At 69.0% G+C, this 56,797-nt stretch carries 54 protein-coding genes and 3 pseudogenes (1 of these 57 cut by a window edge); 32 read left to right on the plus strand and 25 right to left on the minus strand.

The features are described from left to right. The 8 genes and pseudogenes from VJT49_RS25710 to folK all read left to right on the plus strand — a co-directional run. A pseudogene (locus VJT49_RS25710) lies at window positions 1-415 on the plus strand (hypothetical protein); the annotation flags it as partial. Window positions 416-502: 87 nt separating this feature from the next. After that, window positions 503-1,297 carry an ESX secretion-associated protein EspG gene (locus VJT49_RS25715; protein WP_324167495.1) on the plus strand — a complete coding sequence of 265 codons (795 nt, stop codon included), beginning with the start codon at window positions 503-505 and terminating at the stop codon, window positions 1,295-1,297. Further along, window positions 1,291-2,121 (plus strand): ESX secretion-associated protein EspG, encoded by an 831-nt coding sequence (locus VJT49_RS25720; protein ID WP_324167496.1) that lies wholly within the window; start codon window positions 1,291-1,293, stop codon window positions 2,119-2,121. The genes VJT49_RS25715 and VJT49_RS25720 overlap by 7 nt, the downstream gene beginning before the upstream one ends. A 167-nt stretch (window positions 2,122-2,288) precedes the next feature. Then, on the plus strand, window positions 2,289-4,607 hold the full coding sequence (ftsH, locus tag VJT49_RS25725) for an ATP-dependent zinc metalloprotease FtsH (RefSeq protein WP_324167497.1): 2,319 nt from the start codon (window positions 2,289-2,291) through the stop codon (window positions 4,605-4,607). Window positions 4,608-4,665: 58 nt separating this feature from the next. Continuing rightward, window positions 4,666-5,250 (plus strand): GTP cyclohydrolase I FolE, encoded by a 585-nt coding sequence (gene folE, locus VJT49_RS25730; protein ID WP_324167498.1) that lies wholly within the window; start codon window positions 4,666-4,668, stop codon window positions 5,248-5,250. A gap of 35 nt (window positions 5,251-5,285) precedes the next feature. Then, complete coding sequence (gene folP, locus VJT49_RS25735) at window positions 5,286-6,086, plus strand: dihydropteroate synthase (protein ID WP_324167567.1); 801 nt, start codon at window positions 5,286-5,288, stop codon at window positions 6,084-6,086. Beyond that, window positions 6,079-6,438, plus strand: coding sequence for a dihydroneopterin aldolase (gene folB / locus VJT49_RS25740; RefSeq protein WP_324167499.1), 360 nt, complete (start codon window positions 6,079-6,081; stop codon window positions 6,436-6,438). Before folP ends, folB begins: the two co-directional genes overlap by 8 nt. A 64-nt stretch (window positions 6,439-6,502) precedes the next feature. Continuing rightward, a complete protein-coding gene (gene folK, locus VJT49_RS25745; protein WP_324167500.1) occupies window positions 6,503-6,994 on the plus strand; it encodes a 2-amino-4-hydroxy-6-hydroxymethyldihydropteridine diphosphokinase in 492 nt (163 codons plus the stop codon). Here folK and VJT49_RS25750 read toward each other — a convergent pair. Further along, window positions 6,983-7,915 (minus strand): MerR family transcriptional regulator, encoded by a 933-nt coding sequence (locus VJT49_RS25750; RefSeq protein WP_324167501.1) that lies wholly within the window; start codon window positions 7,913-7,915, stop codon window positions 6,983-6,985. The genes folK and VJT49_RS25750 overlap by 12 nt on opposite strands. A gap of 51 nt (window positions 7,916-7,966) precedes the next feature. Here VJT49_RS25750 and VJT49_RS25755 point away from each other — a divergent pair, with 51 nt between their 5' ends. The 7 genes from VJT49_RS25755 to VJT49_RS25785 all read left to right on the plus strand — a co-directional run bounded on the left by VJT49_RS25755 (window position 7,967) and on the right by VJT49_RS25785 (window position 14,633). Continuing rightward, window positions 7,967-8,428, plus strand: coding sequence for a DUF3180 domain-containing protein (locus VJT49_RS25755; protein WP_324167502.1), 462 nt, complete (start codon window positions 7,967-7,969; stop codon window positions 8,426-8,428). Window positions 8,429-8,497: 69 nt separating this feature from the next. Beyond that, the gene (locus VJT49_RS25760) at window positions 8,498-10,210 is read left to right on the plus strand and encodes a DUF6779 domain-containing protein (RefSeq protein ID WP_324167503.1); all 1,713 of its coding nucleotides are present in this window, start codon (window positions 8,498-8,500) and stop codon (window positions 10,208-10,210) included. A gap of 130 nt (window positions 10,211-10,340) precedes the next feature. Then, the gene (locus VJT49_RS25765) at window positions 10,341-11,474 is read left to right on the plus strand and encodes a PrsW family intramembrane metalloprotease (RefSeq protein ID WP_324167504.1); all 1,134 of its coding nucleotides are present in this window, start codon (window positions 10,341-10,343) and stop codon (window positions 11,472-11,474) included. Between the two features lie 114 nt (window positions 11,475-11,588). Further along, window positions 11,589-12,476 (plus strand): Rossmann-like and DUF2520 domain-containing protein, encoded by an 888-nt coding sequence (locus VJT49_RS25770; protein ID WP_324167568.1) that lies wholly within the window; start codon window positions 11,589-11,591, stop codon window positions 12,474-12,476. After that, entirely contained in the window at window positions 12,473-13,357 is an 885-nt protein-coding gene (panC, locus tag VJT49_RS25775; protein WP_324167505.1) for a pantoate--beta-alanine ligase, read from the plus strand. The genes VJT49_RS25770 and panC overlap by 4 nt, the downstream gene beginning before the upstream one ends. A gap of 4 nt (window positions 13,358-13,361) precedes the next feature. Then, complete coding sequence (panD, locus tag VJT49_RS25780; RefSeq protein ID WP_324167506.1) at window positions 13,362-13,859, plus strand: aspartate 1-decarboxylase; 498 nt, start codon at window positions 13,362-13,364, stop codon at window positions 13,857-13,859. Window positions 13,860-13,865: 6 nt separating this feature from the next. Further along, the gene (locus tag VJT49_RS25785; RefSeq protein ID WP_324167507.1) at window positions 13,866-14,633 is read left to right on the plus strand and encodes a type III pantothenate kinase; all 768 of its coding nucleotides are present in this window, start codon (window positions 13,866-13,868) and stop codon (window positions 14,631-14,633) included. A 3-nt stretch (window positions 14,634-14,636) separates the two neighbouring features. On the opposite strand, the gene VJT49_RS25790 is transcribed toward VJT49_RS25785, so the two are convergent. Next, on the minus strand, window positions 14,637-15,395 hold the full coding sequence (locus VJT49_RS25790; RefSeq protein WP_324167508.1) for a class I SAM-dependent methyltransferase: 759 nt from the start codon (window positions 15,393-15,395) through the stop codon (window positions 14,637-14,639). 118 nt (window positions 15,396-15,513) lie between these two features. On the opposite strand from VJT49_RS25790, the gene lysS reads away from it, so the two are divergent. The 3 genes from lysS to VJT49_RS25805 all read left to right on the plus strand — a co-directional run bounded on the left by lysS (window position 15,514) and on the right by VJT49_RS25805 (window position 18,429). Beyond that, window positions 15,514-17,025 (plus strand): lysine--tRNA ligase, encoded by a 1,512-nt coding sequence (lysS, locus tag VJT49_RS25795; RefSeq protein WP_324167509.1) that lies wholly within the window; start codon window positions 15,514-15,516, stop codon window positions 17,023-17,025. Window positions 17,026-17,138: 113 nt separating this feature from the next. Further along, window positions 17,139-17,489, plus strand: a complete 351-nt coding sequence (locus tag VJT49_RS25800) for an Lsr2 family protein (protein ID WP_324167510.1) — start codon at window positions 17,139-17,141, stop codon at window positions 17,487-17,489. A gap of 349 nt (window positions 17,490-17,838) precedes the next feature. Continuing rightward, window positions 17,839-18,429: a TIGR03086 family metal-binding protein gene (locus VJT49_RS25805; RefSeq protein WP_324167511.1), complete on the plus strand. Its 591-nt coding sequence runs from the start codon at window positions 17,839-17,841 to the stop codon at window positions 18,427-18,429. Window positions 18,430-18,432: 3 nt separating this feature from the next. On the opposite strand, the gene VJT49_RS25810 is transcribed toward VJT49_RS25805, so the two are convergent. Beyond that, window positions 18,433-19,167, minus strand: coding sequence for a (2Fe-2S)-binding protein (locus VJT49_RS25810; RefSeq protein ID WP_324167512.1), 735 nt, complete (start codon window positions 19,165-19,167; stop codon window positions 18,433-18,435). A 389-nt stretch (window positions 19,168-19,556) separates the two neighbouring features. Between VJT49_RS25810 and VJT49_RS25815 the strand changes: the two genes are divergently transcribed. The 3 genes and pseudogenes from VJT49_RS25815 (at window position 19,557) to VJT49_RS25825 (ending at window position 24,324) form a co-directional block, all read left to right on the plus strand. Further along, window positions 19,557-22,109: an ATP-dependent Clp protease ATP-binding subunit gene (locus tag VJT49_RS25815; protein ID WP_324167513.1), complete on the plus strand. Its 2,553-nt coding sequence runs from the start codon at window positions 19,557-19,559 to the stop codon at window positions 22,107-22,109. A gap of 342 nt (window positions 22,110-22,451) precedes the next feature. Then, a pseudogene (locus VJT49_RS25820) lies at window positions 22,452-23,237 on the plus strand (Hsp70 family protein); the annotation flags it as partial. 178 nt (window positions 23,238-23,415) lie between these two features. Continuing rightward, window positions 23,416-24,324, plus strand: a complete 909-nt coding sequence (locus tag VJT49_RS25825; protein ID WP_324167514.1) for an endonuclease/exonuclease/phosphatase family protein — start codon at window positions 23,416-23,418, stop codon at window positions 24,322-24,324. Here the strand turns inward: VJT49_RS25825 and VJT49_RS25830 are convergent. Both VJT49_RS25830 and VJT49_RS25835 read right to left on the minus strand, forming a co-directional pair. Continuing rightward, window positions 24,311-25,129, minus strand: coding sequence for an SIR2 family NAD-dependent protein deacylase (locus tag VJT49_RS25830; protein WP_324167515.1), 819 nt, complete (start codon window positions 25,127-25,129; stop codon window positions 24,311-24,313). The genes VJT49_RS25825 and VJT49_RS25830 overlap by 14 nt on opposite strands. Beyond that, window positions 25,119-25,424, minus strand: a complete 306-nt coding sequence (locus VJT49_RS25835) for an antibiotic biosynthesis monooxygenase (protein ID WP_324167516.1) — start codon at window positions 25,422-25,424, stop codon at window positions 25,119-25,121. The genes VJT49_RS25830 and VJT49_RS25835 overlap by 11 nt, the downstream gene beginning before the upstream one ends. Window positions 25,425-25,562: 138 nt before the next feature. Between VJT49_RS25835 and VJT49_RS25840 the strand changes: the two genes are divergently transcribed. Then, on the plus strand, window positions 25,563-26,309 hold the full coding sequence (locus tag VJT49_RS25840; RefSeq protein ID WP_324167517.1) for an alpha/beta hydrolase: 747 nt from the start codon (window positions 25,563-25,565) through the stop codon (window positions 26,307-26,309). Here the strand turns inward: VJT49_RS25840 and VJT49_RS25845 are convergent. The 3 genes from VJT49_RS25845 to VJT49_RS25855 all read right to left on the minus strand — a co-directional run bounded on the left by VJT49_RS25845 (window position 26,299) and on the right by VJT49_RS25855 (window position 28,914). Then, window positions 26,299-27,186 (minus strand): A/G-specific adenine glycosylase, encoded by an 888-nt coding sequence (locus VJT49_RS25845; protein WP_324167518.1) that lies wholly within the window; start codon window positions 27,184-27,186, stop codon window positions 26,299-26,301. The genes VJT49_RS25840 and VJT49_RS25845 overlap by 11 nt on opposite strands. Before the next feature lie 16 nt (window positions 27,187-27,202). Beyond that, window positions 27,203-27,694 (minus strand): carbonic anhydrase, encoded by a 492-nt coding sequence (locus VJT49_RS25850; protein WP_324167519.1) that lies wholly within the window; start codon window positions 27,692-27,694, stop codon window positions 27,203-27,205. A 119-nt stretch (window positions 27,695-27,813) separates the two neighbouring features. Continuing rightward, window positions 27,814-28,914: a LacI family DNA-binding transcriptional regulator gene (locus VJT49_RS25855; RefSeq protein WP_324167520.1), complete on the minus strand. Its 1,101-nt coding sequence runs from the start codon at window positions 28,912-28,914 to the stop codon at window positions 27,814-27,816. Between the two features lie 197 nt (window positions 28,915-29,111). On the opposite strand from VJT49_RS25855, the gene VJT49_RS25860 reads away from it, so the two are divergent. Genes VJT49_RS25860 through VJT49_RS25870 form a run of 3 tightly spaced genes read left to right on the plus strand, consistent with a single transcriptional unit; the run spans window position 29,112 to window position 31,684 of the window. Then, window positions 29,112-30,014, plus strand: a complete 903-nt coding sequence (locus tag VJT49_RS25860; protein WP_324167521.1) for a metal ABC transporter solute-binding protein, Zn/Mn family — start codon at window positions 29,112-29,114, stop codon at window positions 30,012-30,014. Then, window positions 30,011-30,796, plus strand: coding sequence for a metal ABC transporter ATP-binding protein (locus VJT49_RS25865; RefSeq protein WP_324167522.1), 786 nt, complete (start codon window positions 30,011-30,013; stop codon window positions 30,794-30,796). The genes VJT49_RS25860 and VJT49_RS25865 overlap by 4 nt, the downstream gene beginning before the upstream one ends. A 6-nt stretch (window positions 30,797-30,802) precedes the next feature. Continuing rightward, window positions 30,803-31,684, plus strand: a complete 882-nt coding sequence (locus tag VJT49_RS25870; protein WP_324167523.1) for a metal ABC transporter permease — start codon at window positions 30,803-30,805, stop codon at window positions 31,682-31,684. On the opposite strand, the gene VJT49_RS25875 is transcribed toward VJT49_RS25870, so the two are convergent. Together VJT49_RS25875 and VJT49_RS25880 are read right to left on the minus strand one after the other, a co-directional pair. After that, window positions 31,667-32,854: a DUF445 domain-containing protein gene (locus tag VJT49_RS25875; RefSeq protein WP_324167524.1), complete on the minus strand. Its 1,188-nt coding sequence runs from the start codon at window positions 32,852-32,854 to the stop codon at window positions 31,667-31,669. The genes VJT49_RS25870 and VJT49_RS25875 overlap by 18 nt on opposite strands. 96 nt (window positions 32,855-32,950) lie before the next feature. Continuing rightward, window positions 32,951-33,994: pseudogene (locus VJT49_RS25880) on the minus strand (DUF445 domain-containing protein); the annotation flags it as partial. A 347-nt stretch (window positions 33,995-34,341) separates the two neighbouring features. Here VJT49_RS25880 and VJT49_RS25885 point away from each other — a divergent pair. Continuing rightward, window positions 34,342-35,370 carry a hypothetical protein gene (locus VJT49_RS25885; RefSeq protein ID WP_324167525.1) on the plus strand — a complete coding sequence of 343 codons (1,029 nt, stop codon included), beginning with the start codon at window positions 34,342-34,344 and terminating at the stop codon, window positions 35,368-35,370. Window positions 35,371-35,667: 297 nt separating this feature from the next. Then, complete coding sequence (locus VJT49_RS25890) at window positions 35,668-37,302, plus strand: APC family permease (protein WP_324167526.1); 1,635 nt, start codon at window positions 35,668-35,670, stop codon at window positions 37,300-37,302. A 143-nt stretch (window positions 37,303-37,445) separates the two neighbouring features. Here the strand turns inward: VJT49_RS25890 and VJT49_RS25895 are convergent, their stop codons facing one another. The 4 genes from VJT49_RS25895 to VJT49_RS25910 all read right to left on the minus strand — a co-directional run bounded on the left by VJT49_RS25895 (window position 37,446) and on the right by VJT49_RS25910 (window position 41,382). Next, on the minus strand, window positions 37,446-38,228 hold the full coding sequence (locus tag VJT49_RS25895) for a VOC family protein (protein ID WP_324167527.1): 783 nt from the start codon (window positions 38,226-38,228) through the stop codon (window positions 37,446-37,448). Next, window positions 38,225-38,893 carry a helix-turn-helix domain-containing protein gene (locus tag VJT49_RS25900; protein ID WP_324167528.1) on the minus strand — a complete coding sequence of 223 codons (669 nt, stop codon included), beginning with the start codon at window positions 38,891-38,893 and terminating at the stop codon, window positions 38,225-38,227. The genes VJT49_RS25895 and VJT49_RS25900 overlap by 4 nt, the downstream gene beginning before the upstream one ends. Before the next feature lie 385 nt (window positions 38,894-39,278). After that, window positions 39,279-39,512, minus strand: coding sequence for a hypothetical protein (locus VJT49_RS25905; protein WP_324167529.1), 234 nt, complete (start codon window positions 39,510-39,512; stop codon window positions 39,279-39,281). A gap of 436 nt (window positions 39,513-39,948) precedes the next feature. Next, window positions 39,949-41,382 (minus strand): MBOAT family protein, encoded by a 1,434-nt coding sequence (locus tag VJT49_RS25910; RefSeq protein WP_324167530.1) that lies wholly within the window; start codon window positions 41,380-41,382, stop codon window positions 39,949-39,951. 71 nt (window positions 41,383-41,453) lie between these two features. Here VJT49_RS25910 and VJT49_RS25915 point away from each other — a divergent pair, with 71 nt between their 5' ends. Beyond that, complete coding sequence (locus VJT49_RS25915) at window positions 41,454-42,374, plus strand: hypothetical protein (RefSeq protein ID WP_324167531.1); 921 nt, start codon at window positions 41,454-41,456, stop codon at window positions 42,372-42,374. A gap of 401 nt (window positions 42,375-42,775) precedes the next feature. On the opposite strand, the gene VJT49_RS25920 is transcribed toward VJT49_RS25915, so the two are convergent. Beyond that, the gene (locus VJT49_RS25920) at window positions 42,776-43,759 is read right to left on the minus strand and encodes a hypothetical protein (protein WP_324167532.1); all 984 of its coding nucleotides are present in this window, start codon (window positions 43,757-43,759) and stop codon (window positions 42,776-42,778) included. A gap of 293 nt (window positions 43,760-44,052) precedes the next feature. Here VJT49_RS25920 and VJT49_RS25925 point away from each other — a divergent pair, with 293 nt between their 5' ends. Both VJT49_RS25925 and VJT49_RS25930 read left to right on the plus strand, forming a co-directional pair. After that, window positions 44,053-44,715, plus strand: a complete 663-nt coding sequence (locus tag VJT49_RS25925; RefSeq protein WP_324167533.1) for a Crp/Fnr family transcriptional regulator — start codon at window positions 44,053-44,055, stop codon at window positions 44,713-44,715. Between the two features lie 117 nt (window positions 44,716-44,832). Next, window positions 44,833-44,946 carry an Imm1 family immunity protein gene (locus VJT49_RS25930; RefSeq protein ID WP_324167534.1) on the plus strand — a complete coding sequence of 38 codons (114 nt, stop codon included), beginning with the start codon at window positions 44,833-44,835 and terminating at the stop codon, window positions 44,944-44,946. 13 nt (window positions 44,947-44,959) lie between these two features. On the opposite strand, the gene VJT49_RS25935 is transcribed toward VJT49_RS25930, so the two are convergent. The 7 genes from VJT49_RS25935 to VJT49_RS25965 form a co-directional block, all read right to left on the minus strand. After that, entirely contained in the window at window positions 44,960-45,262 is a 303-nt protein-coding gene (locus tag VJT49_RS25935) for a hypothetical protein (RefSeq protein WP_324167535.1), read from the minus strand. 61 nt (window positions 45,263-45,323) lie between these two features. Then, window positions 45,324-46,280, minus strand: a complete 957-nt coding sequence (rlmB, locus tag VJT49_RS25940) for a 23S rRNA (guanosine(2251)-2'-O)-methyltransferase RlmB (protein WP_324167536.1) — start codon at window positions 46,278-46,280, stop codon at window positions 45,324-45,326. An 8-nt stretch (window positions 46,281-46,288) separates the two neighbouring features. After that, a complete protein-coding gene (cysS, locus tag VJT49_RS25945) occupies window positions 46,289-47,680 on the minus strand; it encodes a cysteine--tRNA ligase (RefSeq protein WP_324167537.1) in 1,392 nt (463 codons plus the stop codon). Window positions 47,681-47,721: 41 nt separating this feature from the next. After that, window positions 47,722-48,405 (minus strand): HAD-IA family hydrolase, encoded by a 684-nt coding sequence (locus VJT49_RS25950; RefSeq protein ID WP_324167538.1) that lies wholly within the window; start codon window positions 48,403-48,405, stop codon window positions 47,722-47,724. 46 nt (window positions 48,406-48,451) lie between these two features. After that, window positions 48,452-48,925, minus strand: a complete 474-nt coding sequence (gene ispF / locus VJT49_RS25955) for a 2-C-methyl-D-erythritol 2,4-cyclodiphosphate synthase (protein ID WP_324167539.1) — start codon at window positions 48,923-48,925, stop codon at window positions 48,452-48,454. Continuing rightward, window positions 48,922-49,578 carry an IspD/TarI family cytidylyltransferase gene (locus VJT49_RS25960; protein ID WP_414636093.1) on the minus strand — a complete coding sequence of 219 codons (657 nt, stop codon included), beginning with the start codon at window positions 49,576-49,578 and terminating at the stop codon, window positions 48,922-48,924. The genes ispF and VJT49_RS25960 overlap by 4 nt, the downstream gene beginning before the upstream one ends. A gap of 82 nt (window positions 49,579-49,660) precedes the next feature. Then, window positions 49,661-50,152, minus strand: a complete 492-nt coding sequence (locus VJT49_RS25965) for a CarD family transcriptional regulator (RefSeq protein WP_324167541.1) — start codon at window positions 50,150-50,152, stop codon at window positions 49,661-49,663. Between the two features lie 275 nt (window positions 50,153-50,427). Here VJT49_RS25965 and VJT49_RS25970 point away from each other — a divergent pair, with 275 nt between their 5' ends. Continuing rightward, a complete protein-coding gene (locus VJT49_RS25970; RefSeq protein WP_324167542.1) occupies window positions 50,428-50,988 on the plus strand; it encodes a hypothetical protein in 561 nt (186 codons plus the stop codon). Between the two features lie 82 nt (window positions 50,989-51,070). Then, the gene (radA, locus tag VJT49_RS25975) at window positions 51,071-52,429 is read left to right on the plus strand and encodes a DNA repair protein RadA (RefSeq protein ID WP_324167543.1); all 1,359 of its coding nucleotides are present in this window, start codon (window positions 51,071-51,073) and stop codon (window positions 52,427-52,429) included. A gap of 29 nt (window positions 52,430-52,458) precedes the next feature. On the opposite strand, the gene otsB is transcribed toward radA, so the two are convergent. The 3 genes from otsB to VJT49_RS25990 form a co-directional block, all read right to left on the minus strand. Beyond that, window positions 52,459-54,990, minus strand: coding sequence for a trehalose-phosphatase (gene otsB, locus VJT49_RS25980; protein ID WP_324167544.1), 2,532 nt, complete (start codon window positions 54,988-54,990; stop codon window positions 52,459-52,461). Between the two features lie 53 nt (window positions 54,991-55,043). Then, window positions 55,044-56,486 carry a trehalose-6-phosphate synthase gene (locus tag VJT49_RS25985; RefSeq protein WP_324167545.1) on the minus strand — a complete coding sequence of 481 codons (1,443 nt, stop codon included), beginning with the start codon at window positions 56,484-56,486 and terminating at the stop codon, window positions 55,044-55,046. A 193-nt stretch (window positions 56,487-56,679) separates the two neighbouring features. Further along, window positions 56,680-56,797: the final stretch of a threonine/serine ThrE exporter family protein gene (locus VJT49_RS25990; protein ID WP_324167546.1), read on the minus strand. Its footprint extends 1,397 nt past the window's final position; the window shows 118 of its 1,515 coding nt (coding positions 1,398-1,515); the start codon falls outside the window, past its right edge — the gene reads right to left on this strand; its stop codon occupies window positions 56,680-56,682.

A 56,797-nucleotide genomic window follows, 5' to 3' on the forward strand; every position in this document is an offset into this window, starting at 1 on the left:
CGGCGGTGGTGGGGCCGGGGCCGCCGCGATGGGCGTCGGACTCGGCGTCGCCGGTGTGGGCCTTGGTGCCGTGGCGGGCAAGGCGCTGCTGGGCCGGGGCAACCGGTCCGGCGCCAAGAAGGAGCGGGAGGCCGCCGACGCGACCGGCGCCGCAGCCACCGAGCACGCCGAGCAGCAGGCGCACGGCCCCGTGCAGAATCAGGGCCTGATGAACTCCGGCGGCACGATTGGCGCCCAGCAGGCGACTCCGCCCCCTACCGGGATGGGCGGGATGGGCGCCGGTGCCCAGCAGGAGGAGGACAAGGAGCACAACCGCGCTTCGTTCCTCATCGAGGCCGACCCGGACGAGGCGTTCGGGGCGAATGTGTCGACCGCGCCGCCGGTGATCGGCGCGTGGGGAGACGACGAGGACTGACGGGCTCCACGTCCCGGCCCGCTGCGGCCGGGACGCGGCCGGTCGGCCGGGTGACTCGCGCGGGCCCGCGAGCATGAGGAGAACCAGATGACACGAGCGGAGCTGCTTACTCCGCCGGAGCTGGACTTTCTGTGGGAGTCGTTCGGCGCGGGGGAACTGCCGTACCCGCTCAAGGTGCGGTCCCACGGAGCGACCATCGACGAGCGTGCCCGGCTGCGCAACCAGGTGTTCGCCGAACTCGCGCAGCGGGGTGTCGTGGACGGTCGCGGTCGGCCGGAGCCGCACATCGAGAACTTCTTCGAGGTGCTGGCCGGTTTCGAGATGAGCCTGGATTCGGTGCACCTGGCCGCGCCCGGGGGTGCCAACCCGTTGCTCGCCGTCGCGGCCGCGCTCGGCGGGCAAGGCCTGCTCACCGTGCAGGACGAGCGTGGCTTCCACCTCCAGCCCGTGCCGCCGGACGGCTTGGCCAGCGCGATCATCTCGTTGTTCCCGGCCGCGCCACGCGGCACCGAGAAGTCGATCACGGTCCCGCTGGACCAGCTCGTGGCCGGGGGCGGGGCGGACTTCCTGGACCGTCATCCCGGTGGCCGGTCGAGTGCCGACGACGACCGCAAGGCGCTGTCGCGGCTGCAAGCCCAGCCGAGGCTGAGGGGCGGTCAGATCGGGGCCAACGCGCGGAACCGGATGGGCGGTAAGTCCCGGTCACCGGTGCTGAGCTGGTTCGACACCGAGACCGGGCGGTACATCACGCAGGCCAGCCGTGGTCACGACGGCCGGGACTGGGTCACCGTCGCCCCGGCCGACGCGGCGACACTGCGGCACCGGCTCGGCGAGATGCTTTCCGGTGTGGCGGGCGCGCTGGCACCAGGAGGAGCGTGGTGAGGCCGGACACCGACCGCGCCGAGTTCTTCACACCGCTGACCTTCGATTTCCTGTGGGAGGCGGCGGGCCTCGGCGAACTGCCGTACCCGTTGCGCGTGCGGTCGCACGGCGTCACCGAGGACGAGCGCGCCACGCTGCGGCAGCGGGCCAACGTCGAACTCAGGGCACGGGGTCTGCGTGAGGCCTCCGGCCACCTGCTCCCCCACGTGGAGGAGTGGTTCACGCTGCTGTCCAGGGGGTCGATCACCATCGACGCCCTGCACATCCCAGACTTCCGGAAGCCGCCGGTCGGGATCCTCGCCGCCGCCGACGGCACCAACGGCGTGGTCGCCGTCCGGGACGCCGACGGCGTCTGGATCCGCCCGGCGTTCGCCGAAGGGCTCGTGTCGGCGGTGATCGACCTGCTGCCTCCGGGTAGTCGCGGAACCGAGGCATCCGTCACACTCCCGCTCGACGAGGCGCTGCGCATCCCGCCGAACCGCGAGCGGGTGTCGGCGGACGCGACGGCCGAACCGGGCAGGCGACGCCGGAACTCGCTCTCGGAGCGGGTCACCGATCAGCGTGATGTCTACGCCCGGTTGACCGGGCAGCCGCGGCTGCGGGGCGGTCAGCTTGCCGCGAACAGCCGCAACGAGCTCGGCGGCAAGCGGCGCTCGCCCGTGCTGGCCTGGTTCGACACCTCCACCGGACGCTACCTGAGCTTGTCGCGGGCCGGTTCGGACGGTCGGGAGTGGATGACGGTGGCACCCGCGGACGCCAAGACCCTGCGCAGCCGACTGGGGGAGACGGTGGCCACCGTATCGCCTGGGAACCCCTGGTCGTGATCGGTTCGTTGACCTGCCGGAGACTCGTGCAGGTGTCCAGCTCGACCGGACTGTACCCTGGTTAGACGGGTGTCCGCGTACACCGCCAGTTGTTGTCTACACCGTGACGGCGGATGGCTACATCTACCGCCTAACCAGGGAGGGTCAAGGCCAGCACGGCCGAGGATATGGACCGGAAGCGCCTGCTCAAGAACCCACTGCTGTGGATCGTCGCGGTTCTGCTGCTCTATTTCGCGTTCAGCACCATCTTCGACAGCAACCGCGGCTATACCCAGGTCCCCACTTCCCAGGCGATTGCCCAGATCAACACGGGCAACGTGAAGGAGGCGAACCTCGAGGACAAGGAGCAGCAGCTCAAGCTGTCGCTCAACAACAAGGTCGACGTGGACGGCCAGCAGGTCGACCAGGTCATCACGCCGTACCCCGCGGACGCCACCGGGCCCATCTACGAGAGCTTGGTCAGCAAGAACATCAAGTTCAGCACCACGGTGACCCAGCAGACCTGGTTCCAGTCGGTGCTGATCTACCTGATCCCGCTGGGCCTGCTGCTGTTGCTGCTGATGTGGATGATGAACAACGCCCAGGGCGGCGGCAACCGCGTGCTCAACTTCGGCAAGTCGAAGGCGAAGCAGCTGTCCAAGGACATGCCGAAGACGACGTTCGCCGACGTGGCGGGCGCGGACGAGGCGGTCGAAGAGCTCTACGAGATCAAGGACTTCCTGCAGAACCCGGCTCGCTACCAGGCGCTGGGCGCCAAGATCCCGAAGGGTGTGCTGCTCTACGGCCCGCCCGGCACCGGTAAGACGCTGCTGGCCCGCGCGGTGGCCGGCGAGGCGGCGGTGCCGTTCTACACGATCTCCGGTTCGGACTTCGTGGAGATGTTCGTCGGTGTCGGTGCCTCCCGGGTGCGTGACCTGTTCGAGCAGGCCAAGCAGAACGCGCCGTGCATCATCTTCGTCGACGAGATCGACGCGGTGGGCCGTCAGCGTGGCGCCGGCCTCGGGGGCGGGCACGACGAGCGTGAGCAGACGCTGAACCAGTTGCTGGTGGAGATGGACGGGTTCGACTCGCGGGGCGGGATCATCCTGATCGCCGCCACCAACCGGCCCGACATCCTCGACCCGGCGCTGCTGCGCCCCGGCCGGTTCGACCGGCAGATCCCGGTGTCCGCGCCCGATCTGCGCGGCCGCCGCGCGATCCTGCAGGTGCACTCCAAGGGCAAGCCGCTGGCCCAGAACGTGGACCTGGACGCGCTGGCCAAGCGCACCGTGGGCATGTCCGGTGCCGACCTCGCCAACGTGATCAACGAGGCCGCGTTGCTGACCGCACGCCAGAACGGCCACGTCATCGACGACGCCGCGCTCGAGGAGTCGGTGGACCGGGTGATCGGCGGCCCGGCCCGCAAGAGCCGGATCATCTCCGAGAAGGAGAAGAAGATCACCGCCTACCACGAGGGCGGGCACGCGCTGGCCGCGTGGGCGATGCCGGACCTGGAGCCGGTGTACAAGCTGACCATTCTGCCGCGGGGGCGGACCGGCGGGCACGCGCTGGTGGTGCCCGAGGACGACAAGCAGTTGATGACGCGCTCGGAAATGATCGCCCGGCTGGTGTTCGCGCTGGGCGGACGCACCGCCGAGGAACTGGTCTTCCACGAGCCGACCACCGGTGCGTCCTCGGACATCGAGCAGGCCACCAAGATCGCCAAGGCGATGGTGACCGAGTACGGCATGAGCGCGCGGCTGGGCGCGGTGAAGTACGGCCAGGACCAGGGCGACCCGTTCCTCGGGCGGTCGGCGGGCCGTCAGCCGGACTACTCGCTGGAAGTGGCGCACGAGATCGACGAAGAGGTCCGCAAGCTGATCGAGACCGCGCACACCGAGGCGTGGGAGGTGCTCAACACCTACCGTGACGTGCTCGACGACCTGGTCTTCGAGCTGCTGGAGAAGGAGACCCTGCAGCGCAAGGACCTGGAGCGGATCTTCGCCACGGTGGAGAAGCGGCCGCACATCACGGTGTTCAACGAGTTCGGCGAGCGCACGCCGTCGGACAAGCCGCCGATCAAGACGCCGGCCGAGTTGGCGATGGAGCGTGGCGAGCCGTGGCCGCCGCCGCAGGAGGAGAAGCCGGTGCCGCGTCCGGCGCCAACCCCGGTGGGTACCGCGCCCGGTGGTTCGGATCTGCCCGGTGGCGCGCCCTACGGCCAGCCCGAGCCGCCCGCCAATCCGTACGCCCCGCCCGGCGGCGGATACCCGCCCAACGGTGGCCGGCCGTACGGCCCCAACGGCACGGGTCAGTGGCCGCAGCCGTACAACGGTGGTCAGCAGTCCGGCCCGCCGAACTACGGTGCGCCTCCGGGGTGGAAGCCGGCGACGCAGCCCGGTGGTCAGCAGGGCTGGCGGCCTTCCGACGAATGGCGCCAAACTCCCGGCGAGAGCGGCCAGCCCCGCCGGGATTCGGACGAGCAGGACGGTCAAGATCGACGGTAGTGACCTGACACCTCTTGAACAGGCAAAGTCGCAGCACGGCGTCGCGGCACCCTGGCGGGTGCCGCGACGTCCTCCGTTTGACCGGGCCCGTGCGGAGAACGCGGTGCGGGAACTGTTGCTGGCGTGCGGTGAGGATCCGGATCGCGAAGGTCTCCGGGAGACGCCGGCCCGGGTCGCGCACACCTATCGGGAGATGTTCTCGGGTCTCTACACGGAGCCCGACACGGTCCTGGACCGCACTTTCGACGAGGCGCACGAGGAACTCGTGCTGGTCACCGACATCCCGATGTACTCGACGTGCGAACATCATCTGGTGCCGTTCCATGGCGTCGCGCACGTCGGTTACATCCCGAATGCCGACGGCAAGGTCACCGGGTTGTCGAAGCTGGCGCGGTTGGTGGATCTGTACGCGAAGCGGCCGCAGGTGCAGGAGCGGCTGACCTCACAGATCGCGGAAGCGCTTTATCGCAAACTGAATCCGCGCGGGGTGATCGTGGTGATCGAAGCGGAGCACCTGTGCATGGCGATGCGCGGGATCCGGAAGCCCGGCGCCCGCACCACGACCTCGGCGGTCCGTGGCCTGTTGCAGACGTCGGCCTCCTCGCGCGCCGAAGCGCTCGATCTGATCATGGGCCGCCGGTGAGCAGCGCACTTCCGTCGCCGGGACGCTGTGTGGTGATGGGCGTTCTGAACGTCACGCCGGACTCGTTCTCCGACGGCGGCCGTTACCTCGGCCTGGACTCGGCGCTCGAACACGCGCATGCGCTGTGGGCGCGCGGCGCCGACATCATCGACGTGGGTGGGGAGTCCACCCGCCCCGGCGCGTCCAGAGTGGACGCGGAGATCGAGATCGCCCGGGTGCTCCCGGTGATCAGGACGCTGGCCGCCGACGGCATCACGCTGTCCGTGGACACCACCCGCGCCGCGGTCGCCGAGGCGGCGCTGGACGCGGGCGCGCGGATCATCAACGACGTGTCGGGCGGGCTGGCCGATCCCGGTATGGCGAAGGTCGCGGCGGGTAGCGGGGCGCCGTGGGTGCTGATGCACTGGCGCGGCCACAGCAAGGACATGAACGCGCTGGCCACCTACTCGGACGTGGTGGCGGAGGTGCGCGCGGAGTTGGCCGCGCGGGTGGGCGCGGCGCTGGCCGCCGGGGTGGCTCCGGAGAACATCGTGATCGACCCCGGGTTGGGGTTCGCGAAGCGGGCCGAGCACGACTGGGCGTTGCTGCACCGGCTGGATTCGCTGGTGGCGCTGGGATTCCCGGTACTGGTGGGGGCGTCGAGAAAGCGTTTTCTCGGCCGCCTGCTGGCCGACGCGAACGGCGAGCCGCGACCGCCGTCCGGCCGGGAAGACGCCACGGCGGCGATCTCCACTCTGGCCGCGGCGAACGGTGCCTGGGGCGTGCGGGTCCATTCCGTCGGCGCCTCGCTTGACGCAGTTTCCGTTGTCGCGGCTTGGCAGCGCGGTCATGAGTGATCGGATCACCTTGACGGGCCTGCGGGTGTTCGGCCGGCACGGGGTTTTCGGACACGAGAAGCGGGATGGGCAGGAGTTCGTCGTCGATCTCACCGTTTGGCTCGACCTGACGGCCGCCGCGGCCACCGACGATCTTCGGCAGACCCTGCACTACGGCGAACTCGCCGAACTGGCCGCTGCCATTGTCGGTGGCGAGCCCTACGACCTGATCGAAAGCGTGGCGGGCAGGATCGCCGACGAGGTGCTCAAGGACTCGCGGGTGAGCGGCGTGGAAGTGACCGTGCACAAACCCTCCGCCCCGATCCCGCTCACCTTCGACGATGTCGCGGTGACCGTGGGCCGCAAGAGATGAGCTCCATACCAGCTCGCGGCGGTCAGGGCGACCAGAAGGCGCGCAACCTGGCGGAAGGAACAGCGTGAGCCGGGCGGTGCTTTCCCTTGGCTCGAATCTCGGCGACCGGCTCGCGTTCCTGAAGTCCGTGATCAAGGAGTTCGGGCCCGCGGTCGTCGCGGTCTCCAGCGTTTACGAGACCAAGCCGTGGGGAGTGACGGACCAGCCGGACTTCCTCAACGCGGTGTGCATTGTGGACGATCCGGCCCGGGACCACCGGGCGTGGCTCCGGGCCGGTCAGGAGCTGGAACGGGCGGCCGGGCGGGTGCGCGAGCGCCGCTGGGGCCCGCGCACCCTGGACGTCGACGTGGTCACGGTCGACGGCGTGCGGTCGGACGATCCGGAACTGCTGCTCCCGCATCCCGGCACGCCCGACCGCGCCAGCGTGCTCATCCCCTGGCTGGAAATCGAACCGGACGCCGAACTTCCCGGGCACGGGCCGATCCGGGAGTTGCTGGCCGCCCTGCCCGAGGCCGACCGCGAAGGCGTCCGCCGCGTTGGCGACTTACGCGCGTAGCGCGGAGAGCATCCAGGACACCGCGGGCATGGAGGTCGGGATGGGTGGCCATCCGTTCATGATCGCGAGCAGCTGCCAGTAGCGTTCGGCCCGGGCGTCGCCACCGGCTGCGATTTTGTCCGCGAGCTCCACGCGGAAGGCGGCATCGTCGGCGTCACGGTCCGGCGGGGCCGAAGCCCTGGCGACCTCGTCGGCGAGCGCCCGGCCCTCGGCCGAATCGGGCGAGAGACCGCCGTCCAGGTGTTCCTGCGCCCGGCCGAGCAAGCCGAACCACTGGTCCCGCGGAACAGCGGAGACGTTTTCGCCGGCTTTCACGGCCGCTGAATGCCGCTCGCTCATGCCGCGGATCAGCGCCCGGAAGTCCGGATCGGAGATCAGCTCCGCGAACTCGACCCACGCTTCCAGCTGCTCGGGAGTCGGATCGTCGGGCAAGCGGGGTTTCGCGGACCGCATTCGCCCATAGAACTCCGAGTCGACGCTGAGCCCCTCGGTCATCTCCGCCCAGAACTCGTCGAGCAACCGTGCCCGTTCGTCGTCCGACATCGAAGCCAGCTTGTTCATCAGTCTCACTTCCTCCAGTTCGGATTCCCGTTTCACGACCGCCCGCAACACCGCCCGGCGCAGCCGCAACCGGCGGATCTGCTCGTCGAGCGCCTCGACGTGCCGTGCCGCGAGTTGCGGCACGGTCACCTCTTTGGTCAAGACCTGCGCCACGTCGCCGAGGCCGAGGCCCAGCTCGCGCAGGGTCTTGATCAGCTCGAGCCGCGCCATGGCCCGGACGTCGTAGAGCCGGTACCCGGAATGCGTGCGGTCGGTGGGCGGGAGCAGACCCTCGTCGGAGTAGAACCGGATGGTCTTGACCGGTAGCCCGGTGCGCCGCGCCAGTTCCCCGATGGTGAACGTCCTGCCCACGAAAGCCATGCTCAACCCTCCAGCCACTGGAGAGTCAAGCGTGGCAGCTACGGTGGCGGTATGCATTTCACCCGGCCCCGCGAACTGGTGGTCGCCGGGCTGATCGGCCTGGTGCCCTCCTATCTCACGTTCAAGCTCGCGTACGGCTCGCTCCCGCGGCTGCCGACTTTCGCCGGGGTGACCCTCATCGTGCTCGCGGTGATCGAGATCGCACTGGCGATCCCCATCCGGTCCCGCATCCGGGACGGACGGCTCACCGGCGCGATCGGCGTGGCCCGTGCGGTGGCGCTGGCGAAGGCCTCGTCATTGCTGGGCGCGTTGATGCTCGGCGTATGGCTCGGCGTGCTCGCGGCGCTGGCCCCGAGGGTGGGCGAGCTCGCCGCGGCGGTCGGCGACGTGCGCAGCGGGGTGGTCGGAACCGGTAGCTCGGTGGTACTCCTCGCTGCCGCCTTGTGGCTGGAGTACTGCTGCCGCACACCGGACCAGGGTGACCAGGATCGCGATAATCAGACGACCGGTTAACGCCGGGAAGTGACCGCTCGAAGTACCGACTGGATATCTTTCGGATAACTAGCGGGTACGGTGTTGGTCATGACTGGCGTGGGTGACGACTCGCGCGGCCGCTCCGGGGGCAGGCCGTGGTTGATGGTCGGTTTGGCCCTCGCCGTGGTGGCCACGATCGCCCTCGTGCTGGCTCAGGACATCCGCTACCTGAGACTGGGGATCGTCGCCGCGCTCTGGGCCGCGCTGGTCGGCGCCTTTTTCGCGGTGCGATACCGCAGGCAGGCGGTGAGCACGGACGATGCGGTCGCGCAGGCCCAGGAGGTTTACGAGCTCGAGTTGGAACGGGAAATCGCGGCCCGCCGCGAGTTCGAGCTCGAGATCGAGGCCGAGGCCCGGCAGCGCGCGGAAACCGATTCCCGGGCCGAACTCGACGCGTTGCGGGCCGAGGTCGGCGCGCTCCGCGACAATCTTCAATCGTTGTTCAGCGGCGAAGTGCTCCTCGAACGCCTCCAGCTCACCGCACAGGCTACGCGGATGCGGGCGCTGCACGAGGAGCAGCGGCTCGTCGAGTCGCGGCCGGCCGGCAAGAGCGCGCCGAACCGTCCCGCGCTCACCGCCGGGAAGGAAGCGGACGGGGCGGACCGGCCCACCGACCTGATCGAGCGGGTCAGGGAGAAGCAGGCCCGGCCGGAGCCGCGGCGGTCCGAAGTGCCTGTCCGCCGGGTCGCCAACGGGGAACCGCTTGCCGCGCGGGAGAACCTGGGTGCCGGCCCGGCGGCCAGTCTCGCGAAGGCCGCGGCCGAGGCGCGGGCCGCGAAGGCCACCTTTCAGGCGCGGGCCACGCCCCCGCCGCCGCCGCCGAGGCGGAAGGCCGAACCACCCAAGCCCGAGGCGACCGAACTGACCCGTCCGGCTTTCGGCCGGTCACGTGCTGAGCGCAGCCGTCCCGCACTGAACCCGCTGAACCCGGTGAAGGAGCCAGCCAAGCCGAACCCCGTCGAGCAGCCGACACAGCTGGCAAAGCCGGTCGACGCGGACTGGGCGGCGTCGTGGGAGAAGCGGGGCGCCGGCCAGCCCGCGGCTTCTCCGGACAGGGACCCTTCGGACGACACCCAGGTCCCACCGCGGCCACCCGCCGAGCCGCCGCGCCGGGCGGTGGCCAGATCGACGGAAAAACGCGAGGCCGAGGTGCCCGAGCGCAACAAGACGGCGCCACTGACCAGGCGGATACCGGAGAAGCTGGCGGAGCCGCCTCGCCGGGAAGAGCCGTCGATGAGCAACCCCACCCTGCCGGAAGAGGCGCGGCGACTCGCGCAGGAGGGGCGATCGGGCGGCCGCCGTCGCCGCGCCGTGGAGGACACGCCGCCGGCCGCGCCCGCCGCCTCAGCGGCCGAAAGCGGCCGCAGGCGCCGGTCGGAGGGCGAACCACCGTCGTGGAGGCAGCCCGCTCCGGCCGAGACCGGCCGGCGGCGCGCTGGACTTTCGCGGCCGGAGATGGAACCGGTGTCCACCCCGGAGCCCGCGCCGAGGCGGGCGGGGCTGTCGCGGCCGGAGATGGAGCCCGCGCGGCGTGCCGGTTTGTCTCGCCCTGAGATGGAGCCCGCGCCGAGGCGGTCGGGATTGTCGCGGCCCGAGATCGAGCCGGTGTCCAACTCGTCGAGCGCGCCGAACGGGCGCCGCGCCGCACCGGAGGAAACCGGCGAGGGCGGCTCACATTCCGCGGGCCTTTCCGTCAGCGAACTACTGGCCGCGCACGGCACGAGCGCCACGCCACGGCGCCGTCGACGGGCGGAGGATTGACCGGTGCTGTGAGGGTGTCCGGGGGCGCGCCCACAGAGAGCCGAGGGGTCTGGGGCCCAGAAAGCCCGAGAGAGCACTGTGCGGCATATGACACAGCCAGTCAGGAAGAGTCACCGTAGAGTTCCGGGGCGTGACGGCACCGCGCAGGATCACCGTACTGCTGCCCGTACTCGGCCTCATCGTGGTCGCGATCTGCGGGCTGACCCTGCTCGCCCTGGCCACGGTCCGCGTCGGTCCTCTCGCGGTGGTCATCGGGATGGCCGCCGCGCTGGTGCCGGTCGCCGCGGTCGTGGCGGTGTTTCTCTGGATCGACCGGTGGGAGCCGGAACCGGCGAAGCTGCTGCGGCTCGCGTTCGTCTACGGAGCGTGTATCGCCGCGATCCTCGCCCTGCTGATCAACAACACCGCCGAGGCGGTCGGCGACATGCTGCTCGGTCGCGGCAACGGCGGCAAGATCAGTGCACTGGTCTCCGCCCCGCTGGTGGAGGAGGCCGCGAAGGGCTCGTTCGTACTCGCCGTGTTCCTCCGCCGGTCGGAGGAGTTCGACGGGATCATCGACGGAATCGTCTACGCGGGTTTCACCGCGGCGGGATTCGCCTTCACCGAAAACATCTACTACTTCGGCCGCGCCTTCGCCGAATACGGATTCGGGGGCAGCACGAGCAACGGGGTGGTGGCCGCGTTCGTGCTGCGGGGGGTGCTCTCGCCGTTCACGCACCCGTTGTTCGCCGCCCTGACCGGGGTCGGCTTCGGCCTGGCGGCGCGGGCGACCAGCCGGCTCGCGAAGGTGCTCGCCCCGATCGGCGGCTATCTCACCGCGGTTCTGTTGCACGCGCTGTGGAACGGCTCCGCCACTCTCGGCGGTGGGAAAACCTTCATCACCGTGTACTTCCTGATCATGGTGCCGATGTTCATCGCCGTAGCGCTGCTGGTGTTGCTGCATCGGCGACGGGAACAGCGCATCATCACCGCGGCGCTGCCCGCGATGGTCAAGGCCCGCTGGATCGCCCCCTCCGAGGTCGAGTTGTTGTCCAGCCTCGGCGGCCGTCGGCTGTGGCGCCGTCAGGCCCGCCGGCAGTCCGGCAGGCCCGCGGCCAAGGCGGTCGCCGCGTACCAGGGCAGCGTGACCGCGTTGGCCTTCCTCAAGCGCCGCAACGGAAGCGCTGACCGCGCCGAACGGGAAAGCGAGCTGCTGGTCGCGCTCCGTGCGTCCCGGGCGGAGGCGGTCAGGCTCGCGGGCGGAAACCGCGACCACGTCGGGTGAAGCTGGTCACCTCGGCCACGCGAGTCCTCCGGCCGCGAGCTACCCTCGCGCCGTCGTCCGGTACTCGCGAACCGAAGAGCGAGACTGGAACGAGCCGAGGAGTTTCACATGGGTGTGACCCGACCAGCGCGGCTCGCCATCGGAGTGGTCTCCGCGGGCCGGGTGGGCAGTGTGCTGGGCGCCGCTCTCTGGCGGGCCGGGCACACCGTCGTGGCGGCTTCCGGGATCTCCAAGGAGTCGCGCGAGCGTGCCGAGCGGCTGCTGCCCGGCGTCCCGTTGCAACCGCCCGACGAGGTGGTCGCGGCCGCCGATCTCGTGTTGCTCGCGGTTCCCGATGACGCGCTGGCCGGACTTGTCCGCGGGCTGGCCGCCACCGGGTCGTGGCGCACCGGCCAGATCGTGATCCACACGTCCGGCGCGCACGGCTTGGACGTGCTCGGACCGGCCGCCGAAGCGGGCGCGCTACCGCTGGCGCTGCATCCGGTGATGACCTTCACCGGGCGCGAGGAGGATCTGCAACGGATGGCGGCGTGCAGCGTGGGGGTCACCGCCGCGGCCGAGGACGAGGCCGCCTGGCATGTCGGCGAGGCCCTGACCATGGAGATGGGGGGCGAACCGGTCCGTATTCCGGAAACGGCGCGCCCGCTGTATCACGCGGCGCTCGCGCACGGTGCGAACCACCTCGTCACGCTCGTCAACGACTGCGTCGAGCTTCTTCGTGGCTCGGGCATCGCGCACGCGGAACGAATGCTCGGGCCGTTGCTCTCCGCCGCGCTGGACAACGCGCTCCGGCACGGAGACCGGGCGCTCACCGGACCCGTGGTGCGCGGCGACGCCGGCACGGTCCGCCGCCACCTGGCCGTATTGACGGAGCGGGCTCCGGACGTGGAACCGTGCTACTCGACAATGGCGGAACGCACCGTCGCGAGGGCCACCACCGCGGGTCTGCTCGACGCCGGCGCCGCCGCCGAGATAACCGAACTGCTTGAGGGAAACCAGTGACGACACCGAAATTCACCCGCGGGCAGCTGAACACCTTCCAGACACCCGACGACGTCAGCCGGGTCACCGTTGCGCTGCGCTCGGTCGGGAGGAAGGTCGCGCTGGTGCCCACCATGGGTGCGCTGCACGCCGGGCATCGCGAGCTGCTGCGCCGGGCCAAGCGGCTGCCGAACACCGTCGTCGCCGCCTCGATCTTCGTCAATCCCCTCCAGTTCGGCGAGGGCGAGGACTTCGAGGCCTATCCGCGGCCGCTCGACCGTGATCTCGAAACGCTCACCGAGGCCGGTGCCGAGATCGCGTTCGTGCCCAAGGCCGGCGATCTCTACGCCGGAGACCACGCGGTGACGGTGCATCCTGGACCGCTCGGCGACGAGTTGGAGGGCGCGGCGCGGCCGGGGCATTTCACCGGGGTGCTCACGGTGGTTTCGAAGCTGCTGAACATCGTGCGACCGGACTACGCCCTTTTTGGGGAAAAGGATTACCAGCAGCTGGTGCTGATCCGGCGGATGGTGCGGGACCTCGATATCCCGGCGAAAGTGATCGGGGTGCCGACGGTTCGCGAGCCGGACGGGCTCGCCTTGTCCTCACGCAATGTCTACCTGTCCGAGTCGCAGCGGGCCGACGCGGTGGTGCTGTCCGCCGCGCTGACCGCGGGGGCGCACGCGGGCCGGCGGGGTGGGCGGGCGGTCCTGGCCGCGGCGCGGGAAACCCTCGCCTCGCGGCCGGAAGTCGCGGTGGACTATCTCGAGCTGCGCGGAACCGATCTCGGTCCCGCGCCCGTCGATGGAGAGGCGCGCTTGTTGATCGCCGCCCGGGTGGGGAGTACCCGGCTGATCGACAACGCGCCGGTTCTGCTCGGCGCAGCAGGGGAAGAGAGGTAAACGAATGTTACGCACGATGCTGAAGTCGAAGGTCCATCGCGGGACCGTCACCCAGGCGAACCTGCACTACGTCGGGTCGGTCACGGTGGACGAGACGCTGATGGAGGCCGCGGACCTGCTCCCGGGCGAACTGGTGTCCATTGTGGACGTCACGAACGGGGCTCGGCTGGAGACCTACGTGATCCGCGGCGAGCGGGACAGCGGAGTGCTCGGCATCAACGGTGCGGCCGCGCACCTGGTGCATCCCGGTGACCTGGTCATCCTGATCTCCTACGCGCAGATGGAGTCCGCCGAGGCCGCCGCCTACCAGCCGCGGATCGTCTTCGTGGACAGCGACAACCGCATCGCGCACACCGGTGCCGACGCCGCCGCCGCGCCGGAGGGCTCCGGCCTGATCGGCGGCTCGGTCCTGGCCGGACCACAGGATGGCGAAATGGCCTTCCCGATGGCCGAAACGGTGGACGCCGCCCGCCTGGACGCGCTGCTCCACGCGGAAAGTTAGTCCTCCTTGCTCCTGGCGATCGACGTCGGCAACACCAACATCGTGCTCGGCCTGTATTCCGGCACCGAACTGGTCGGGGACTGGCGGATGCGAACCGACGCCCAGATGACCTCCGACGAACTGGCGCTCACCATGCGCGGGCTGCTGGGCGAGCGTGCCTCCGCCGTGACCGGGATCAGCGCGCTGTCCACCGTGCCCGCGGTGATGCGCGAGTTGCGGGTGATGCTGAGCCGGTACTACCCCCGGGTGCCCAAGGTGGTGGTCGAGCCCGGGCTGCGCACCGGGGTGCCGCTGCTGGTGGACAACCCGAGGGAGGTCGGCGGCGACCGGCTGGTGAACACGCTCGCCGCCCATCACCTGCACCGGACGGCCTGCGTCGTGGTGGACTTCGGAACCTCGACCAACGTGGACGCGATCTCCGCGCGAGGCGAGTTCCTGGGCGGCGCATTCGCACCCGGTATCGACATTTCGGTCGACGCGCTGGCCACGCGGGCGGCTGCGCTGCGCAAGGTGGAACTGGTCCGCCCCCGCTCGGTGATCGGCAAGAACACCGTGGAATGCCTGCAGTCGGGGATTCTCTACGGTTTTGCCGGGCAGGTGGACGGCCTGGTCCGGCGGATCGTTCGGGAGCTGACCGATGACGGGCCGGTCGCCGTGCTCGCGACCGGCGGGCTCGCCCCACTGGTGATCGGTGAATCCGAGACCATCACCGAACACGTCCCCGACCTGACCCTGCTGGGCCTGCGGCTGGCCTTCGAACGCCAGCAGCGCTGAAATTCAGCGGCGAGTGGCGCGCAGGGCCGTGGTGACCAGGGGGTAGACGAATTCACCCGAAGCGGTCTCCGGCGTCGACGAGAGGAAATCGTGGAGCCGTTCCAGGGTGGCGGCCCGCTCCTCGTCCGAGGCGACGAGCAGGTGCGAATGCGTGGCGACGGTGTCGACCAGGGTTTGCGCGGTGCGCGCGTGGCCGTGCTTGAACCGTTCCCGTTCGAACGGCCCGAATTCGTCGTGCTCGGGCAGTAAGGATTCCGACGACGACCAGCCCCGGCTCACGCTCGTGCGCGTCAACTCGGCGAAGGCGGCCACCCACGGCACCGAGTCGTCGTCGTGGTTCCACAGCGCCACCACGCTGCCGCCCGGCTTGAGCACGCGCGCGATCTCGGTCAGCGCCTCTTCCACGTCGAACCAGTGGAACGCCTGGCCGACCAGCACGGAGTCCACCTCGGCACCAGCCAGTGGGATTCGTTCGGCGACTCCGTCGAGCGCCGGTACCTCCGGATAGTGGCGGGTCAACTCGGCGCGCATGCCCGGGTCCGGCTCGACCGCGGTCACGCGCAGGCCGAGCGAGAGCAGTCCGCCGGTGAGCTTGCCCGTCCCCGCCCCGAGGTCGAGGACGTGCCGCGAGCCGGAGGGCAGGCCCCAGCGCAGGGCAGCGAGCGGGTAGTCGGGCCGGTGCTTGGCGTAGGCGGCGGCTTCGGAGCCGAAAGACCGCGATCGGCGTGACCACAGTTTGCGCTCGGACGTGGGTTCGATCACGCGTCAATCCTATTTTCGCCGACCTTTTCGCGTCGGCCGGCGCCGCGCCGCCGCCCGGCCGCCGACGCAAAGGTAATCCGGTTGGCCTAGCGAATCGGCGGCTTCGTACCCTAGGCGCATGACCGATTCCCCGGCTCCCGAGCGCCGCATGCCCGACGACGACCTGCCAGAACAGATGCGGGTCCGCCGGGCCAAGCGTGACCGGATTATCGCCGAGGGTGGGGAACCGTATCCGGTCGAGGTGCCGCGGACGCATAGCCTCGCCGAGGTCCGCGCCGCGCATTCCGACCTGGGAGTCGACGTCGCCACCGGTGAGATCGTCGGGGTGACCGGCCGCGTGATGTTCCTGCGTAACACCGGCAAACTCTGTTTCGCCACCCTGCGCGAAGGTGACGGTACCGAGTTGCAGGCGATGATCAGCCTGGCCGGTGCCGGCGCGGAGTCGCTCGCCGCCTGGAAAACCGACGTCGATCTGGGTGACCACGTTTTCGTGCATGGCGAGGTGATCACCTCCCGGCGGGGCGAGCTTTCCGTGCTGGCCGACCGTTGGCAGATCACCGCGAAAGCACTCCGGCCGCTGCCGGTCGCGCACCGGGAACTGGCCGAGGAAACCCGGGTCCGGCAACGTTACGTCGATCTCATCCTGCGCCCGAAGGCGCGGGACGTGGTGCGCACCCGGGCCACCGTGATGCGTTCACTACGGGACTCATTCCACCGTCGCGGATTCACCGAGGTGGAAACCCCGATGTTGCAGACGCTGCACGGCGGCGCCGCGGCCCGGCCGTTCGTCACCCACTCCAATGCCTTCGACATCGACCTCTATCTCCGTATCGCGCCGGAGCTCTACCTCAAGCGCTGCGTGGTCGGCGGGATCGAGAAGGTCTTCGAGATCAACCGCAACTTCCGTAACGAGGGCAGCGACTCGACGCATTCGCCGGAATTCGCCATGTTGGAGTTCTACGAGGCGTATGCCACATACGACACCAACGCGGTCATGACCAGGGAGCTGATCCAGGAGGCCGCCCAGGCGGTGTGCGGCGGCACCGAAGTCCTCCTCGCGGACGGGACGCCCTATGACCTATCGGGTGAATGGCCGGCCATCACGATGTACGGGTCGCTGTCGGACGCGCTCGGCGAGGAGGTCACCCCGGAGACCTCGGTGGAGAAGCTGCGCTCCTTCGCCCAGGCACGTGACCTGGAGGTGGATCCGAAACTCGGGCACGGCAAGCTCGTGGAAGAACTGTGGGAACACCTCGTCGGTGACCACCTGCACGAACCGACATTCGTGCGTGATTTCCCGGTCGAGACCTCGCCATTGACCCGGCAGCACCGCAGCCGGCCCGGCGTCGCCGAGAAGTGGGACCTCTACGTTCGGGGATTCGAGCTGGCCACCGGTTACTCCGAGCTGGTCGACCCGGTCGTCGAGCGGGATAGGCTCGCCGAGCAGGCGAGTTTGGCCGCGGCCGGAGATAGCGAAGCCATGCGGCTGGATGAAGATTTCCTCCGGGCCCTGGAGTACGGAATGCCCCCTTCCGGCGGGGTCGGAATGGGGATGGATCGCTTGCTCATGGCGCTCACCGGGCTGGGTATCCGCGAGACGATCCTCTTCCCGCTGGTGCGACCGCATTAACCAGGATTTGCACTGCGCCGTGATTCCGGGTATTAATGTCGTAGTCAATGGCTTCTGAGGGGGCACCAGCCCCTAAGCGAACATTCTGACTGGCGTTAAACAGGAGGAAACTGATGGCACAGAAGGTCCTGGTCTCCCTCGTCGACGACATCGACGGTTCGGAGGCGGACGAGACCGTCGAGTTCGGTTTGGACGGCATCAACTACCAGATCGATCTCTCCAGCGAAAATGCCGAGGAGCTGCGTGACGCGCTCGCGCAGTATGTCGAGCACGCGCGCCGTGCCGGCGGCCGTAAGCGCGCGGCGGGCCGCCCCTCGGCCAAGGCCGCCGTCGCGCGTCCGGCTTCGGTGGACCGCGAGCAGAACCAGGCGATCCGCGCCTGGGCTCGCAAGAACGGTTTCCAGGTTTCCGACCGCGGTCGTATCCCGTCCGAGGTCGTGGAGGCCTACCACAAGAAGAACTGAACGACCCGCTCGCCGCAGTGGAAGGGCCGCCGGATTGCTCCCGGCGGCCCTTCTGCTAACCCGGTGCCGCGCCATCATTCTTGAACAAAGTTCTTGTCGTGATACCTACCCGGCCGCATGTCAATGAGCGTGGCGAAATCACGGCGGAAGTGGGCACCGGGCTGATCCAGGCATGGCCCGGATCGCCCATTTGGGCGACCCAGGAGTGATTCCGGGATGCCGGGTAATCGTTTCCACAATCCCGCCCGGCGGCCGGCTCTCGCTGAGCGGGGCGGCACATTTGTGCACAGAACGCTGTTCGGCGGCGGAGTCGTCTTTGTTCAAGACATCCCCGGGACCATCGGGCTGAATGGGTTCCGTGATCGAACAGAGGATGCTCGCCGGTGCCGCGAGCGTATTCACCGACATCGTCCGTTCCGTCGAGCCCGCGCTGCTCGGGGCCAAGACCCCGTGCGAGGAGTACGACGTGCGCGCGCTGCTCAACCACCTCTTGTACTGGGGACCGTGGCTGGAGGCGGCGATCCGGAAACACCCGGCCCCGGCGGTCGAGGGTGGTGAGCGGGATGTGGACCTCGTCACCGGGAACTGGGCCGTGCGGTTCGAGAAGCAGGTGGACGGACTGCTCGACGCGTCGGCTCAGCCGGGTGCCTTCGAAGGAACGACCAGCATGGGGGGCGGGGAGTTGCCCGCGTCGATGGTCGCCGAGATGGTCCTCACGGAATGGGTCGTGCACGGGTGGGATCTCGCGAGGGCGCTCGGGCGTCCGTTCACGTGTGACGAGGCGGCCATCGACGGCACGGAGGCACTTCGTGCCTCCGTGCCGTCGATGGCCGCCCTGGGGCGCGAGATGGGGATTTTCGGCCCCGAGGTGTTCGTCCCCGAGACCGCCCCAGCGCTGGACCGTGTGCTCGGCCACCTCGGCCGTGACCCTATGTGGTGAACGTCACCTAGGGTGAATGCGGGGACATTCCTCGCATTCGGATTCGCCCGGAAGCAGGTAGGAGAAGCAACAGCTTTCGCGGCGGCGATGCCAGCGGCGCCCCTCGTCGAGGCGGAGGGTGGAGGCGGAGGTAAGCGGTTTGTACCGGGCGTCGAGGACCAGGGCCGCGTCAACGACGCCCGCACCCTCGTCGCCGCCCTGCCGCCCTGCCCACCACAACGAGTTGTCGAGCGCGTCCGTGGCCGCGGCCCACAGCATTCGCCTGCCCAGCCTGCTGATCGGGGCGTAGGCGCGGACGAACTGGGCGGCGTGGGCGAGGTAGCGGGCGCGGAACACGGCGGCCAGCGCCCGTTCGCCGGCGACCACGGTGGCTTCCGGGCGGCCCGAGCCGGGATCGCCGGGCAGGCAGTAGAAGTCCTTGCCCAGTACCGCTATCCCGTCCGGATGCGGCCGGCCGGCGCCCAGGGAGAAGGCGAGCTCGCCCGGGCGTAGCGACGGAACCCGGCGCTCGTGGTGTAGCAGCAGCGAGCCCGCGTAGGACGGCACGTACAGGTACCACGACATCACGTAGCCGGCGGTCGTCTGAAGCGGTGCTTCGCCGAAGCGTTCCCGCAGCCAGCCCCCGAGGAGCTTCCGCCAGCGCTCGAAACCGGCCGGATCCGCGAGCAGATCGGCGCACCGCTGCCAGGATCGCGGCAGTCCGTGGCGCAACTCACAGCGGTTCTGAAGGCCCGCCACCCGCAGGATGGAATGCTCCAGCCCGCCGGAGGTCCGAGCGTGGCGCGCGGTGCAAATCGCGGGCCTCCCTTGCTCCACCCGGGTGGTTAGGTCTGCCTTACCTTACCGGGTTTTCGTCATCGCGCCATGGGGGTAACCAGGTTGTGTTCGCGCTGAGCGGACAAGGGGCCGCGACGGAATCCACTGGGGCACCACTACGTTGGACAGGAAGTCAGCTACCAGCGAAGACGTGAGACCGGCGAGAGCCGGCAGAGTCGACTTCTGTGACCGAATCAGTCCCGGTGGTCCTCCGGTGCGACCGGTTGGCTACTACAGTGGACCTACGGTGCTGAATCCGCCCGCGACACGGCGGAGGCTTCACCGCCGGCGCAGCAGTCGAGGGAGTGGGAATGTTCGAGAGGTTCACCGACCGCGCGAGGCGGGTGGTCGTTCTGGCTCAGGAAGAAGCCAGGATGCTCAACCACAACTACATCGGCACCGAGCACATCCTTTTGGGTTTGATCCATGAGGGTGAGGGTGTCGCCGCCAAGGCGCTCGAGTCGTTGGGTATCGCGCTGGAGGGTGTGCGCCAGCAGGTCGAGGAGATCATCGGCCAGGGCCAGCAGGCTCCGAGCGGGCACATTCCCTTCACACCGCGGGCGAAGAAGGTGCTCGAGCTGTCGTTGCGCGAGGCGCTGCAGCTCGGTCACAACTACATCGGTACCGAGCACATCCTGCTCGGGTTGATCCGTGAGGGTGAGGGCGTGGCCGCGCAGGTGCTGGTCAAGCTCGGCGCGGATCTGAACCGCGTGCGGCAGCAGGTGCTGCAGTTGCTGTCCGGTTACCAGGGCAAGGAGCCGGCCGAGGCGGGCGCGGGCCGTGGCGAGGGCACGCCGTCTTCGTCGCTGGTGCTGGATCAGTTCGGGCGCAACCTGACCGTCTCCGCCCGCGAGGGCAAGCTGGACCCGGTGATCGGGCGCAGCAAGGAGATCGAGCGGGTCATGCAGGTGCTGTCGCGGCGCACCAAGAACAACCCCGTGCTGATCGGTGAGCCCGGTGTCGGCAAGACCGCGGTGGTCGAGGGCCTGGCGCAGAACATCGTCAAGGGCGAGGTCCCGGAGACGCTGAAGGACAAGCAGCTCTACACGCTGGACCTGGGTTCCCTGGTGGCGGGTTCGCGCTACCGCGGTGACTTCGAAGAGCGCCTGAAGAAGGTGCTCAAGGAGATCAAGACCCGCGGCGACATCATCCTGTTCATCGACGAGTTGCACACGCTCGTCGGCGCGGGCGCGGCGGAGGGTGCGATCGACGCGGCGTCGATCCTCAAACCGATGCTGGCCCGGGGCGAGCTGCAGACCATCGGCGCGACCACGCTCGAGGAGTACCGCAAGTACATCGAGAAGGACGCCGCGCTGGAGCGCCGGTTCCAGCCGATCCAGGTCGGTGAGCCGTCGCTGGAGCACACCATCGAGATCCTCAAGGGTCTGCGTGACCGGTACGAGGCGCACCACCGGGTGTCGATCACCGACTCCGCGCTGGTCGCCGCGGCCACCCTGGCCGACCGGTACATCAACGACCGGTTCCTGCCGGACAAGGCCATCGACCTGATCGACGAGGCCGGGGCCCGGATGCGCATCCGCCGGATGACCGCGCCGCCGGACCTGCGGGAGTTCGACGAGCGGATCGCCGCGGTGCGCCGTGACAAGGAGTCGGCGATCGACGCGCAGGACTTCGAGCGTGCCGCGCGGTTGCGGGACGAGGAGAAGACCCTCCTTGGCCAGAAGTCCGAGCGGGAGAAGCAGTGGAAGGACGGTGACCTGGACGTCGTCGCGGAGGTCGACGACGAGCAGATCGCCGAGGTCCTGGCCAACTGGACCGGTATCCCGGTGTTCAAGCTCACCGAGGAGGAGACCACGCGTCTGCTCCGCATGGAGGATGAGCTGCACAAGCGGATCATCGGGCAGGAGGATGCGGTCAGGGCCGTGTCGCAGGCCATCCGTCGCACCCGTGCCGGCCTGAAGGACCCCAAGCGCCCGTCCGGTTCGTTCATCTTCGCCGGCCCGTCCGGTGTCGGTAAGACCGAGCTGTCCAAGGCGCTGGCGAACTTCCTGTTCGGCGAGGACGACGCGCTCATCCAGATCGACATGGGCGAGTTCCACGACCGTTACACCGCCTCGCGGCTGTTCGGTGCCCCTCCCGGGTACGTCGGCTACGAGGAGGGCGGCCAGCTCACCGAGAAGGTGCGGCGCAAGCCGTTCTCCGTGGTGCTTTTCGACGAGATCGAGAAGGCGCACCAGGAGATTTACAACACCTTGCTGCAGGTGCTGGAGGACGGCCGTCTCACCGATGGCCAGGGCCGCACGGTCGACTTCAAGAACACGGTGCTGATCTTCACCTCGAACCTGGGCACGCAGGACATCTCCAAGTCCGTGAGCCTCGGCTTCTCTTCCGGTAGCGACGAGGGATCGCGCTACGACAAGATGAAGCAGAAGGTCAACGAGGAGATGAAGAAGCACTTCCGGCCCGAGTTCCTCAACCGGATCGACGACATCATCGTCTTCCACCAGCTCACCCAGGAGCAGATCATCCAGATGGTGGACCTGATGGTGTCCCGGGTGGAGGGCCAGCTCAGGGCCAAGGACATGGCCATCGAGCTGACCGACAAGGCGAAGGCGCTGCTGGCCAAGCGCGGCTTCGACCCCGTGCTCGGCGCCCGTCCGCTGCGCCGGACCATCCAGCGGGAAATCGAGGACCAGCTCTCCGAGAAGATCCTGTTCGGCGAGGTCCAGCCGGGCCAGATCATCATCGTCGACGTCGAGGGCTGGAGCGGGAACCCCGAGGACAAGGACGACAAGGCGCACTTCACCTTCCGTGGTGAGCCGAAGCCGCTCGAGGTCCCGGACGCCCCGCCGGTCAGTATCGGCGCGAGCAACGACCCGCGCCGCGAGGTCGAAGGCGACTGAGCCCAAGCGCCGCAGCGTTGCCCCCAGGGACACCGTTCCCTGGGGGCTTCGTTATGCCGCACCACGCGAGTCGGCCTTTCGCACCACGCGAGTCGGGCTTTGGTGACATGCGAGTCGGGCTTTGGTGACATGCGAGTCGGCCTTTGGTGACATGCGAGTCGGGCTTTGGTGTCGCGTGAGTCGGGCTTTGGTGACATGCGAGTCGGGCTTTCGTGTCGCGTGAGTCCGGTAGTCGCTCCCTGCGCCTGACGCTCCGCCGACCTGACCGGGTGCCGCATCGTTGCCGAGGCGGCGTATTCGGGGTGCCGGATGTGAGAGTCTGGGCGGGCTGAGGGGAGTCCGATGAACGTCCTGGCGATTGACTTCGGTACGTCGAGCACTGTCGCGGTGCTGTCCGCGTTCGGGCGGGGACCGCGGGCGATCGAGATCGACGGGTCGGTGACCATGTCTTCGGCGGTGTTCGCCTACGAGGACGGGACGCTCGTCGTCGGTCAGGACGCCGAGCGCCGCGCACGGCTCGACCCGGCGAGGTTCGAACCCAAACCCAAAAGACGCATCGACGAGGGCGCCCTGCTGCTCGGTACCGACGTCGTGCAGGTGACCGGCGCGCTCGCCGCCGTGCTCCGGCGGGTCGGCGAGGAGGCCGAGCGGCAGCTTTCCGGCCAGCGGTTCGACCAGGTCCGCATCTCGCATCCCGCGCGCTGGGGCTCGACCCGGCAGGCCACGCTCCGGCAGGCCGCGATCAAGGCGGGCTTCGGCCCGTCCCCGATCCTGGTGCCCGAACCGGTCGCCGCGGCCGCGCACTACGCCTCGCAGAGTTCGAGGCAGCTCGCGCCGGGCAACGCGCTCGCGGTCTACGACCTCGGGGCGGGCACCTTCGACTGCGCGGTCGTCGGGGTGACGGCGCGGGGGTTCACCGTGCTGGCCGACAACGGTCTGCCCGATCTGGGCAGCCTCGACATCGACCAGGCGCTGCTGGTGCACATCGGCCGCCAGATCTCCCATCAGGACCCGGCCCAGTGGCAGCGGCTGCTGCGCCCGGAGAGCCTGGCCGACCGGCGGTTGTGGCGTGCGCTGATGCAGGACGTGCGCGACGCCAAGGAAACGCTTTCGCGGCATTCGCACACGGCCGGACTCGCGCTGGATGCCGGCCGCGTGGTGAGTACCGAGGTCCCTGGTGGGCGGTCTGTCAGGCTCTCAGCAGGAACTCCCCCAGCCGGCGGATCGTAGGAAGACCATGGAGACGGACAGCCCGACAACATCGCCTGCTCAGGAAGAGCAAAGGAACCGTCGGCACACTGTGCGCATGATCGTGTTCGCGGTGTTGGCCGCGCTGTTCGTCATGTTGGCCGCGCTGCGCCTGCTGGGCATCGACGGCAACCGGTACACCGCCGCGCTGATCGCCCTCACGCCCTACTGGACCGCCGGTGGGCTGGTGCTCGGGGTCCTGGCGCTGGCCATGCGGCACTGGTGGATCGGCGTCGGGGTGGTGGCCGTTTCGGTGGCGCTGACGGCCGCCCTGTTGCCGCGGCTGGTACCGGCGACCGAACCGGCCGCCTCCGGCAAGCAGTTGCGGATCATGTCATCGAATCTGTATCTGGGCCAGGCCGATGCCAAGAGCGTGGTTCAGCTGGTCCGCGACCACGGCGTCGACGTGCTCAACATGCTCGAGCTCACGCCTTCGGAGGTGGCGGAGTTCGAGCGGGCGGGGCTGTTCGACCTGCTGCCCTACCGGGTGCTGGAACCGGACAGCGGGGGAGCCGGTTCCGGCATCGCGTCGCGTTACCCGCTGACGAAGCTTTCGCTGACCGTCCCCTCACTGCTCGCGCAACCGAGCGCGCGGGTCGATCTCGGCGGTATCTCGGTCGAGGTGGTCGCCATACACCCGATCCCGCCCGTGACCTCGGCGTCGGTCTGGGCGAAGGAGATGGCGGAACTGCCCGGACCCGGCGATTCGGTGCGGATTCTCGCGGGCGATTTCAACGCGACCCTCGACCACGCGGCGTTCCGGCGCTTGCTGGCCAGGGGCTACGCCGATGCGGGCGAACGCCGCGGCTCGGGTTTCGTCCCCACCTGGCCCAGCGATTCGTTCCCGCCGCCGGTGACGATCGACCACGTGGTCGTCGACCCGAGAGTCGCGGTGAACGACTACCAGGTCCTGGACGTGCCCGGCTCCGATCACCGCGCCGTTTACGCGCGGCTTACCCTGCCTTGAGCTTGGCGTCGAGGGCGGTGAGCGTGTCCACGGCACGATAGGGAAGCGAAATGCCCCGGTTGTGCCTGACCTCCGGATCGCGCGGATTGATCCTGATCAGCGCGCCGGTCGCCGCGCTGGCCAGTTCGGCGTAACGCCGGACGGTCGGCACCGCCTTGCCCGCCCCCAGTTCGAGGACGACCGGGCGCGGATATCTTCGCCGCCACTCGGCCAGCTCACGCAGTTGCTGGTCGCTGCGCTGAGAGATCCACTCGAAATCGCTGAACATCAGGATGTTCGGCCGGGCGAGCCGGCCGCAGTGCGCGCACTCCGGCAGCGGCGGTTTCGCACGGAGGTTCTCGTCGACGGTCAACTGCAGGTCGACGGCGGACCAGATGTCCGGGCGGCACGGGCGGGCGCACTGCAGGTGGTGGATGGAGCCGTGCACCTCGGCGACGAGCCGGAAGCCGGCCTTCTGGAAATGACCGTCCACATTGGAGGTGAGGACCGCGGTCGGCTTGCGCCTGCCCCACTCCAGGAGCACTCCGAACCCTTCGTGGGGCTCGGTTTCCCGGTAGAGGTCCAGCCGGTAACCGTAGAATCCCCAGGCCAGCTCCGGGTCGTCGGCGAAATGCTGCGGGTCGGCGAGCTTCGCGAAACTCAGGCCGAGCCGCGCATAGGGTGGGTAGGCACGCCAGAATCCCTCGTTGCCGCGGTAGTCGGGCAGCCCGGAATCCACGCCCATGCCGGCGCCCGCGCACACCAGTATCGCGTCCGCACCGGCGATCAGTTCGGCCGCTTCGTCCAGCGGATGGCTACTCGTCACTGCCCAGTGACACGACCTCGAACTCCAACAGGTTCGCGCCGCTGGCGACCGGCTTCGGCCGCTCGCCCGAGTGGGCCTCGATCGCGGGACCCTCGGCCCACGCCTTGAATGCCTCCTCGGACTCCCACTTCGTGTAGACGAAGTAGCGAGTCTCGCCCGCGACGGGGCGGAGCAGTTCGAAGCCGAGGAAACCGGGCTGCTTGTCCACCGCGTGCAGGCGGTTCGCGAACCGCCGCTCCAGTTCGGGGCCCGCGCCTTCCGGCACCTCGATAGCGTTGATCTTCACGACTGCCATGCGTCCAGCCTACTCATCGCCGTAACCGATCCAACTCCGCGAGCACAACGCCTTGTGGGGGCGCACTGAACCGCTGGGGTGGGGCCCGTCCCCACAAAGCCCCCGGACCCCCTTGCCGCGGTCTGCTGTAATGGGCGGGTGAAGGTCGACTTCGGCGGGCGGGGGCAGCCGATCGTGTTGCTGCACGGCCTGATGGGCCGGGCCCGCACGTGGTGGCAGGTGGCGCAGTGGCTCACCCGGTACGGGCGAGTCGTCGGGCTCGACGCGCGTGGGCACGGGCGGGGACCGCGTGGTGGGCCGTGGACGACCGAGCAGTTCGTCGCCGACGCGGCCGGGCTGGTGCGGTCCCTGGACGAACCCGCCGTGGTGATCGGGCATTCGATGGGCGGGCTCCACGCCTGGGCGCTGGCCGCGACTCACCCCGAACTGGTGCGCGCGGTGGTGGTCGAGGACATGGCGCCGGACCAGCGTGGCGGGACCGTGGACGCATGGCGGGGCTATTTCGACTCGTGGCCCGTGCCGTTCCAGTCGCTGGCCCACGTCCGGGAGTTCTTCGGCAGCACCGGAAACTACTTCGCCGAGTGCATGGCCGAGCGCGCCGACGGCTACCACCTCATGGCGGATCTCGACGACCTGTACGAGGTCGCCGCGGAGTGGGGGCGGCGCGAATACTGGTCGCTGGTCGACGGCATCAAGTGCCCGCTGCTGGTGATCGAGGCCGGGCACAGCCTGATGCCGCCGGGCCAGCAGGCGGAGATGGCGGCACGCGTTCCCGACGGCCGTCACCTCGTCGTTGCCGGCGCCGGTCACGTCGTCCACGACGAGGCCCCGGACGAATACCGAGGCGCCGTCGAAGCCTTCCTCTCCGAAATCCTCAGTCGTTAGCGGAAACCTCGCCAGGCAGGGCGAACCGGTCGTCGGCCGTCTGCTCGACCAGTCCGTCGACCAGAAGCGAGTCGAGGCAACGGTCCCGTTGGCCCGCGTCCGGCCACACCATGTCGAGGCGGCCCTTCTGGACGGGTTCCTCGGTTCCGCGCAACACGTCCAGCAGTAACCCGCGAACCTGCCGGTCGGTTCCGGCGAATTTCTGCACGGCCTTGGCCGGTCCGGTATACGCCGGCCGGCCCGCCCGTTGCCAGGCGCACCGGTCGTAGATCGGGCAGTCGGCGCACCGCGGTGCGCGCGCCGTGCAAACCAGCGCCCCGAGTTCCATCAGTGCGGCGGAAAACCGGGCCGCACGGGCTTCGGCGACGGGCAGCAGCGCGTCGACATCGGCCATGTCCCGGGTGTTCGAAGCCGGACCCGCGTCGCCCGCGCCGTGCACCGCGCGGGCCACGACTCGCCGGACGTTGGTGTCGACCACCGGCGCCCGCTTGCCGTAGGCGAAGGCGGCGACCGCGCGGGCGGTGTACGCGCCGATTCCCGGCAGCGCCAGCAGAGTGTCCACGTCGGATGGAACGGCGTCGCCGTGCTCGGTGGCGATCGCCGTCGCCGCCTCGTGCAGGCGCAGCGCCCGCCGCGGGTAGCCGAGCTTGCCCCAAGCTCGAAGCACCTCGCCCTGGCCGGCGGACGCCAGCGCCGACGGGACCGGCCAGCGCGCCATCCAGTCCTGCCAGACCGGCTGGACGCGGGCGACCGGCGTCTGCTGCAACATGATCTCGCTGACCAGCACGCCCCACGGGGTGCAGTCGGCGTGCCGCCACGGCAGGTCACGCCCGCGCACGTCGAACCAGTCGATCAGAGTCTCGGCATCGATAGGCACCGGCTCAGGCTACGGCCTAGATGATTTCCGTCAGCTCCCCGGTTTGGACGTCGTAGACGAAACCGCGGACGTTGTCGGTGTACTGCAGGAAGTCACTGCGCTTCACCCGCTGCACCGACCGCCGCACACTGTCGCCGACCTCGCGGAACGCCTCGACCGCCCAGGTCGGGCGAAGCCCGGTGGCGGCCTCCAGTTCGTCTTTGAAGTCGTCTTCGGTGACCAGAGACAGGCCACAGTTGGTGTGCTGGACGATCATCACCTCGCGGGTGCCGAGTTTGCGCTGGCTCAGCGCGAGTGAGCGGATTACGTCGTCGGTGACCACACCGCCGGCGTTGCGCAGGATGTGCGCCTCGCCCTGGATGAGGCCGAAGATCTCGAACACCCGGATCCGGGCGTCCATACAGGTCACGATGGTCAGCTGCAAGGACGGCCGGGGCGAGGACCGGTCTCCGGGCAGGCCGGTTTCGGCGTCCCGATAGCGCTTGAGCAGAACGTCGGTGGCGGTCATGTACCTATTGGAACCGGCCGCCATCACAATGACAATGACGCATCTCACCCGGCTACGGGCTGCGTCTCCCACCCGCGCATGCGAAGCCGTTGGCGGGCGCGCGCAGCTGTCGTTCGCCGTTACGGCCCGAACCAGTGCTCCTCCATGGTGCGCGGTGGCCCGGAGGTGTTGCGGATCCGCAGTTCCGTGTCGAGCGTGATCACCCGCGCCGCCACGTGGTCGGCCGACGCCAGCAGCAGCCTGCCCGCCGCCTTGCCCTTTTCCAGCACGGGCTGGTGAACCGTGGTGAGCCCGGCCCGATCGGCCTCCGTGATCCCGTCGAATCCGGTCACCGTCAGGTCGGCGGGCACTCGCAGGCCGCGCCGGCTGGCTTCGGCCAGCGCGCCGAGCGCGAGAATGTCCGAGGTGCAGATCAACGCGGTGACCTGCGGGTAGGCGTCGAGGAGTTGCCGGGCCGCGGACGCGCCTTCGTCGACGGTGTGGTCGAAGCGCTCGACCACCGGCACGGCCGCCCAGTCCACCCCGGCGTTGCCGAAGGCCTTGGCCAGCGCGTCAAGCCGGGTCCGCTGGACGTGGAAATGGGCTTCCCGCTGACGGTCCAGCGAGACGAAACCGTCGTTGCGGTCGCGCGCGAGCCGCATGCACAGCACGCCGATCTTCCGGTGGCCGAGCCTGGCCACGTGCTCGGCGAGCTGGGTGATCGCGGCGGCGTCGTCGGGGCCGACCCGGTCCACGCCCTCGACACGCGGCTGGTCGATGATCACCGTCGGCACCGGCCTGGCCAGCACGGCGGCCAGGTGTGGGTCGTCGTCGGGGACCGAGTAGACGACGAATCCGTCGACCCCGGCCCGGTGCACGGCGGCCACGTCGTCGCGGCCGGGGCTGGCCGGCACCAGGTGCAGCCCGACGGCGGCGTCTTCGCAGGCCAGCGCGAGACCTTCGAGCACGCCGATGGCGGCGGGGTCGCGGAACGCGTAGGAGAGGTTCTCGGTGAGCAGCAGGCCGACGGCTCCCGCCTTGCGCGTGCGCAGCGACCGGGCGACCGGGTCCGGTCCCGGGTAGCCGAGCCGGCGTGCGGTTTCCAGCACGCGGCGACGGAGCTCGGGGGACAGCTGATCCGGACGGTTGTACGCGTTGGACACGGTGGTCCTTGAGACGCCGAGTTCCGCAGCGAGCGACGCCAACGTCGCCTGTCGCCTCATGCGCATAGGACGACCCATAAGGGAACGGTAACGGTTCAGATCGGATTCCAGAAGTCGATCGACCGGCCCCGCTTCGCCATGCCGCGTTCAAGCCGCCTTGACCGCTCGGGAGACGGGGCTCGCCGAACTGTCACCCGATGGCGTAAAGTGAAGTCGAAAACCATTTCCATTAAGGTCCGAGCGGCCTTGACCAGCAGCTTTCAGGAGCCACCCAGATGAGTTACCGCAGGTCTCGCTTCCTCGCCGTGACGGCTATCGTGACTGGGCTGACGCTGGGCGTCACGGGGTGTGGCAGTGGTAACACTTCCGGTGCAACCGCTTCGGGCAAGATCAACGCGGTCGCCTCCACCGACGTGTGGGGAAGCGTGCTCTCGGCGGTCGGCGGGGGCCAGGTCGCGGTCACGTCGATCATCCACGACCCGGCCGCGGACCCGCACTCCTACGAAACCACGCCGTCCGACGCGGTCGCCGTGCAGCAGGCGCAGGTCACCCTCGGCAACGGCGGTGGCTACGACGACTTCTTCACCAAGCTCACCGACCAGGCGCCGAACGCCCACAAGCTCGTCGCCTACGACATCGCGAACACCGGCGATGACAACGAGCACGTCTGGTACGACTTCGCCGCCGTGGACAAGGTCGCCGACCAGATCGCCGCGCAACTGGGCCAGATCAAGCCGGACGCCGCGCAAACCTTCACCGCCAACGCGACCGCCTTCAAGAAGGAGGTCTTCGAGCTGGGGACGACCGCCGCGCGGATCGGCTCCGCGCACCCGGACACCAAGATCCTCGTCACCGAGCCGGTGCCGCACTACCTGCTGCGGACCGCGAAGCTCACCGACGTCACGCCGAAGGAGTTTTCCGAGGCGGTGGAGAACGAAACCGACGTGCCGCCGGCCGCACTGGCCGAGGTGAACCAGCTGATCTCCGCCAAACAGGTCAAGGTCGTGATCGACAACGAGCAGACCGTCACCCCGACCACCACGCAGGTCGTCAACAGCGCGAAGGCGGCGGGTGTGCCGGTCGTCGGCGTGACCGAAACCCTGCCCGCCGGGGCGAGCAACTACATTTCTTGGATGGGCAGCGAAATCGACGCCCTGGAGAAGGCAGTCAACTCGTGAAGCCAGCTGTGGAGATCTCAAGCGCGAGCCTGGCCTTCGGTGCCCGCACGCTGTGGTCCGGCCTCGATCTGGAGGTCGAGCCGGGCGAGTTCGTCGCGGTACTGGGGCCGAACGGGTCCGGTAAGACCAGCCTGCTGAAGGTGCTACTGGGCCTGCAGGAGCTCTCCGCCGGATCGGCGAGGGTCACCAGCGGCCGCCCGCCCGGATACGTGCCGCAACAGCGCGCCATGCAGGAGGCGCTGACCCTGCGCGGGACGGACCTGGTCGGGCTCGGCCTCGACGGGCACCGGTGGGGCACGGGACTGCGCGGTCTGCGGGAGCGGCGGCGCCGGGTCGCCGAGGCGATCGAGTCGGTCGGCGCCGAGGCGTACGCGAAGTCCCCGGTGGGCAAGCTCTCCGGCGGCGAGCAGCAGCGGTTGCGCGTGGCACAGGCGCTGGTCGGCGAGCCCGATGTGCTGCTTTGCGATGAACCGCTGCTCTCCCTGGACCTGGCGCACCAGCGCGTGGTCAGCGAGCTGATCGACCGGCGCCGGCGGGAGGCCGGCACGGCGGTGCTGTTCGTGACCCACGAGATCAACCCGATTTTGCCGTTCGTGGACCGCGTGCTCTACCTGGTTGACGGGCGGTTGCGGATCGGCGGGCCGGACGAGGTGATGACCTCGGCGACCCTGTCCGAGCTTTACCGGACGAGGATCGAGGTGCTCAGGGTCAGCGGGCAGATCCACATCGCCGGCGCGCAGAGCGCGCTGTGCGAGGACGAACCACACCACGTCGCGTCATAGGTGAGCATGGACAAGATCTTCGACTTCAAGCAGACCTGGCAACTGCTCGGTTTCTCGTTCGTCCAGACGGCGTTGCTCGCCGCGGCCGTGCTCGGCCTGGTCGCCGGCGTACTGGGACCACTGATCGTGACGCGCCGGATGTCGTTCGCCGTGCACGGCACCTCGGAACTCGCGTTCACCGGCGCGGCCGGTGCGCTGCTGCTCGGCGTAGGCGTCGAGTACGGCGCGCTCGCGGGCGCCGTGGTCGCGGCATTGCTGCTCGGCCTGCTCGGCGGCCGCGAATCCGACCGGGACTCGGTGATCGGCGCGATCCTGTCGTTCGGCCTCGGCCTCGGCGTGCTCCTGCTGTGGTTCTACCCGGGCCGCACGGTCAACAAGTTCGGCATCCTGGTCGGGCAGATCGTGTCCATCCAGCCCACCAACCTCATCGTGCTGGTCGCGGCCGGGCTGCTCGTGCTGGTCGTGCTGTCGGTGATCTACCGGCCGCTGCTGTTCGCCAGCGTCGACCCGCACGTCGCCGCCGCCCGCGGGGTGCCCTCCCGCGCGCTGTCCGTGGTGTTCGCGGTGCTCGTCGGGGTCGCCACCGCGCTCGGGGTGCAGATCGTCGGGGCGCTGCTGGTGGTGGCGCTGATGGTGACGCCGGCCGCGGCGGCGACCAGGCTGACCGCGAGCCCGTGGCGGGCCACTGTTCTTTCCGTGGTCTTCGCGGAGGTGGCCGCGCTCGGCGGGATCGTGTTGTCACTGGCGCCGGGTGCGCCGGTAAGCGCTTTCGTCACCGCGATTTCGTTCCTTGTCTACCTGGTCTGCCGTGTCGTGGCCGATCGGCGTGACCGGGTCGGGCGGGTGGCCGCGCCGGAAGTCCGGACGGTTTCAGTGCAGCATGAGTAGGACCTGCAACTCGCCGACCACGAAACCGATCACGCCGCCCACCGCGATCAGCTTCCACTCCTCCTGCCGGAACGCGGGCCGCAACAGGCCCTCGTACTCCTGCGGTGTGAGCGCGAGCATTCGCTGTTCCACCATCTTGGCCACGTCCATCGCTTCGGTGAGATAGCCCTCGGCGTGCCGGAGCGTGTCGGGGAGCCGTTCCAGGGCCCCGGTCGCGGCGGCCTCCTTGATCTCGCGCAGCCTCGCCGCTCCGATGGTCACGGCGGCCATTCGGCCACCCTGTTCGTCGATTGCCTTCGCCACGGCCCTGCGGATCATCGCGACCAGCCGGTCCGACCGCGGCCCGCGCAGGACGGCGTCGAGCAGGTTGGGCACGGTCAGTATCTCGTGCGCGATCAGCTCGCCGTACTGCCGTGCCACCTCGGCGCGCCTGCGCTGGAACTTGCCGTGCAGGGTGAACCCGGCCAGCCGGACGGGCTCACGCGGCACGAAGATCAGCTTGATCGCGAGCCAGTCGGTGAACAGCCCGATGCAGCCGCCGAACGCCGGCAGCACCCACGGATTCCTGGTCAGCGCCCACACCACGGCCTGTGCGAGGCCCAGCACGAATCCGAAGTAGACACCGCACCGGGCGATGAAGGCCATTTCCGGCCGGGAGGTCTCCCGGATCAGCCGCACCAGCAGCGCCGGATCCTGGGTGAGATTTCGTACGGTCATGTGCTTGAGGTCGAGCACCACGCCGAGATTGGCGGTCAGGTCCGCCACCAACTCGCGGACCAGCCGCGGCGATCCGGCCTGCAACTGCTTGACGACCAGCTCCTGGGCCATCGCGGGCAGCGCCTCCCACAGCACCGGATGGTACTCGGCGAGCACATCGCGGGTGATCTCGTCGACCGCGCGCAGCAGCGGCTGCTCGATTTCGCGGGTGATCCGGTCCGGGTCGATGCGCGCGAAGATCTCGTCGAGGTCGAGCAGATTGGCGGTGAGCAGGTCGGTGGCGATCGCCGCCATCCGCCCGCCGTGCCGGGGAACCACGCCCTGCCAGCCGAAGAACGGCCTGATGCCGACGAACCGAAGGGGCCGGAACATCATCTCGATCGCGACGCGCTTGGTGACGTACCCGATGAGCGCGGCGACGATCGGGATAGCGAGGTAGAGGAGCCAGCCCACCCCGGAAGGGTATTGCGGTGTGCCCGGGCTCGATCAACCAGTGCGGCAGGAGCAGCACCCGCAACTCGCCGACGCGCCGACCGCGATGAGCTTTCACTCGTCCTGGCGGAACGCCGGGCGGAACAGCCCCTCGAGTTCCACAGGGGACAGTCGCCGCGTCCGTCCGACGATGGTCTCCCGCACGTCGAGCTCGGCGCCTGGCGTAGCCCTCGACGTGGCGGATCGCGTCCGGCAGGCGGTCCACCGCCTTCGCCGCCGCGGTCTGTTTCATTTCCTGTAACCGGCGGGAGCCGACCGCGACCGTGACGAGCGGTTTGACGATGCTGGCCTGCGCGTCGATCGTGCCTCGCGGTTGATCAGCTGGAACAACCGGTCGGACCGCCGTCCGCGTAGCACGGCTTCGATCAGGTTCGGAATGGTGATGATCTCGCCGGCGATCAGCTCGCCGTAGTCCTCGGCGACCCGGTGCCTTCGCTTCTGGAAGACGCCCTGCCAGGTGACGCCGAGAAACCGGCGTGGCCGCTGGGACAGGAAGATCATCACTCAGCGCGAGCCAGCCGATGCCGAGGCCGAACAGGGGGAGCACGATCGGCGACCGGGTCACCGACCACACCCGCTAGTTGCCCGAGCCCGAAGACGAGGCGGAGCGGGTGATAAAGGTCATTTCCGGCCGGGAGATGTCCGGGATCAGCCGGTTCAGCAGCGCCTTGTCACGGACGAGATTGGTGGTGACCAGGTGGTCGAGGTCCAGCACGCGGTCGATGTCGGCGGAGACCTCGCGCATGATCTTCGTGACCGCTCGTGGCGCCTCGGCGCGGGCGCGGTCGACCAGCAGCCGCCTGGCCCGGTCGGGCAGCGCCTCCCACAGCCGCGGCTGGTTTGCTCCATGACCTCCCGCGTCACGTCCTCGACGATCTCGAGCAGGGCTCTTCGATCTCCTTCGCGAGCACTTCCGGATCGAGCCGCGCGAAGATCTCCTTGGGTCGACCAGGTTGGTTGTCAGCGTCTCGGTGGCGATCGTGGTCATCCGTTCGGCGTTCGCGGGAGTACGCCCTGCCAGCCGAGAAACGGCCGGATGCCGACGAACTCGATCGGGCGAAACATCATCTCGATCGCCACCCGCTTGGCGACGACGGGCATGGTGACGTACACCGGCCAGTTCGCGCCGAGCCCCGCGACGAGGGGGCGGCGGCTGTGTCCGCTACTGGCCGTTCTGGGTGGCGGGTGGTCAGCGGTCGTAGCGGTAGCGGCTGTGTCCGCTACCCCCCGCCCCTGCGGGTTCACCGGGCGAACGTTGGCCGAGACGCGCTCGGCCGGCTGCGCGTCATCTTGCTACGCTGACCGGACTGAAACGATCTATCGGGTAGTCCGTGCGGTATGGTGGCAGGCTCCCTGAGCGCAAGCCCGCGGACCCCGTGGTTTCACGCTGCGTAAAACAGCCGAATGGCGGTATGGAAAGCGACCTGGGGACGCACTAAGGTCGCCGCATGCCCCCAGCCCAGCGCCCCATCCAGTCGATGGAACCGCCCACCGGCGCCCCCCAGTTTCCCCTGGTCTTCCGTGGTTACGACCGGCCGCCGGTAGACGAGCGGCTCGCCCAGCTGGCGGCCCGGATGCGGGACCTGGCGGCCAGCCGGGACGAGGCGCTGTCCTCGGTGTCGGAGCTTTCGAAAGCGCTTTCCTACGCTCAGCACGAACTCTCCGAAGCCAAGACCGCTCTCTCCAGAATGGCGACGGACCCGAACAGCGCGGCCACCATGACCGAGCGCGTGCGGACCATGATGCAGCTCGCCGAGGAGGAGATCGGCGAACTCCGCACCCGGGCGGAGGAGCAGTGCGGCCAGATCCGTGCCGAGGCCGAGAAGTACGACCTCGACACCCGTAAGGCGACCGACAAGTGGGTCGCCGAGCGCGAGGCGGAGATCGCGCAGCGCCGGTCCGACCTCGAAGCCCAATACCAGACGCTGACCGCCAAGCTCAGGTCGGAGCACGACGAGCTCATGGCGAGCGCCCGGACCGAGATCGAGCGACTGAACAGCGAAGCCGAGGCAGAGCGGAACCGGCTCGACACCGAGGCGGCCGAGCGCCGCGCCGCGGTTGAGAAGGCCACCGAGGATGCGCTCGCCACCAAGACCACCGAGGTCGAGGAGTCGCTGGCGAAGAAGGTGTCGGAGGCCGAGGACGCGCTTGCGACGAAGGTCGCCGAGACCGAGCACGCGCTAGCGACGAAGGTCGCCGAGACCGAGCACGCGCTAGCCACGAAGGTCGCCGAGACCGAGGACGCGCTAGCCACGAAGGTTGCCGAGACGGAGGACCGGCTGGCCGGGCAGACCAGCGAAGCCGAGGAGCGGGCCGCCACCCTCGTCGCCGACGCGGAACGCCAGCTCGCCGAGGCCGAGCAGAACCGCACGCAGGCGTTCGAGTTCCGCCGCGAGGTCACCGAGCGCCTCACCGCCACGAACGCCGCCCTGCAGGAAGCCCTCAAGGTCCTGGACCCGGAGAAGGTTTCCGCCTGACTTCTCGCTCAACCCAGCGAGATGTCGACATGTTGCCGCGCTTCGACCGGTGTGGCAAATTGTCGACATCTCGCTTTTTTGTGCCGTCCGGCCGACTCTAGCTCTTATCAGATGTCGCTTTTGATCGAATTCATCGAGTGAAACCCGCCTGTGGCGCCCGGATCATTCCGATATCGGATCAGGCCCGCCATCATGGCGCGCTATGGTCGGGTGATTAACCCACTTGGATGCACGGCAGTGTGGGCAAAAGTGTCCAAAGGCGACACGGCGGAACGTACCTCGGAAGGCGGGGGTTTGATGGACACATCGGTCGAGACGACACAATCGGACTCGCCGCGGTTACACAGGTCAATCGGTTTCTACGGCTTGATGTTCGTCTCCCTCGGGTCGATCATCGGCTCCGGCTGGCTGCTCGGCGCGTTGAAGGCGGCCAAGGTGGCGGGCCCCGCGTCGATCCTGTCGTGGGTGCTGACCGCGGTGATCATGGCGACGCTCGCCCTGGTCCACGCCGAACTCGGCGCCGCGTACCCGGTCGCCGGTGGCACCGCGCGGTTTCCCCGCATCGCGTTCGGGGCGCTGGCCGGGTTCGCCGGCGGCTGGGTGGCCTGGCTGCAGGCGGTCGCACTCGCACCGGTCGAGGTCGAGGCCAGCCTCGAGTACCTGAACAACATCGACTGGATCAAGAACAACCTGAACCTGCTGCACCCCGCGGATCAGACGCTGACCGCGAGCGGGTTCGGCTGGGCGACCCTGTTGATGGCCGTCTTCACGTTCATCAACCTCGTGGGCGTGAAGCTGCTCTCGGAGAGCAACTCGGCGATGGTCATCTGGAAGACGGTCGTGCCGGTGCTGACCGTCGTCGTGCTGATCTCGCTGCGGTTCCACCCAGGCAACTTCACCGCGGGCGGTGGCTTCGCGCCCGCTGGTGCGCATGGCGTGTTCGCCGCGTTGCCGGTCGGTGTCGTGTTCGCGCTCCAGGGTTTCGAACAAGCCGTGCAGGTGGGCGGCGAGGCGCGTAATCCGCAACGGGACCTTTCACGGGCAATCCTCGTCGCGATGGTCATCGGCACGATCGTTTATCTGCTGCTGGAAGTGGCCTTCATCGGCGCGCTCGATCCCGCCAGCATCGCGAACGACTGGTCCAACCCGATCGAGAAGGGTGCGTTCGGCCCGTACGCCACCCTCGCCACGGTCGCCGGTGCGGCCTGGCTGGCGTACATCCTGTACGCCGACGCGTTCGTTTCGCCTGCTGGAACCGGCCTGCTGTACCTCGGCACGTCCGCGCGGTTGTCCTACGCGCTGGGTAAGGACAAGCAACTGCCGAAGACCCTGGGCAAGCTGAGCATCCGGGGCGTTCCGGTGTGGTCCATCGTGCTCTCGTTCGTCGTCGGCGAGATCATGTTCCTGCCGTTCCCCAGTTGGCAGGACCTGGTCGAGGTGATCACGTCGGCCACGGCGGTCATGTACGCGTTCGCCCCCGTCTCGCTCATCGCGCTGCGTAAGCGGGACCCGGACCGGGCGCGCCCCTACCGCACGCCCACGCCGAACGTGCTCGCGCCGGCCGGGTTCATCGCGGCGAACCTGATCATCTACTGGAGCGGGTTCGACATCACCTGGAAGATCGTGGTCGCCATGGCCGTCGGGCTCATCCTGTTCGCGCTGACCCGGATCAGCGAGCCGAAGCAGGACCGGCCCGAGATCGCGTGGCGGTCCGCGGTCTGGATCGTGCCGTGGCTGCTGGGCAACGTGCTGATCGGTTACCTCGGCCGGTACGGCGGGAGTGGGAACATCAACTGGCTGCCGGAATGGGTCGACCTGCTGGTGGTCGTGGTGTTCAACCTGGCGATCTTCTACTGGGCGATCACGCAGGCCCAGCCCGCGGAGAAGGTCCGCGAGGCCGTGGAATCCGAACGCGCCGAACTCACGGTCTGACCCACGCGACGGTGCGGCGGCCCACCCCGCCACACCGTCGCCCCACCGCGAGTCCGGCTTTCGCCCTGGGCGAGTCGGGTTTTCGTGTCGGGTGAGTCGGGTTTTCGTGTCGGGTGAGTCGGGTTTTCGTGTCGCCGCCGAGGTCAGTCAGCGTCCACTTCGTGCGCTTCGCCATCAGGGCTGGCGACGACAACCGTGTAGCCATCTGGGTCCTTGAGCCAGATTTCGCGGTGGGCTGGACCATTGCCCTGGCCTTCGGGAGGGTTCCGGTGTGGTGGCCGCACCACTTCCGCCTGGATCTCCTCGGCGCGCTGGACGACACCGTCGAAGCCGGAGACCTCGCCGAACCACAGCAGAACGCCGTTCCCGAGGTCGCTGTCGGGATCGGCGATCAGCCCGTGGTGGTGCTCGGTCCCCCTGTGGTGGAGTTGGAGCACGAGCACGCCATCGGAGAGCAGCCGTTCGTACTCCGGGCCACCGTGGTCGCTCTGGAAGCCGAGCACCCGCTGATACCAGTGGCTGGACGCTTCCACGTCCTGGACGGTGATCATCGTCTGAGACTGCGCGGACCGAGCCGGCATGAAGACCCCGATCCGGTTGCCTGCCGGGTCATCGACTTCCACGAGCCAGCGTCCGCCGTGGTCAAGCTGCGGGCGGCCACGGACCCGGCCGCCGCTGGAGACGACGCGCCGAAGTGTGGGGTGCAACTGGTCGGCGCAGACCCAGATGACCGGTCCCCCCGCGGACACCGGCGTCAAATCGGTCGTGAACTGGCCAATCATTCCGGGCGCTTCGAAACTGCCGTGCTCGTCGACCGACCAGCGGAACACCGCCCGGTAGAAGGCCACGGACTTGGCGAGGTCGACAGCGGGAAGCTGCAGATATCCGATCTGACCGTGCGGCGGATGTTGCCTTGTCGGGCTCATTTCGTCCTCCTTGTGGCGGTGTCGGCGATGAGCAGACGCCGGACTGAGCGAGCGAGCCAGTTCTCATACCGCTCCACTGTCCATTCGCGACGCCGGACCAGCCGGTCGAACACGGCCGGGTCCATCAGGGCCCATACCGTTTCCACAGCGTCCTTTTTGGTCATATCTGCCCGCAGATCTGCTTTACCGGCAAGGCTTTTGACAATCCAGCCCGCGGTGATCTCGCGTTGGTTGACCAGTTGTCCGGACAGTTCGGCGAGATCGGCGTCCTTGGCGGCCCCTTCGAACACGGACAAGACCAGGCCGGCGGATCGTACCTGCGCCGGTCCGATCGCCCCGGCCACGATCGCGAGAAACTCATCGGCGTTACTCGCACCCAGCGCCGTCTCGGCCCACTCCCGGTCCAGCACCGGCACGGCCTCATCGTCCCCGGCGATCGCCACATCGATCGCGGCCTTGAGTACGCGTGCCTTGGTGCCGAACAGCAATTCCAACGTTGGCACGGAAACACCGGCCTCCGCCGCGATCACACGCATCGTCGCGCCCGAATAACCGCGCGCCACGAACACCGACGTCGCGGCGTCGAGGATCCGCCGTCTGGTCTGACGCGCCTGCGCCTCACGGCGGCTCGACCGGTAGGAGCGCACAGACTCGCTGGCTCGCACGTGCCGATTATTGGCTATGGCAACCCCATAGTCAATTTCTCGAGCCCGCCGCGCGGTGGCGCACCAGCACCGAATGCCGAACTCGCCCGTCGCGAAAGCCCGACTCGCCCGTCGCGAAAGCCCGACTCGCGTGTCGCGAGAGCCCGACTCGCGTGGGCCGGCGTGGTGTGGTCACTGGTCATCACTTTTACGGAATCGGCCGACGGTAGGCGGCGACCGTGGGCGCCGATGCCGTGGGCAAGCAGCATCCGAAAGGTCCAGACCTGGCAGCCTGTTCCAGGCGACGATCCACACGGGGTCGGCCTGCTCAAGCTGGGCACGGCGATCGACGCCCGGCGACGCTCCGCGCCACCGGCCACCGAACTACCGCTCGGCTGGCATCGCGTCAGCGGTCGGCTCGAAGTGGACCAGCGGCACGCCTGTCCCGCTTTTGCTCGCGAGCACTCTGCAACAGATGGAGCACGGCCACGGCCCGTTCGCCTCGTTTCGCGTGGCGTGTCAGCGCCGCAACGACGCCTGCGATCAGGGTCACCACCGCCGTTGGACCGTAGCGCAAGATCACGACAAGCGTCCCGATCGACAGCGGCGCAGACGCAACGAACTCACCGAACACCGACATAGCGCTGTTCTCCCTCGCGCAGCGAAGAAGGAGCGCCTGCACCCCCACGGCCAGACCAGGAGGCAGACAACACAAACCTCAGCCGGTCAACCGAGACAGGAACAGACGACCCATGGTCGCCCCTAGTGTGACAGAGCAAACTCACAGCAGGCCACAGAACGCGCAACATAGCCCCCTTCTGGTCGAGCGTCTTACGCCAGGCCGACCGCATCAAGGCGGGAGAGCGTGCTTTGACCCGGCCGACCCGGCGCAAGGCGAGGCAGGGACGAAGGGGACGGGGGAGAACCAAGGCAGCGCGAAGGCCCGACGCTCCCAGGCCGTCTCCAGGCCGTCAAACGTCGGGCACGCGCGAGAACCCGCGAGAACTGCCAAGCAACGAAACAGCAGCTCAGACGGCATATTGATCTAGAACCGCCAGGTGGTCCGAACCCCGCGATCAGAACTGGTAGTAAAGGAACGGGCTGAAGGTGCCGTTGGCGACCAGGATCGCGGCGTAGGCGAGGCCGACGGTCATTACGCCGATGCGCAGGCTGGTGGCGGGGTGGCTGCGGGAGGACTCCAGCAGCGGGCCGGTCACCGGGTGCGCGGGCAGGAAGAACACGGCGAGCGCGGCGAGCAGGACCACCATGCGCTGGTTGGTGAGCGCGGCGCTGACCACGTCGGTGAGGCCCGAGAAGTCGGGGAGGAGCATGTGGCCGATCATGTTCAGGGCCTGCCCGATGTCGGCGGACTTGAAGAACACCCAGCCGAACACGACGAGTACCAGCGTCAGCGCGCGCCGGGCGAGCCGGGCGGACCTGCCGGTGGGCGTGACGTCCAGTTCGAACGCGCGCTCGATGATCAGCAGGGCGCCGTGGTAGCAGCCCCACACCAGGAAGGTCCAGCTCGCGCCGTGCCAGAAACCGGTCAGCACGAACACGATGCACAGGTTGCGGTAGGTCTTCGCGGCGCCGTCGCGGTTCCCGCCGAGCGGGATGTACACGTAGTCGCGGAACCAGCGTGACAGGGACATGTGCCACCGCCGCCAGAATTCGGTGACCGTCACCGCCGAATAGGGCCGCGCGAAGTTCTCCGGGAGCCGGAAACCGAGCATGCGCCCGAGCCCGATGGCCATGTCGGAATAGCCGGAGAAGTCGAAGAACAGCTGGAGGGTGTACCCGACGGCGCCGAGCCAGGCGACGACGAAGGTCATGTTCGACGACGGGGTCGTGAAGCAGGCCTCGACCATGGGGTTCAGGGTGTCGGCGATGATCGTCTTCTTGCACAGCCCGAGCGCGAACCGCGGGAAGCCGGCGGCGATATCGTCGAGCCGGTGCGAGCGTTGTTGTGGCAACTGGTCGGCGATTTCGCGATAGCGCACGATCGGCCCGGCCACCAGTTGCGGGAACATGGCGATATACGTGACGAACGACACCGGGTTTCGCAGCGGCTTCCGTTCACCGCGGTAGACGTCGACCACGTACGAAATGTGGTGGAAGGTGAAAAATGAGATCCCGATCGGCAGCGCCAGGTGCGCCACGGGGAAGCTCCCCCCGAACACCCGCGCCAGGAAGTCGAGCTGCTGGGTGGCGAAACCCGCGTACTTCCAGATCACCAGTATTCCGATGTCGAAGCCGATCACGCTGGTCAGCACCATCCGCCGGCGCCGGTCCTGGAGGTCCCACCGGTTGGGCTCGAGCGCCGTTCCCGCGAGGAAGTTGACCACCATGCACGTCAGCAGCAGGAGGGTGAACGCGCCGGCGCCGCTGGCGTAGAAGATCAGGCTGCCCACGGCCACGACGCCGTTGCGCCAGCTGCGCGGCAGCACCAGCACGGCGCACAGCAGCGCCGGCAGGAAATACCACAGAAACAGTGGCGAAGCGAAGGACATCGGTTGGTGGGCCCCCTGTGCTACGGACAAGCCTGCTGACCTTAACCCGAAGGCGGTTTAGCCTGAACACGATGCCGACTCTGGTGGACGAACTCAAGCGCCTGCGCCGGGGTCGCGGTGTGCTCGCGCCCAACATCGAGGTGCTGGCCGGGCCGGGGTTGCGCCTGGTGTGCGGCATCGCCGAGCAGGACGGACCCGCCGTCGTGCGGCAGAAGCTGGGCAGGCGACTGGGCGAACTGGCCACCAGGCTGCCCGACGATCTCGGGCTGGCGCTCCTCGCCGCGCTGGCGATCCATCCCGACGCGCGGCATGCCCTGCTCAAGGACCGGATGAGCTGGCTCGCCGGCCGCCTCGGCCGGGACGAGCGGACCGCGCGCAGGCGGGCGGACGATGCGTGCCTGCTGCTGGCGGAGGCCGCTGCGAAGGCCGGCCCCGAGGACGGCTGGTACGTGGTCTCCTTCGACGCGCTGGTGCGGCTCGATTCGCCGGCGCCTTCGGTCCAGGAACGGCGCCGGATCATCGCCACCAGGGACGGCCTCGACGAGATCGTCCCGTCGTTGAGCCTCCCCAGGCACCCGACCGATCGGCAGCGCGTGCACGACGTCGGGGCGTCCGTGCTCTACGGTGGCCGTCTCGTCCGGCGAGAGCGCCCTTCGGAAAGCCATTTCCGGTTCGCCATCGCGTTGCCGAGGGTCCTGCGCGCCGGCCAGGTTCACGACTACGGGATCGAGTTGCGAATTCCACCCGGCCAGCCGATGCGCCCGCACTACGTGTTCGTGCCGTACCGGCGATGTGACCGGTTCGAGCTGCGGATCCGGTTCGACCCCTCGCGCCTGCCCGGCAGGATCTGGCTGGTCACGGGCGTGCCCGTGCGGGTCGTCGACGATGCCCAGCCGTCGGAGGAGACGCTGCGGACCGACGCGGCGGGCGAGATCCACTGGGAGTTCCGGAACCTGACCCAGGGGCTCGGCTACGGCGTCCAGTGGCGCTGAGCACCGCGAACAGCCGCCTCTCCGCCGAGGCCAGCGGCGAAAAGGCGGCTGTTCGCTTCGTGACGGCGGGGCCGGCGACACCCATAGCCGACCCCACCGCCCCCTCTATATGGCCGCGGTCATCAGAGTGATCACCACAGCGAGGTCACCGTTTCGGCGATGACATGTGGTTCCATGCCGGCCTCCTCTCCCGAGCCAGTCAGCCCTGACGAGTTGAGCTTTGCGGGGATTCGGTCGGCGTTCTGCGTCATATGACACAGAGCGGTGGTCGTGACCGTGCATCCGGTCACTTCCCGCGCGACCGGGAAGCCGGCGCGGCGATCCGGGCAGACCGGGCAAGCGCTGCGGGACGGAACGAAACGTGGCTGGACCGGTCCACCCGGCCGACAGCCGCGGACCCGTCATTCCCGCCTGACCGCCGACGGATCCTTCACCAGCGCGACCGAACCCGAACTGTCCCGGACCACGAGTCCTGTGCCGCCGTCTTCGCCGACCAGCTCGTAACTCACCCCGGGATGCGCCTGCCCGATGACCTGTTCCCGGTCCTCCACCGCGAACACTTCGACCGGTCGGAGCACGGTGACCGTGACCGGCCGCGGCTCGGCCCCGGCCGCCCCCACGACGGCCGGGGCCGGCGCGACGGCCTCGACGGGCACGTCGTACCCGAAGGTCTCGACGATCGGGATGTACCGGCCGGCCAGCGCGGACTCCATACCCTCGTGCACCGCGCTGTGCACCGCTTCCCGTATCGCCTTGATCGGCTCCAGTTCGGTCGGTCCGGGGAAACCGCGATCGGCGCCGGACGGCGACAGCCAGGGCAGCACGATGAGCAGCGGAACCTGGCGTCGCGAGAGCGTCCAGCCGAGGTAGAGGTCGTTGCCGAACGGGAACACCGAAACGAGCGTGGCGTACCTGCCCAACTGGATGCGCAGCATGTTCCGCACCCCGCGCACGGGCGGTCCGACCCTGACCCGCTTCGGCCGCATGTCCGCGGGGATCCCGTGGCCGTCGCGCAGCGACTGGAAGATCACGCCGTAGGCGGTGTCGGAGATCTCGGCCTTGTCGTCGAGCAGGATGTGCCAGGCGTCGAGGATTTCGGTCTGCGGGACGGTCAGGGCGAGTACGAACCAGACCAGGGGTAGCGCGAACGACAGGATGAGGAAGGCGGAAGGCCGCCCGAGCGAGGGGACGAGAGCGAAGGCGAAGGGCACGAACCACGCCGGCACCGCTCCGAGGACGGCTCGCCGGAGAACGCGTTTCGCGCCGCCGTACAGGGAGTCGTCAAGGTCTCTGCCCGCCCGCTGGAACGACGGTCGCTGACCGAGGTGGGTCTCGTTCCGGGTCAGGACGTCCGGCCCCGGCCATCGGCTCTCCGCGATTGCCACACGTGCAGTGTTCGCTCGCTGCTCCAAGGCAGCTACGCCACGGGCGGTGCCTTCACCCGTTCGGCCGCGTGAAACTGCCCCACCGTCTGGACAACTGGCCAGATAGTGGCCAAACTATTTTGGCGAATTGTACCGGTGATTCGTGAATTCCCCGTTTCGGAGCGTGGGGAAGGCTTGATCCTGGTGGAGAAGCCCCTTTCAGCATGCCAAGAACCTTCTACCGGATACGACATTTTGTCCATAACATCGACAAGGGGCGGCGCGCGGGCGTGCCGCGGTCGGTGGGAGGCTGAATGGCGGCCGGGGATTTCTGGGGCATGCTCGACCAGACCCAGCGTGACACGATCCGAGCCGCCGCGCGCGTGCGCCGGTTTCCGGCGGGCACCATGCTGATGAGCGAGGGTGACCGGGCGCGCTCCGTGCTGGTGCTCCTCACCGGCTGGGTCAAGGTCACCTCTTCCGGTCCGGGAGGGCACGAGGCGGTGCTCAACGTGTGTGGGCCGGGAGACATCGTGGGGGAGATCGCCGCGGTGGATGGCGGCCCGCGCTCGGGTGCGGTCATCGCGGTCGACGCGGTGACCGCGTTCTGGCTGTCCGTGGAGCAGTTTTCCCGGATCCTCCGGCAGCATCCGGACATCGCGGTGATCGTGTCGCGGGTCATCAGCGGGAAGCTGCGGGCGGCGGACGCACGCCGCCGCCAGTTCGCCGACCGCACCACGGCCGGCCGGATCGTCGAACTGCTGGCCGATCTGGCCGAGCGCTACGGAGTGTCTACTTCGGACGGTGTAGTGGTAGCGCTGCGGATCAGCCAGCAGGACATCGCGGGCATGGTCTCGGCCTCCCGCGAGGCGGCCGCACGCACTCTCCGCGCGTTGCGGGAGGCGGGCGTGATCAGTACCGCCCGCCGGCGCCTGACCATCCACCGCCCCGACGCCCTGCGCACCTTCGCGGACTAGACGAATCTGCCCGGCTGCCGCGGCGGATCAACGCGGTCAGATACTGCGTGACTTGGGCGAGGTGCACGGGTACGTGGTCCGATACATCGCAGAGCCCTCCACAGCGGGTGAGGGTCGGTGCTCTACGACACAGACGAGTGCCCGGCCGGCTGTGAAGTGCCGGTCGAGACCGTCGCGGATGCGCTCGTCGAGTTCCTGCGAACCGCCAGCCGTCCGCCGTGTCTCCGTTGACAGCCAGGCGACGTCAGGGCTGGTCGAGGCGCACCGTGACACTGACGCGGCCGCGGTCGTCCCGCCGGGCGACGGCGTGGCCCGGGCGGTCGCTTCCGTTCAGGCGCGGCGATATCGGGCCGCCGGTCCCCAGGAAATTCCGCCACCACGTCTTGGTGTCGGCCAGCATGACGTCGATCGTGATCTGGTCGCCGTCACGCCGGTAGGCCACCGGCGTGACGAACGTTCGTCCCGAGCGGCGGCCGGCGTAGGCGACCATTACGATGTGCCGGTCCACGAGCCGGCTCCATCGTGGCGAGCCGATCAGCGCCGCCACCGGGATGTGATCATAGTGTTGAGCCGGCGGGCCAGATCAGCCCCCCAGCACAGGGCCTCCGTCAGACGCGGCCGGCGACGCGACGGCGGCGGGCGACCTCGGCGAGCAGGACCGCTGCCGCCACGGAGGCGTTGAGGGATTCCACGTTGGCGGCCATCGGGATGGACACCGTGACGTCGCAGGTCTCGCGGACCAGCCGGGACAACCCGCGGCCCTCGGAACCCACCACGACGACCAGCGGGTCCGCGGCGAGCTCCAGGCCGTCGATGTCGACCGACCCGTCCGCGTCCAGCCCGGCGATCATGAGCCCCTCGTTCGCCCACGCCTTCAGCTGCCTGGTCAGGTTGGTGGCCATCGCGATGGGCAGCTTGGCCGCGGTTCCGGCGCTCGTCCGCCACGCCACCGCGGTGACGCCGGCGCTGCGCCGCGCGGGCACCAGCACGCCGTGCGCCCCGAAAGCGGCTGCCGAGCGCACCACCGCGCCCAGGTTGCGCGGATCCGTCACCCCGTCCAGTGCGACCAGCAGCGGCGGTTCGCCCGAGTCGCGTGCGGCCGACAGCAGGTCGTCCGGGTGCGCGTATTCGAACGGCGGCACCTGCAGGCCGAGGCCCTGGTGCACGGCGCGGTTGGTTTTGCGGTCCAGTTCCTCGCGCGGGACTTCCAGGATCGAGATACCTCGGTCCGCGGCCAGCCGAACGGCCTGGGTGACGCGGTCGTCGGCGTCGATGTTCAGCGCCACGTACAGCGTCGTCCCCGGCACCCCGGCGCGCAGCGCCTCGACCACCGGGTTGCGTCCGGCGATCACCTCCGGGCCTTCGGCCTTCTTCTCGCGGGCCTGCGCGGCCTTCGTCGCCGCGGCCGCACGTCGCTGGGCCGGGTGGCCGGGCCGCATTTCCGCACGCGGTGTCGGGCCCTTGCCTTCCAGGCCCTTGCGCCGCTGACCACCGGAGCCGACGACGGCGCCCTTCTTCGTGCCGGTCTTGCGCACCGCGCCCCGGCGTTTCGAATTGCCAGCCATCAAGCTTCCTATGCGTCCTTGACGGTCCACAGTGGACCATCTGGGGTGTCTTCCACCGTGATGCCGGCCTGCAGCAGCCGGTCGCGCACGGCGTCCGCGCGGGCGAAGTCGCGGGCGGTGCGGGCCTCCTGCCGTTCCGCGAGCAGGCCCTCGACCAGGTCCGACAGTGCGTGCCGGGCCGGGGTGTCGGCGCCCGCGGACTTCGCCCACTCGGGCGCCAGCGGGTCGAGACCGAGCACGCCCATCATCGCGCGCACCGAACCGGCCGCCGAACGCGCTTCCTCGTCGTTCCCGGCGTCGAACGCGGCGTTGCCCTCGCGAACCACGTTGTGCACCGCGGCGACCGCGGTCGGGGTGGCGAGATCGTCGTCCATCGCCTCGGTGAACCCCGCGGCCGGAGCGCCGGGCCTGACCTCCCCGGTGCGGCCCGCCACCCGGCGCAGGAACTGCTCGATCCGCCGGTAGGCCAGCGCGGCCTCGGACAGCGCGCCGTCGGAGTACTCGATGGTCGAGCGGTAGTGCGGCTGGATGAGGTAGTACCGCAACTCCGCCGCGCGGTGGTGCCGCAGCATCTCCTCGATGGCCACCACGTTGCCGAGCGACTTCGACATCTTCTCGCCGGAAAGGGTCACCCACGCGTTGTGCAGCCAGAACCGCGCGAACGGGTCCCCGGCCGCCTGCGACTGGGCGCGTTCGTTCTCGTGGTGCGGGAACACCAGGTCGACCCCGCCGCCGTGGATGTCGAACTCCGCGCCGAGGTAGGTGGTCGCCATCGCCGAGCACTCCAGGTGCCAGCCGGGACGCCCGGGGCCCCACGGTGTCGGCCAGGACGGCTCACCGGGCTTCGCGCTCTTCCACAACGTGAAGTCGCGCGGATCCCGCTTGCCCTCGCCCAGGGTCTCGCCCTGCTGGACCTCGTCGAGGCGTTGCCGCGAAAGCTCGCCGTACCCGGGGAACGTGCTGACCGCGAAGTACACGTCGCCGCTCGCCGGGTAAGCATGCCCACCGTCGATGAGGCGTCGCATCAGTTCGATCATCTGGGTCACATGCCCGGTCGCCCTCGGCGCGATCGACGGCGGGAGGCAGCCGAGCGCGGTGTAGGCGTCCTCGAACGCGCGCTCGTGCGTGAACGCCCACTCCCACCAGGTCGAGCCGTTGTCCGCGGCCTTGGTGAGGATCTTGTCGTCGATGTCGGTGACGTTGCGCACGAACAGCACATCCAGTCCATTGTGGACCAGCCAGCGCCGCAGCACGTCGTAGTTCAGCGCGCCGCGGACGTGGCCGATGTGCGGCACGCCCTGCACGGTGGCCCCACAGACATACACGGACGCCGTTCCACTACGAGCGGGATGGAACTCCCGCACGCTCCTGGTCGCGGTGTCGTAAAGGTGTAGGGCCACCCTGAAATGGTAGAGGCTGCGCTGTTTGGTAGTCGTGCGGGTCAGAGGACTCCGTGCCGGCGGAGGGCGGTGAGCAGAGCATCCGTCCGTTCGGCGGTCGGCAGCGGTTCGACCAGCGCGAAGTGGCAGCCCAGCGCTCTGGCCCCGCCGTCCGCCTCCTCGCTGTCCCCCACCATCAGCGCATTCTCCGGGGGCACCCCCAGCCGGTCCAGCAAGGTCCGGAAGATCACCGGGTCGGGTTTGACGGCGCCCTCCTCGAAGGAGAGCACGAACTCGTCGACGTAGGCGGTCAGGCCGTGTGCGGCGAACGCCGGCCGGATGTCGAAGGCGATGTTGCTCAGCACGCCGACCTCGAGCCCGTTGCCGGACACTCGCTTGAGGGCCGCTTCGGTGTCCGGGTAGGGCGTCCACTCGGTGGGATCGATCAGCCTGCGATAGAGCGCCTCGGCCTGGTCCGGCCGGAGCCCGGACTTCCGCAGCACCTCGAGGTAGATCTTCCGGTGCAACGCCGGGTCGAGGTCGCGGTTCTCCCAGGCGTACTGGTATTCCTCGGACAATCGCACGACCTGCCCGGTGGGCGCGGTCATCTGTCGCATGATTTCGGCCTGCGCCTCGATATCGAATGGCGTTCCGTCGTCGTCGGTCAATTCGGCGAGCCAGCTGGCGTCCTGCTCCAACCGGAACACAGTGCCGGAGAAGTCGAACATCACGGCCTGAATCGTCACGATCACAGGCTAGCGGCGGGCGTCCCGCCAAGGACGGACTTGTGAGCTACTCGGCAGGGCACGGCACGAGCAGCGCGCTCGCCATGGCCGCCACACCTTCGCCTCGTCCGGTCAGGCCGAGGCCGTCGGTAGTGGTGCCGCTGACGCTTACCGGTCCGCCCGCGGCCTTGCTCAGCACGTCCTGTGCCTCTTCGCGGCGCGTGCCGATCCGGGGCGCGTTCCCGATGACCTGTACCGAGGCGTTGCCCAGCCGCCAGCCCGCCGCCTCGATCAGGCGCCGTACCTCGGCGATGAACTCGGGCCCGTGCGCGCCCGCCCAGCGCGGGTCGCTGGTGCCGAACACCGCACCGAGATCGCCGAGCCCGGCCGCCGACAGCATCGCGTCGCACAGCGCGTGCGCGGCGACGTCGCCGTCGGAATGTCCCGCGCACCCGGCCACTCCCTCCCAGCGGAGCCCGGCGATCCAGCACTCGCGGCCCTCCTGCACGGGGTGCACGTCGGTGCCTGTGCCGATCCTCACTTCTGGCCTCCACTGTCCGGATGACGCTGCTCGTGCTCGTCGAGCAGGAGTGCTTCCGCGAGGGCCAGGTCGAAGGGCGTCACGAGCCGGATCGCGTTCGGATGCCCGGCGACGGTGCGCACCTTGCCGGGAGGCGACGACAACGGGTCGAGGCCACGTGCGCACGCTTCCGCCAGCACCTTCCAAGCGCAGCCCAGCGGAGTCTGGAGGGAGCGTAGCCGCGACCGGTCTTCGGTGGCCGTGATGACATCGCCGGCCCCGACGAGTTTCACCGTGTCCGTGACGGGTAGTACCGGAGCGACGGCTTCCGCCCCCTGGAAGACGGCCTCGGCCACGGCACGAATGGTGGCGGGCGGTACGAGCGCGCGCGCGGCGTCGTGGACGAGAACGACATCAACGGCATCGCGACCTCCGGCCGCCTCGAAGGCGAGCCGGACTGAGTCGGCACGGGTCGCCGCCGAGGGCAGTATCCGGCATGGCATGCCGGGTACTGCCCGAACGATCGACTCGGCGCCTGGCGGTGCCACCACGACGATCCGGCCAACACAGCCGGATTCGACCAGGCCGCGAACGGCGTGCTTGAGTAACGGTTCACCACGAACCCGGACACGCGCGGTGTCGATGTCCGCGATGAGCAGGGCAGCCACCTTCATGTTCACCGACGGTTCTCCGCGTAGCCACACGGACACGACCCGCTCAGTAGTCACTTCGTGGCCGCCGTGAACTATGGCAGGACTAAACCGCCGCGGTTTCCAACACCTCGTCGAGCAAACTCTCCGCCTTGCCTTCGTCGGTGCCCTCGGCGAGAGCGAGCTCGCTCACCAGGATTTGCCGGGCTTTGGCCAGCATCCGCTTCTCACCTGCGGAAAGGCCACGGTCCTTTTCTCGCCGCCAGAGGTCGCGCACCACTTCGGCTACCTTGTTGACATCGCCCGAGGCGAGCTTCTCCAGGTTGGCCTTGTACCGACGAGACCAGTTCGTGGGCTCCTCGGTGTGCGGCGCACGCAGCACGTCGAAAACGCGGTTCAGACCATCTTGACCGACGACGTCCCGCACGCCCACGATCTCGGCGTTGTCTGCGGGGACGCGAACCGTGAGATCCCCCTGCGCGACCTTCAGGACGAGGTACTGCTTCTCCTCGCCCTTGATCACACGGGTCTCAATGGCTTCGATGAGTGCGGCACCGTGGTGCGGGTAGACGACGGTCTCTCCGACCTTGAAAACCATGTGTCCTCTGCCCCTTTCGCTGACCCCATATTAGCACGCCACGGGTGGGCCTACCTAGCGGGCCGAGATCGTCCTCGCAGGTCAGGGCCATATTGCGGGTTTGCCGGGGGTTGACAAACCAACGAGAGGCGTGCTCACGCAGGTGGTTCGGCGGTTGATCAAGAATCCACTGTGGACGGTTTTCCGGCCGCAGGTGGCACCGGGTTCGGCCGCCCGGAACGGGCCGGGCTAGTCTGCGCAGTGGTAAGGCGGGCTCCAGGAGGGACTGAAAGAGCGTGAAACGTCGTGTGCTCGGCTCGGCCGTGCTCGGCCTCGGAGCCGCCCTGGTGCTGGCAGGCTGCGGCGCCGGGCAGATCACCCAGACCAACACCATGCTGCCCGCCGTCAACGGCGCGCTCGGCGAAGCGGGCAAACTGGCGCTGCGCAACGTGAGTCTCGCCAACACGGAGAACTGTCAGCAGGCCTACCCGGCCGGTTCGGACGCTCCGCTCAAACTGGTCGTGGCCAACGGCGGCCCGAAGGACGACGAGCTCGTCTCGGTCGGCTCGCCGATTGCGGCCAGCGGCGCCGTTCAGGGCCAGCAAACCATCGTCGCCGGGAGCACCCTCGTGGTGGGAGTGACGAACGGTGCGACTGCCAGCCAGGCCGCCGACACCAGGATCGGGCACGCGACCGCGACCCTGCGAGGCCTGAAGTCCGCCATCTGGCCGGGCCAGCTGACCCCGGTCACCTTCACCTTCCGCGATGCCGGGGCGGTCACCCTCGAGGTGCCGATCGCGGCCCCGACGAAAACGCTTTCGTGCAACGAGGCGCAGCCGGCGGGCACCAGCCACTGAGCCTGCCAAGGTTGGCCGGCCGCCCTGGCGGGCGCGTCACGGGCGGGGAAACTGTCACCGGTAGCCGCTAGCGTCTCCTGCCGTGGCGAAGAAGGGGATCAGTTACCGCTGTGCGGAGTGTGGGTACGAGGCGGCCAAATGGGTCGGCCGGTGCCCGGAGTGCCAGGCCTGGGGCACCATCGAGGAGCGGGGCGACGCGCGCCCGGCGCTGGCCAGGGTGGCCGCGGGGGCGCCCAGCGCACCGGCGAGGCCGATCGCCCAGGTCGACCTGGAAGCGGCCAGAGCCCGGCATACCGGCGTGCCCGAACTCGACCGCGTACTCGGCGGCGGGCTCGTGCCCGGGGCGGTCGTGCTGCTGGCCGGCGAACCAGGTGTGGGCAAGTCCACCCTGCTCCTCGAGGTCGCGTATCAGTGGGCCGCCGCCAACGGAAGGCCCTCGCTCTACGTGACCGGGGAAGAGTCCGCGGGTCAGGTGCGGCTGCGTGCCGAGCGGACCGGGAACCTGCACGACGGAATGTTCCTGGCCGCCGAAAGCGACCTGTCGGCCATTCTCGGGCATGTGGACGCCGTGAACCCCGGCGTGCTGATCGTCGACTCGGTGCAGACGATGGCCTCCCCGCAGGCCGAGGGCTCGCCGGGCGGGGTCACCCAGGTGCGCGCGGTCACCGCCGGGCTGGTCGCGCTGGCCAAGGAGCGCGGCCTGCCGGTGGTGCTGGTGGGCCATGTCACCAAGGACGGCTCGGTGGCCGGGCCACGGGTGCTGGAGCACCTGGTGGACGTCGTGCTGCACTTCGAGGGCGACCGGCATTCCACCCTCCGAATGGTGCGCGGGGTGAAGAACCGGTTCGGGCCCGCGGACGAGATCGGCTGTTTCGAACTGCGTGACGACGGGATCGTGGGCGTGCCCGACCCGTCGGGGCTGTTCATGAGCCGGCACACCGAGGCCGTACCGGGCACGGCGATCACGGTCACCGTGGAGGGCAAGCGGCCGCTGCTGTGCGAAGTGCAGGCGCTGGTGGCGGAGTCCAGCCTGCCCCAGCCACGCCGGGCGGTGAGCGGGCTGGATTCCGCACGAGTCGGCATGGTGCTCGCCGTGCTGGAGAAGCGCGGCGGAGTGCAGTTCGGCAAGCAGGACGTGTACGCGGCGACCGTGGGCGGCATGAAGGTCACCGAGCCCGCCGTCGATCTCGCCGTGGTGCTGGCGATCTCGTCCTCGGTGCGCGATCGAGCGCTGTCGCCGCGACTGGTGGCCCTGGGCGAGGTGGGCCTGGCGGGGGAGATCCGGCGCGTCACCGGGGTCGGCCGCCGGCTCGCCGAAGCCGCCCGCCTCGGCTTCACTCACGCGATCGTGCCGCCCGATCCGGGCAAGCTGCCCGACGGCATCCGGGTGCTCGAAGTCGCCAGTGTCGCCGAGGCCCTCAACGCGGCCGCGCACGCTTAGGACCCGTTGAGGACTTCGGCGAGCCGGGGTTATTCCGCGAGCAGTTTGGCGCAGCGGATGAGACCGAGGTGGGAGTAGGCCTGCGGGTGGTTGCCCAGCGAACGCTCGGCGATCGGGTCGTACTGCTCGGGCAGCAGACCGGTCGGCCCGGCGGCGTCGACGAGCTGCTCGAACAGTTCCTCCGCCTCTGTCCGCCGCCCGCACAGCAGGTACGCCTCGATCAGCCACGCCGCGCACAGGTGGAAGCCACCCTCGCCGCCCGGTAGCCCGTCGTCGCGGCGGTACCGGTACACCGTGGAGCCGCTCCGCAGCTCGGCCTCGATCGCCGTGACGGTGGACTGGAACCGCTCATCGGAGGGATCCAGCAGCCCGGACAGCCCGACGAACAGCGAAGCCGCGTCGAGGTCGGTGCCGTCGTAGGCGGTGGTGAACGCCTGCACCTCGTCGTTCCAGCCGTGCGTCAGCACGTCGTTGGCGATCTCGTCGCGCAGTTTCGCCCAGTCTCCCGCGATCTCGCGCTCGTAGATCTCGCCGAGCCTGATCGCGCGATCGATGGTCACCCAGCACATTACGCGCGAATACACCCGGTGCCGCGGGACGTGCCGCTCTTCCCAGATCCCGTGGTCCGGCTCGGACCAGCGGCGGGTGGCCGCCTCGGCCATCGCCCGCACCAGGTCCCACTCCTCGTCGCGGAGTCCGCCGCGGACCTCGGCCAGCGCGCACACCAGCTCCACGACCGGGCCGAACACGTCCAGCTGGACCTGGTGGTTGGCCAGGTTGCCGACGCGTACCGGGCGCGAACCCGCGTACCCGGGCAGGGACTCGATCACGGCCTCGGCACCCAGTTGGGTGCCCGCGATCGTGTACAGCGGGTGCAGCCGTTCGGGACCCGCCAGCGTGTCGAGCACGTCGTGCAGCCAGCGCAGGTAGCCTTCGGCCTCCTTCACCGAGCCCAGCCCGACCAGCTCACGCACGGTCAGCGCCGCATCGCGGATCCAGCAGTACCGGTAGTCCCAGTTCCGGACGCCGCCGATCTCCTCGGGCAGCGAGGAGGTCGCCGCGGCGAGCACGCCGCCGGTGTCGCTGTTGCACAGGCCGCGCAGCGTCAGCGCCGAACGCGCGACCAGCTCGGTTTCCACGTGCGGCAGCTTGAGGGCGGACGCCCATTCGCTCCAGTACGCGCCCGCCCTGGCCCGTCGATCCACTTCGGACTCCTCGTGCGGGCCGAGTTCCGTGGTGCCGCAGCGAAGCTCCAGCACGACCGGGGCATCGGCGGTGGGCTGCACGAGCGCGGACGCGGTGTCGTGCAGGCCGTCCGAGGTGATTTCCCAGCTCACGCCGGGCGCCCGCAGCACGATCGGCTCCGAGGTGCCGAGCACGCGAAGACCGTCATCCTCGGCCACCAGCCGCACCGGCACGCCGCCGAACTCCGGACGCGGCGCGAACACCACGGACGCGGTGGCCGAGCCGGAGATCACCCGGACGAGATCGGTGCGGTGCGCCGGGCCGTGCGGTTCCAGGTAGTCGGTGACCAGCAGCCGGGACCAGCGGGTCTCCACCGTCATGGTGTTCGGCAGGTACCGCTGTCCCAGCGGCAGGCCGTTGCGGTGCGGCTTGACGGAGAAGTGCCCCGCGCTGCTGCCGCCGAGCAGGTCCGCGAACACGGCCGGCGCGTCGGGGCCGGGGTGGCACAGCCAGGTCAGCCGGGCGTCCGGGGTGAGCAGCGCCACGGACCGCTCGTTGGCCAGCATCGAAAGCCGCTCGATCGGGGGAGCCTGCTCGCCGTAGAGCCAGTTCCGCCGTTCCTCGAGGATGAAGGCGAGCACGGTCGCCACGTCCTCGGCGCCGCTGACCCGATACGTCGCGAGGGTTTCCCCGCCGCCGACCTTCACCCCGATGTCGGGGCCGGACAGCCTGGCGAACGCCTTCTCGTCGGTGACGTCGTCACCCAGGAAGATGGCGGCGGTGGCGCCGACCTGGTGCCGTAGCGTGTCGAGGGCCCGGCCCTTGTCGGTCTGGACCACCGCGAGCTCGACGACCTCCTTGCCGTCGGTGGTCGAGACACCGTCCCAAGTGCACGGTCCATTGTGGATTTCGGCGAGGACGCGTTCGGCCTGGTCGCGGTCCGCGCGGCGGACGTGCACGGCGATGCTCGCCGGCTTGACCTCCAGGTGCACGCCGCGAACCTCGTCGACGAGCTGGTCGAGCTCGCGCTCCAGCTCGCGGTGTAGTTCGCGGGCCTTGGCGTCGAGCGCGTGCACGAACCCGATGTCGAACTCGGATCCGTGACTGCCCACCAGGTGCACCTCGGCCGGCAGCCGGGACAGGGTCGCCAGGTCCCGCAGGGCGCGGCCGGAAATCACCGCGGTGGTTGTCTCGTGCAGTCCGGCCAGCGAACGCAGCGCACCCACGGACTCGGGCAACGGTCGCGCCTCGTCCGGGTTGCTCACGATCGGAGCGAGCGTCCCGTCGTAGTCGCACGCAACCAGAAGTCGCGGAGTGCGGGCGATCTGCACGATCGCACGGCGCAGTTCGGCGGGCAGGGACTCGGCGGTCAACACTCCTCCTCAGGAGCTCAAAGCATTTCGGTGTCAGTGTGACAGGTAGGCGAAGTTTACGAGAGTGGTTCTGACCCAAGCGCTTCCAGAAACGACCTTGCCCACCGATCCACATCGTGTGTAAGGACCTGTCGGCGCAGGGCGCGCATCCGACGCCTGCCCTCAGCAGGGTCGAGCGTAATAGCCGCCTGTAGGGCGTTTTTCACCCCATCGAGATCGTGTGGATTCACCAGAAAGGCGCTGGTCAGCTCGGCCGCGGCGCCCGCGAACTCCGACAGCACGAGCGCGCCGCCCAGATCGTGCCGGCAAGCGACGTACTCCTTGCAGACGAGATTCATCCCATCGCGTAGCGGGCTCACGACCATCACGTCGGCCGCCGAATAGAACGCGGCCAACTCCGCACGGTTGACCGACTGGTGCAGATAGTGCACGACCGGGTGCCCCACACGCGCGAATTCGCCGTTGATCCGACCCACCATCTGCTCTATCTCGGCGCGCATGCGCTGGTAGTGCTCGACGCGTTCCCGGCTCGGTGTGGCGAGCTGCACGAACGTGACGTCCTCCGGGCGGACCCGTCCCTCGTGGAGGAGTTCGTGCAGTGCCTGCAGGCGCAGGTCGATGCCCTTGGTGTAGTCGAGCCGGTCGACGCCGAGCAGCAGGGTCTTCGGGTTGCCGAGGTCACGGCGGATCTGCGCGGCACGCTCGGCCACCTGCTTGGTCCTGGCGAGCGCGTCCAGGCCGGCGGCGTCGATGGAGATCGGGAACGCGCCCACGCGCACGGTCCGGTTGCCGACCTGCATCATGCCCGGCCGCGACCGGACACCCACCGCGCCACGGCTCGGCTCGAGCCCGACCAGGGTGCGGGCCAGCCACAGGAAGTTCTGCGCGCCGCCCGGACGGTGGAAGCCGACCAGGTCCGCACCGATCAGCCCCCGCACGATCTCGGCACGCCACGGCAACTGCATGAAAAGCTCCACCGGTGGGAACGGGATGTGCAGGAAGAACCCGATCCGCAGGTCGGGGCGCAACTCGCGGAGCATGCTCGGGACCAGTTGCAACTGGTAGTCCTGCACCCAGACGGTGGCGCCCTCGGCGGCCACGTTCGCGCTGGCCTCGGCGAACCGGCGGTTGACCTTGACGTAGGCCTCCCACCACTTCCGCTCGAACACCGGCGGCTGGACGACATCGTGGTAGAGCGGCCACAGCGTGGCGTTGGAGAAGCCCTCGTAGTAGTCGCGCACGTCTTCACTGGTCAGCGTGACCGGGTAAAGCACCATGCCCTCGTCGGCGAACGGGTCGACCTCGACGCCCGGCACACCCGGCCAGCCCACCCAGGCGCCCTTGCGGGAACGCAGGAACGGTTCCAGCGCGGAGACCAGGCCGCCGGGACTGGCCGTCCAGCGCTGGGTGCCGTCGGAGGCACGGTCGAGGTCGACGGGCAGCCGGTTGGCGACCACGACGAAGTCCGCCGAAGCCTGACCGATTGCTGGTTCGCTCACGTCACCTGCTCCCTGTGCGCCTTCGTCTGGAGAACACTATCTCGTGGCGCGAAACGAAGATCGACCGCGCGGTAGGCCAACGAACGCTACTCTCTTCGCTTCAGGCGCATGCGCGAAATCGGGTAACTTCCGTGCCCTCGTACTGGCGCGCCGTGACGCGGAGATAGCGATCAATTCGCCTGGTCATGCCTTTCTATTCCAATCGTCGCCTCGCCGGCCGAAGCGGACCGGCCAGCCGGGGACCGGCCAGCTTGCGTTCCAGTCTGCCCAACCCGGTGCGCACCGGTTGCGCGAGGTACTCACCAAGCACC

It is taken from the genome of Amycolatopsis sp., assembly GCF_035276945.1.
GTDB lineage: Bacteria > Actinomycetota > Actinomycetes > Mycobacteriales > Pseudonocardiaceae > Amycolatopsis_E.

Bases quoted from the DNA above. Each gene is read 5' to 3' on its own strand.
- VJT49_RS25715 (WP_324167495.1), top strand. From the start codon at position 503: ATGACACGAGCGGAGCTGCTTACTCCGCCGGAGCTGGACTTTCTGTGG.
- ftsH (WP_324167497.1), top strand. From the start codon at position 2,289: ATGGACCGGAAGCGCCTGCTCAAGAACCCACTGCTGTGGATCGTCGCG.
- folP (WP_324167567.1), top strand. From the start codon at position 5,286: ATGGGCGTTCTGAACGTCACGCCGGACTCGTTCTCCGACGGCGGCCGT.
- folB (WP_324167499.1), top strand. From the start codon at position 6,079: ATGAGTGATCGGATCACCTTGACGGGCCTGCGGGTGTTCGGCCGGCAC.
- VJT49_RS25750 (WP_324167501.1), bottom strand. From the start codon at position 7,915: ATGGCTTTCGTGGGCAGGACGTTCACCATCGGGGAACTGGCGCGGCGC.
- VJT49_RS25755 (WP_324167502.1), top strand. From the start codon at position 7,967: ATGCATTTCACCCGGCCCCGCGAACTGGTGGTCGCCGGGCTGATCGGC.
- VJT49_RS25760 (WP_324167503.1), top strand. From the start codon at position 8,498: ATGACTGGCGTGGGTGACGACTCGCGCGGCCGCTCCGGGGGCAGGCCG.
- panD (WP_324167506.1), top strand. From the start codon at position 13,362: ATGTTACGCACGATGCTGAAGTCGAAGGTCCATCGCGGGACCGTCACC.
- lysS (WP_324167509.1), top strand. From the start codon at position 15,514: ATGACCGATTCCCCGGCTCCCGAGCGCCGCATGCCCGACGACGACCTG.
- VJT49_RS25800 (WP_324167510.1), top strand. From the start codon at position 17,139: ATGGCACAGAAGGTCCTGGTCTCCCTCGTCGACGACATCGACGGTTCG.
- VJT49_RS25805 (WP_324167511.1), top strand. From the start codon at position 17,839: ATGGGTTCCGTGATCGAACAGAGGATGCTCGCCGGTGCCGCGAGCGTA.
- VJT49_RS25815 (WP_324167513.1), top strand. From the start codon at position 19,557: ATGTTCGAGAGGTTCACCGACCGCGCGAGGCGGGTGGTCGTTCTGGCT.
- VJT49_RS25825 (WP_324167514.1), top strand. From the start codon at position 23,416: ATGATCGTGTTCGCGGTGTTGGCCGCGCTGTTCGTCATGTTGGCCGCG.
- VJT49_RS25835 (WP_324167516.1), bottom strand. From the start codon at position 25,424: ATGGCAGTCGTGAAGATCAACGCTATCGAGGTGCCGGAAGGCGCGGGC.
- VJT49_RS25850 (WP_324167519.1), bottom strand. From the start codon at position 27,694: ATGACCGCCACCGACGTTCTGCTCAAGCGCTATCGGGACGCCGAAACC.
- VJT49_RS25855 (WP_324167520.1), bottom strand. From the start codon at position 28,914: ATGGGTCGTCCTATGCGCATGAGGCGACAGGCGACGTTGGCGTCGCTC.
- VJT49_RS25860 (WP_324167521.1), top strand. From the start codon at position 29,112: ATGAGTTACCGCAGGTCTCGCTTCCTCGCCGTGACGGCTATCGTGACT.
- VJT49_RS25870 (WP_324167523.1), top strand. From the start codon at position 30,803: ATGGACAAGATCTTCGACTTCAAGCAGACCTGGCAACTGCTCGGTTTC.
- VJT49_RS25885 (WP_324167525.1), top strand. From the start codon at position 34,342: ATGCCCCCAGCCCAGCGCCCCATCCAGTCGATGGAACCGCCCACCGGC.
- VJT49_RS25890 (WP_324167526.1), top strand. From the start codon at position 35,668: ATGGACACATCGGTCGAGACGACACAATCGGACTCGCCGCGGTTACAC.
- VJT49_RS25895 (WP_324167527.1), bottom strand. From the start codon at position 38,228: ATGAGCCCGACAAGGCAACATCCGCCGCACGGTCAGATCGGATATCTG.
- VJT49_RS25905 (WP_324167529.1), bottom strand. From the start codon at position 39,512: ATGTCGGTGTTCGGTGAGTTCGTTGCGTCTGCGCCGCTGTCGATCGGG.
- VJT49_RS25910 (WP_324167530.1), bottom strand. From the start codon at position 41,382: ATGTCCTTCGCTTCGCCACTGTTTCTGTGGTATTTCCTGCCGGCGCTG.
- VJT49_RS25915 (WP_324167531.1), top strand. From the start codon at position 41,454: ATGCCGACTCTGGTGGACGAACTCAAGCGCCTGCGCCGGGGTCGCGGT.
- VJT49_RS25925 (WP_324167533.1), top strand. From the start codon at position 44,053: ATGGCGGCCGGGGATTTCTGGGGCATGCTCGACCAGACCCAGCGTGAC.
- rlmB (WP_324167536.1), bottom strand. From the start codon at position 46,280: ATGGCTGGCAATTCGAAACGCCGGGGCGCGGTGCGCAAGACCGGCACG.
- VJT49_RS25960 (WP_414636093.1), bottom strand. From the start codon at position 49,578: ATGAAGGTGGCTGCCCTGCTCATCGCGGACATCGACACCGCGCGTGTC.
- VJT49_RS25965 (WP_324167541.1), bottom strand. From the start codon at position 50,152: ATGGTTTTCAAGGTCGGAGAGACCGTCGTCTACCCGCACCACGGTGCC.